41 protein-coding genes, 2 other RNA genes, 7 pseudogenes and 1 riboswitch (1 of these 51 only partly in view) are annotated in these 48,668 nt (G+C 64.6%); of the genes and pseudogenes, 28 read left to right on the top strand and 22 right to left on the bottom strand.

The features are described from left to right. The 4 genes from XBLMG947_RS07010 to XBLMG947_RS06995 form a co-directional block, all read left to right on the top strand. Positions 1 to 742: succinate--CoA ligase subunit beta (locus XBLMG947_RS07010; protein WP_306345527.1), on the top strand; the 742-nt coding region annotated here is incomplete at its 5' end. Positions 743 to 766: 24 nt separating this feature from the next. Next, positions 767 to 1,642: a succinate--CoA ligase subunit alpha gene (gene sucD, locus XBLMG947_RS07005; protein WP_065467208.1), complete on the top strand. Its 876-nt coding sequence runs from the start codon at positions 767 to 769 to the stop codon at positions 1,640 to 1,642. A 380-nt stretch (positions 1,643 to 2,022) separates the two neighbouring features. Then, positions 2,023 to 2,415 (top strand): endonuclease domain-containing protein, encoded by a 393-nt coding sequence (locus XBLMG947_RS07000; RefSeq protein ID WP_065467221.1) that lies wholly within the window; start codon positions 2,023 to 2,025, stop codon positions 2,413 to 2,415. Position 2,416: 1 nt separating this feature from the next. After that, the gene (locus XBLMG947_RS06995; RefSeq protein WP_065467206.1) at positions 2,417 to 4,057 is read left to right on the top strand and encodes an NAD+ synthase; all 1,641 of its coding nucleotides are present in this window, start codon (positions 2,417 to 2,419) and stop codon (positions 4,055 to 4,057) included. A 9-nt stretch (positions 4,058 to 4,066) separates the two neighbouring features. Here the strand turns inward: XBLMG947_RS06995 and XBLMG947_RS06990 are convergent, their stop codons facing one another. Both XBLMG947_RS06990 and XBLMG947_RS06985 read right to left on the bottom strand, forming a co-directional pair. Next, on the bottom strand, positions 4,067 to 5,053 hold the full coding sequence (locus XBLMG947_RS06990; protein ID WP_065467204.1) for a hypothetical protein: 987 nt from the start codon (positions 5,051 to 5,053) through the stop codon (positions 4,067 to 4,069). Positions 5,054 to 5,346: 293 nt separating this feature from the next. Then, entirely contained in the window at positions 5,347 to 6,228 is an 882-nt protein-coding gene (locus tag XBLMG947_RS06985; protein WP_065467202.1) for an outer membrane protein assembly factor BamD, read from the bottom strand. A gap of 120 nt (positions 6,229 to 6,348) precedes the next feature. On the opposite strand from XBLMG947_RS06985, the gene rluD reads away from it, so the two are divergent. Genes rluD through XBLMG947_RS21260 form a run of 3 tightly spaced genes read left to right on the top strand, consistent with a single transcriptional unit; the run spans position 6,349 to position 9,096 of the window. Beyond that, positions 6,349 to 7,344, top strand: a complete 996-nt coding sequence (rluD, locus tag XBLMG947_RS06980) for a 23S rRNA pseudouridine(1911/1915/1917) synthase RluD (RefSeq protein WP_065467200.1) — start codon at positions 6,349 to 6,351, stop codon at positions 7,342 to 7,344. 1 nt (position 7,345) lies between these two features. Beyond that, the gene (gene pgeF, locus XBLMG947_RS06975; RefSeq protein WP_065467198.1) at positions 7,346 to 8,158 is read left to right on the top strand and encodes a peptidoglycan editing factor PgeF; all 813 of its coding nucleotides are present in this window, start codon (positions 7,346 to 7,348) and stop codon (positions 8,156 to 8,158) included. Beyond that, complete coding sequence (locus XBLMG947_RS21260) at positions 8,068 to 9,096, top strand: DUF4166 domain-containing protein (protein ID WP_306345526.1); 1,029 nt, start codon at positions 8,068 to 8,070, stop codon at positions 9,094 to 9,096. The genes pgeF and XBLMG947_RS21260 overlap by 91 nt, the downstream gene beginning before the upstream one ends. Positions 9,097 to 9,100: 4 nt before the next feature. Here XBLMG947_RS21260 and XBLMG947_RS06960 read toward each other — a convergent pair. The 9 genes from XBLMG947_RS06960 to XBLMG947_RS06920 form a co-directional block, all read right to left on the bottom strand. Beyond that, positions 9,101 to 9,176, bottom strand: a non-coding RNA gene (locus tag XBLMG947_RS06960) — sX9 sRNA. Between the two features lie 340 nt (positions 9,177 to 9,516). After that, the gene (locus XBLMG947_RS06955) at positions 9,517 to 11,388 is read right to left on the bottom strand and encodes a methyl-accepting chemotaxis protein (RefSeq protein ID WP_065467195.1); all 1,872 of its coding nucleotides are present in this window, start codon (positions 11,386 to 11,388) and stop codon (positions 9,517 to 9,519) included. Positions 11,389 to 11,604: 216 nt separating this feature from the next. Continuing rightward, complete coding sequence (locus tag XBLMG947_RS22515) at positions 11,605 to 11,997, bottom strand: hypothetical protein (RefSeq protein WP_139074365.1); 393 nt, start codon at positions 11,995 to 11,997, stop codon at positions 11,605 to 11,607. 54 nt (positions 11,998 to 12,051) lie between these two features. Continuing rightward, positions 12,052 to 14,487 carry a membrane-bound PQQ-dependent dehydrogenase, glucose/quinate/shikimate family gene (locus tag XBLMG947_RS06945; RefSeq protein ID WP_181093173.1) on the bottom strand — a complete coding sequence of 812 codons (2,436 nt, stop codon included), beginning with the start codon at positions 14,485 to 14,487 and terminating at the stop codon, positions 12,052 to 12,054. A 617-nt stretch (positions 14,488 to 15,104) separates the two neighbouring features. Continuing rightward, positions 15,105 to 16,472: an alpha,alpha-trehalose-phosphate synthase (UDP-forming) gene (gene otsA / locus XBLMG947_RS06940; RefSeq protein ID WP_065467189.1), complete on the bottom strand. Its 1,368-nt coding sequence runs from the start codon at positions 16,470 to 16,472 to the stop codon at positions 15,105 to 15,107. Continuing rightward, a complete protein-coding gene (locus XBLMG947_RS06935; RefSeq protein ID WP_065467187.1) occupies positions 16,469 to 18,247 on the bottom strand; it encodes a glycoside hydrolase family 15 protein in 1,779 nt (592 codons plus the stop codon). Before XBLMG947_RS06935 ends, otsA begins: the two co-directional genes overlap by 4 nt. A gap of 46 nt (positions 18,248 to 18,293) precedes the next feature. After that, complete coding sequence (gene otsB, locus XBLMG947_RS06930) at positions 18,294 to 19,052, bottom strand: trehalose-phosphatase (protein WP_065467186.1); 759 nt, start codon at positions 19,050 to 19,052, stop codon at positions 18,294 to 18,296. Positions 19,053 to 19,486: 434 nt separating this feature from the next. Further along, positions 19,487 to 19,909 carry a hypothetical protein gene (locus tag XBLMG947_RS06925; RefSeq protein WP_139074364.1) on the bottom strand — a complete coding sequence of 141 codons (423 nt, stop codon included), beginning with the start codon at positions 19,907 to 19,909 and terminating at the stop codon, positions 19,487 to 19,489. Between the two features lie 578 nt (positions 19,910 to 20,487). Then, positions 20,488 to 22,923 (bottom strand): TonB-dependent receptor plug domain-containing protein, encoded by a 2,436-nt coding sequence (locus XBLMG947_RS06920; RefSeq protein WP_065467184.1) that lies wholly within the window; start codon positions 22,921 to 22,923, stop codon positions 20,488 to 20,490. A gap of 315 nt (positions 22,924 to 23,238) precedes the next feature. Between XBLMG947_RS06920 and XBLMG947_RS06915 the strand changes: the two genes are divergently transcribed. After that, a complete protein-coding gene (locus XBLMG947_RS06915; protein WP_065467182.1) occupies positions 23,239 to 23,718 on the top strand; it encodes a DUF3574 domain-containing protein in 480 nt (159 codons plus the stop codon). A 131-nt stretch (positions 23,719 to 23,849) separates the two neighbouring features. Here XBLMG947_RS06915 and XBLMG947_RS21255 read toward each other — a convergent pair. Together XBLMG947_RS21255 and xopAF are read right to left on the bottom strand one after the other, a co-directional pair. Then, positions 23,850 to 24,095, bottom strand: a pseudogene (locus XBLMG947_RS21255) (transposase); the annotation flags it as partial. A gap of 198 nt (positions 24,096 to 24,293) precedes the next feature. Next, a complete protein-coding gene (xopAF, locus tag XBLMG947_RS06905; protein WP_245228120.1) occupies positions 24,294 to 25,154 on the bottom strand; it encodes a XopAF/AvrXv3 family type III secretion system effector in 861 nt (286 codons plus the stop codon). A 268-nt stretch (positions 25,155 to 25,422) separates the two neighbouring features. Here xopAF and XBLMG947_RS06900 point away from each other — a divergent pair. After that, positions 25,423 to 25,887, top strand: a pseudogene (locus tag XBLMG947_RS06900) (transposase); the annotation flags it as partial. A gap of 257 nt (positions 25,888 to 26,144) precedes the next feature. Here the strand turns inward: XBLMG947_RS06900 and XBLMG947_RS06895 are convergent. Continuing rightward, the gene (locus XBLMG947_RS06895) at positions 26,145 to 26,384 is read right to left on the bottom strand and encodes a hypothetical protein (RefSeq protein WP_065467168.1); all 240 of its coding nucleotides are present in this window, start codon (positions 26,382 to 26,384) and stop codon (positions 26,145 to 26,147) included. A gap of 189 nt (positions 26,385 to 26,573) precedes the next feature. Between XBLMG947_RS06895 and XBLMG947_RS06890 the strand changes: the two genes are divergently transcribed. Further along, on the top strand, positions 26,574 to 26,798 hold the full coding sequence (locus tag XBLMG947_RS06890) for a hypothetical protein (RefSeq protein WP_065467166.1): 225 nt from the start codon (positions 26,574 to 26,576) through the stop codon (positions 26,796 to 26,798). A gap of 971 nt (positions 26,799 to 27,769) precedes the next feature. On the opposite strand, the gene XBLMG947_RS24120 is transcribed toward XBLMG947_RS06890, so the two are convergent. Continuing rightward, positions 27,770 to 27,862, bottom strand: coding sequence for a helix-turn-helix domain-containing protein (locus tag XBLMG947_RS24120; RefSeq protein ID WP_139074368.1), 93 nt, complete (start codon positions 27,860 to 27,862; stop codon positions 27,770 to 27,772). Positions 27,863 to 27,992: 130 nt separating this feature from the next. Here XBLMG947_RS24120 and XBLMG947_RS23555 point away from each other — a divergent pair. Then, a pseudogene (locus XBLMG947_RS23555) lies at positions 27,993 to 28,194 on the top strand (IS5/IS1182 family transposase); the annotation flags it as partial. Positions 28,195 to 28,254: 60 nt separating this feature from the next. After that, positions 28,255 to 28,330, top strand: a non-coding RNA gene (locus XBLMG947_RS06880) — sX9 sRNA. Between the two features lie 251 nt (positions 28,331 to 28,581). Here the strand turns inward: XBLMG947_RS06880 and xopAV are convergent. Then, on the bottom strand, positions 28,582 to 29,286 hold the full coding sequence (gene xopAV / locus XBLMG947_RS23550; protein ID WP_245228119.1) for a type III secretion system effector XopAV: 705 nt from the start codon (positions 29,284 to 29,286) through the stop codon (positions 28,582 to 28,584). A 258-nt stretch (positions 29,287 to 29,544) separates the two neighbouring features. Then, a complete protein-coding gene (locus tag XBLMG947_RS23925) occupies positions 29,545 to 29,673 on the bottom strand; it encodes a hypothetical protein (RefSeq protein ID WP_258077740.1) in 129 nt (42 codons plus the stop codon). 18 nt (positions 29,674 to 29,691) lie between these two features. Here XBLMG947_RS23925 and XBLMG947_RS23545 point away from each other — a divergent pair. From XBLMG947_RS23545 to XBLMG947_RS06855, 4 genes and pseudogenes are all read left to right on the top strand, one after another. Further along, positions 29,692 to 29,939 (top strand): annotated as a pseudogene (locus XBLMG947_RS23545) (IS3 family transposase); the annotation flags it as partial. A 311-nt stretch (positions 29,940 to 30,250) separates the two neighbouring features. Next, positions 30,251 to 31,852 (top strand): SulP family inorganic anion transporter, encoded by a 1,602-nt coding sequence (locus tag XBLMG947_RS06865; protein ID WP_065467162.1) that lies wholly within the window; start codon positions 30,251 to 30,253, stop codon positions 31,850 to 31,852. Further along, positions 31,849 to 33,018, top strand: coding sequence for a lysozyme inhibitor LprI family protein (locus tag XBLMG947_RS06860; RefSeq protein WP_065467160.1), 1,170 nt, complete (start codon positions 31,849 to 31,851; stop codon positions 33,016 to 33,018). The genes XBLMG947_RS06865 and XBLMG947_RS06860 overlap by 4 nt, the downstream gene beginning before the upstream one ends. Before the next feature lie 401 nt (positions 33,019 to 33,419). Then, positions 33,420 to 34,238 (top strand): DUF3014 domain-containing protein, encoded by an 819-nt coding sequence (locus tag XBLMG947_RS06855; RefSeq protein ID WP_065467158.1) that lies wholly within the window; start codon positions 33,420 to 33,422, stop codon positions 34,236 to 34,238. Between the two features lie 228 nt (positions 34,239 to 34,466). On the opposite strand, the gene XBLMG947_RS06850 is transcribed toward XBLMG947_RS06855, so the two are convergent. Beyond that, entirely contained in the window at positions 34,467 to 35,174 is a 708-nt protein-coding gene (locus tag XBLMG947_RS06850; protein WP_065467156.1) for a glutathione S-transferase, read from the bottom strand. A gap of 45 nt (positions 35,175 to 35,219) precedes the next feature. Further along, complete coding sequence (locus XBLMG947_RS06845) at positions 35,220 to 35,525, bottom strand: GIY-YIG nuclease family protein (protein ID WP_065467154.1); 306 nt, start codon at positions 35,523 to 35,525, stop codon at positions 35,220 to 35,222. A 421-nt stretch (positions 35,526 to 35,946) separates the two neighbouring features. On the opposite strand from XBLMG947_RS06845, the gene clpB reads away from it, so the two are divergent. Continuing rightward, the gene (clpB, locus tag XBLMG947_RS06840; protein WP_065467152.1) at positions 35,947 to 38,532 is read left to right on the top strand and encodes an ATP-dependent chaperone ClpB; all 2,586 of its coding nucleotides are present in this window, start codon (positions 35,947 to 35,949) and stop codon (positions 38,530 to 38,532) included. 117 nt (positions 38,533 to 38,649) lie between these two features. Here the strand turns inward: clpB and XBLMG947_RS23540 are convergent, their stop codons facing one another. Further along, positions 38,650 to 39,096, bottom strand: coding sequence for a hypothetical protein (locus tag XBLMG947_RS23540; RefSeq protein WP_245228117.1), 447 nt, complete (start codon positions 39,094 to 39,096; stop codon positions 38,650 to 38,652). Positions 39,097 to 39,151: 55 nt separating this feature from the next. Here XBLMG947_RS23540 and XBLMG947_RS23535 point away from each other — a divergent pair, with 55 nt between their 5' ends. The 11 genes and pseudogenes from XBLMG947_RS23535 to XBLMG947_RS21240 form a co-directional block, all read left to right on the top strand. Next, positions 39,152 to 39,565, top strand: a complete 414-nt coding sequence (locus tag XBLMG947_RS23535; protein ID WP_245228116.1) for a DUF6624 domain-containing protein — start codon at positions 39,152 to 39,154, stop codon at positions 39,563 to 39,565. 351 nt (positions 39,566 to 39,916) lie between these two features. Further along, positions 39,917 to 40,139: riboswitch (cobalamin riboswitch) on the top strand. A 115-nt stretch (positions 40,140 to 40,254) separates the two neighbouring features. After that, on the top strand, positions 40,255 to 42,132 hold the full coding sequence (gene btuB, locus XBLMG947_RS06830; RefSeq protein ID WP_065467150.1) for a TonB-dependent vitamin B12 receptor: 1,878 nt from the start codon (positions 40,255 to 40,257) through the stop codon (positions 42,130 to 42,132). A gap of 153 nt (positions 42,133 to 42,285) precedes the next feature. Continuing rightward, positions 42,286 to 42,879 (top strand): hypothetical protein, encoded by a 594-nt coding sequence (locus tag XBLMG947_RS06825; protein ID WP_065467149.1) that lies wholly within the window; start codon positions 42,286 to 42,288, stop codon positions 42,877 to 42,879. Continuing rightward, positions 42,879 to 43,478, top strand: coding sequence for a hypothetical protein (locus XBLMG947_RS06820; RefSeq protein ID WP_065467147.1), 600 nt, complete (start codon positions 42,879 to 42,881; stop codon positions 43,476 to 43,478). The genes XBLMG947_RS06825 and XBLMG947_RS06820 overlap by 1 nt, the downstream gene beginning before the upstream one ends. Beyond that, positions 43,475 to 44,062, top strand: a pseudogene (locus tag XBLMG947_RS06815) (cob(I)yrinic acid a,c-diamide adenosyltransferase); the annotation flags it as partial. The gene XBLMG947_RS06820 and the pseudogene XBLMG947_RS06815, both read left to right, overlap by 4 nt. Before the next feature lie 41 nt (positions 44,063 to 44,103). Continuing rightward, a pseudogene (locus tag XBLMG947_RS21245) lies at positions 44,104 to 44,322 on the top strand (cobyric acid synthase); the annotation flags it as partial. Beyond that, positions 44,310 to 44,831, top strand: a complete 522-nt coding sequence (gene cobU, locus XBLMG947_RS06810) for a bifunctional adenosylcobinamide kinase/adenosylcobinamide-phosphate guanylyltransferase (RefSeq protein ID WP_065467145.1) — start codon at positions 44,310 to 44,312, stop codon at positions 44,829 to 44,831. The pseudogene XBLMG947_RS21245 and the gene cobU, both read left to right, overlap by 13 nt. Next, positions 44,828 to 45,874, top strand: a complete 1,047-nt coding sequence (gene cobT / locus XBLMG947_RS06805; protein WP_065467143.1) for a nicotinate-nucleotide--dimethylbenzimidazole phosphoribosyltransferase — start codon at positions 44,828 to 44,830, stop codon at positions 45,872 to 45,874. Before cobU ends, cobT begins: the two co-directional genes overlap by 4 nt. After that, positions 45,871 to 46,461, top strand: a complete 591-nt coding sequence (locus tag XBLMG947_RS06800; protein WP_065467141.1) for a histidine phosphatase family protein — start codon at positions 45,871 to 45,873, stop codon at positions 46,459 to 46,461. Before cobT ends, XBLMG947_RS06800 begins: the two co-directional genes overlap by 4 nt. Next, positions 46,458 to 46,943, top strand: a complete 486-nt coding sequence (locus XBLMG947_RS06795; RefSeq protein ID WP_065467140.1) for an adenosylcobinamide-GDP ribazoletransferase — start codon at positions 46,458 to 46,460, stop codon at positions 46,941 to 46,943. The genes XBLMG947_RS06800 and XBLMG947_RS06795 overlap by 4 nt, the downstream gene beginning before the upstream one ends. 68 nt (positions 46,944 to 47,011) lie before the next feature. Then, a pseudogene (locus XBLMG947_RS21240) lies at positions 47,012 to 47,182 on the top strand (hypothetical protein); the annotation flags it as partial. Here the strand turns inward: XBLMG947_RS21240 and XBLMG947_RS06785 are convergent. Together XBLMG947_RS06785 and XBLMG947_RS06780 are read right to left on the bottom strand one after the other, a co-directional pair. Beyond that, entirely contained in the window at positions 47,179 to 48,468 is a 1,290-nt protein-coding gene (locus tag XBLMG947_RS06785; RefSeq protein ID WP_065467137.1) for a type III PLP-dependent enzyme, read from the bottom strand. The pseudogene XBLMG947_RS21240 and the gene XBLMG947_RS06785 sit on opposite strands and share 4 nt — an antisense overlap. Further along, positions 48,465 to 48,668 carry the final stretch of an IucA/IucC family protein gene (locus XBLMG947_RS06780; RefSeq protein ID WP_065467135.1) on the bottom strand. The gene runs 1,566 nt beyond the window's last position, so only the last 204 of its 1,770 coding nucleotides appear in the window; its start codon lies beyond the right edge, outside the window; it ends in the stop codon at positions 48,465 to 48,467. Before XBLMG947_RS06780 ends, XBLMG947_RS06785 begins: the two co-directional genes overlap by 4 nt.

Raw genomic sequence — 48,668 nt, 5'->3', positions numbered from 1 at the left:
GATCCACGCGCTCAACGTCGATTTCGTCGAAGGCGTGCAGGGCTATCACGGCCGCGATTTCGGCTTCAAGCTCGGCCTCAATGCCAAGCAGGCCGGCCAGTTCGCCAGCATCATGGTGAACTTGTACAAGCTGTTCAACGAAAAGGACCTGGCGCTGGTTGAAATCAACCCGCTGGCGATCCTGGACGACGGCAACCTGTACGCGCTGGACGGCAAGTTCGACAGCGACGACAACGCCGCGTTCCGTCAGAAGCAGCTGATCGCCATGCGCGACAAGACGCAGGAAGACGAGACCGAAGTGACCGCCTCGGAGCTGGATATCAACTACGTCACCATGGACGGCAACATCGGTTGCATGGTCAACGGCGCCGGCCTGGCCATGGCCACCATGGACGTCATCAAGCTCAATGGCGGCGAGCCGGCGAACTTCCTGGACGTGGGCGGCGGTGCCAACAAGCAGCGCGTCATCGAGGCATTCAAGCTGATCCTGTCCTCGGACAAGGTCGAAGGCATCTTCGTCAACATCTTCGGCGGCATCGTCCGCTGCGACATGATCGCCGAAGGCATCATCGCGGCGGTCAAGGAAGTGGGCGTCAAGGTCCCGGTCGTGGTGCGCCTGGAAGGCACCAATGTGGAAGAAGGCAAGCAGCTGCTGCGCGACAGCGGCATGGCCATCATCCCGGCCGACAACATCAACGACGGCGCCAAGAAAGTCGTTGAAGCTGTCAAGAACGCCGCCTGATCCACGCCACCGAAGGAACTATCCATGTCCGTTTTGATTAACAAGAACACCAAGGTGATCGTGCAGGGCTTCACCGGCCAGCAGGGCACCTTCCACGCCACTCAGATGGTCGAGTACGGCACCCAGGTCGTCGGCGGCGTGACGCCCGGCAAGGGCGGCACCACCCACATCGATCTGCCGGTGTTCAACACCGTGGCCGACGCCGTCAAGGCCACCGGTGCCGACGCGTCGGTGATCTACGTGCCGCCGCCGTACGCGGCCGATGCGATCCTGGAAGCGGCTGCGGCCGGCATCAAGGTCATCGTGTGCATCACCGAAGGCATTCCGGTGCTGGACATGCTGCGCGTCAAGAACGTGTTGACCCGTTCGCATCCGGACACCGTGTTGATCGGGCCGAACTGCCCCGGCGTGATCACCCCGGGCGAGTGCAAGATCGGCATCATGCCGGGCCACATCCACAAGCCGGGCAAGATCGGCATCGTGTCGCGTTCGGGCACCCTGACCTATGAAGCGGTCAAGCAGACCACCGAAGTGGGCCTGGGCCAGAGCACCTGCATCGGCATCGGCGGCGACCCGATCAACGGCCTGAACTTTGTCGACTGCCTCAAGCTGTTCAACGAAGACCCGCAGACCGAAGGCATCATCATGGTCGGCGAAATCGGCGGCGACGCCGAGGAAGCCGGTGCCGAGTACATCAAGCAGTTCGTGAAGAAGCCGGTGGTCGGCTTCATCGCCGGTGCCTCGGCGCCGGCCGGCAAGCGCATGGGCCACGCCGGTGCGATCGCATCGGGCGGCAAGGGCACCGCCGAAGGCAAGTTCGCGGCGATGGAAGCCGCCGGCGTCAAGACCGTCCGTTCGCCGGGCGATCTGGGTGCGGCGATTGCTGCGTTGGTGAAGTAAGCACGCCGCACGCGCAAGCGTGCAAGCGTCCAAAGAGGCCGCCTTCGGGCGGCCTTTTTTGTTGGTGCCCCTCATCCGCCCTTCGGGCACCTTCTCCCGCACGCGGGAGAAGGGAGCAACAGCAACAGCAGAGATTCTGCTGAGATCATGTTCACAAGCAATGTCAGACTGGTCGTTTTCTGCTTGATCTACGGAGCGTGCCACGGTCATGCCCACGCCGCCGCCGGGTGATCAAGACAGTTGCTCTCCCGCTTGCGGGATATGGGTTGGGGTGAGGGCGCCTTCCGTGCGGCGATCTCCGACGCCAAAGCGCCATCAATACCGATAGCGCCACCCGGGCGCTACAAGCCACCTTGGCCATTCTCCTGCCGGTGATGTCCATGCGCCACGCCGCCAAGACCGGATTCGCCAAGCACCTGCGTCGTGAGATGACCGCAGCCGAGCGCGCGCTTTGGTATCGGGTGCGAGATCGACGCCTGCTCGGCTTCAAGTTCCGGCGTCAGTTTCCCATCGGGCCTTATATCGTCGATTTCGTCTGCCTCGCCCGGGCGTTGATCGTCGAAATCGACGGTAGCCAGCACCTGCTGCCTGGTGCGGACGCCACGCGCGATGCCTTCCTCCACCGCGAGGGCTTCCAGGTGCTGCGCTTCTGGAATAATGCAGTTCTTGCCCGCGGCGACGATGTCTGCGAGATGATCGCGCGAGATTTGCTTGCGGCGCGTTCCTCCCTTCCCGCTTCCCCGCTTCGGAAAACACACGCACAAGGCCGTTGATATGTCCCAGACCCTCCGCATCGCCATGGCCCAGTTCGACTTTCCGGTCGGCGCCGTGACGCAGAACACCGACCGCATCATCGAGTTCATCGCTGCGGCCCGCGATGAGTTCGAGGCCGATATCGTGCTGTTCCCCGAGCTGGCGATCAGTGGCTACCCGCCGGAAGACTTGCTGTTACGGCCGGGTTTTCTGGCCCATTGCGAGCAGGCGCTGGCGCGGATTGCAGCGGCCACGCGCGGCATCTTGGCGGTGGTGGGCTGGCCGCAGAGTGCCGGCAGCGTGGTGTACAACGCTGCCAGCGTGCTGCGCGACGGACGGGTCGAGGCGACCTACCGCAAGCGAGAGCTTCCCAACTACGCAGTGTTCGACGAGCGTCGCTATTTCGATGTAGACCCGGATGGCGACAACTGCGTGGTCACGGTCAAGGGCGTGGGGGTTGGCGTGGTGATCTGCGAAGACCTCTGGTTCGCCGAGCCACTTGCCAAGACCGTGCAGGCCGGCGCCGAGTTGGTGCTGGTGCCAAACGCCTCGCCGTACGAGCGCGGCAAGCACGCGCAACGCGACGCATTGCTGGCCGAACGCACACGCGAGAGCGGGGCGGCGATCGCCTATCTCAACGTCGTCGGCGGGCAGGATGCGTTGGTGTTCGATGGCGCTTCGGTGGTGGCCGATGGCGACGGCACCGTGCATCCGGCCGCTGCCGCTTTCGTGGACCAGTGGCTGGTGGTGGACTACGCCGCAGGCGAGGGCAGCTTCACCCCGGTGGTGTGGGTGGACGATGGCGACGAAAGCATGGACGCGCTGGCATGGCGCGCGGTGGTGCGGGGCCTGCAGGACTATTGCCGCAAGAACGGTTTCGGCAAGGTCTGGCTGGGCTTGTCCGGTGGCATCGATTCGGCCCTGGTGCTGGCGATGGCGGTGGATGCGCTGGGAGGCGACAACGTCACCGCGGTGCGCCTGCCATCGCGCTATACCGCCGATCTGTCCAACGATCTGGCCGAGGAACAATGCCGCGCGCTGGGCGTGAAGCTGGAAACCATCGCGATCGAGCCGGCCTTCGAAGGCTTGCTCGGTGCACTCGGGCCGATGTTCGAAGGCACCCAGCCGGACATCACCGAAGAAAACCTGCAGTCGCGCAGCCGTGGCGTGATCCTGATGGCGCTGTCGAACAAGTTCGGCGGGCTGGTGCTGACCACCGGCAACAAGAGCGAATACGCGGTGGGCTACGCCACCATTTACGGCGACATGTGCGGCGGCTATGCGCCGCTCAAGGACCTGTACAAGACCGAAGTGTTCGGCCTGGCCAAGTGGCGCAATACGGTGGGTGGCGCGCCGGTGATCCCGCCGGCGGTGATCTCGCGCCCGCCGTCGGCGGAGTTGCGCGACAACCAGACCGACCAGGATTCGCTGCCGCCCTACGACGTGCTCGACGGCATCCTGTATCGCTACGTCGATCAGGAGCAGTCGCGCGATGACATCGTTGCCGCCGGCTATGCCGCCGATACGGTGGAGCACGTGCTGCGCCTGGTGCGGATCAACGAATGGAAGCGCCGTCAGGCCGCACCCGGGCCGAAGGTGTCGCGGCGCGCGTTCGGGCGCGAACGGCGCTACCCGATCACCAACGGCTATTCGGGGCAATAGCGCGAACGGCTATGTCGGTCGGTCACCTGGCGCACCGGCCGCCGCAGCGGTGACCGGTGCCTGGGCAAGGCGGGTAAGCAGGTCCAGGGTCGGCTTGGGCCGCGTCAGGTCGTACATCAGACCGAAATGGCCTTCGGCGCCCTGGATGGTGATCTGGTCCAGCAACTCGTAGACATTCACCTCGGCCACCACGTCGGCGTAGTTGTCGCGCAGGTTGCGCAGCAGCTGCGCCAGGCTGTCGTAGCAGCCCTGATCGCCTGCCGTGCCACCGGTGGTATTGCCGGTATAGATCTCGGCACAGTTCAGCTCGTTGAAGAACACCGGGGTGTTGTAGGTCTGCGCGGCGGTGCGCAGCTGGCCCAGGTACAAGTCCGTCCAGTAGCCGGCATCGTGGTGGAACGCGTAGTAGTGAAAGCTGATGTGGTCGAAGTTGAAACCGGCAGCCCTGGCTTTTGCCAGAAACCACAGCGAGCCGTTGCGATCGCCCGGGCATCGCGCGTTGGCGCTGCGATCGTCGCTATTGCAGGCGGTGATGTTGATGGTGAAATGCAAACCCGCAGCCAGTTCGTCGGAGGCCTGCCGCATGCCTAGATACATCGTGGTCATTGCGGCGATACGGGTGTCGGCTTCGGCGCGGACCAGGTCCTGTTCGTTGCTGATCTCCCAGACCTTGATGTCTGCGGCATAGCGGCGTGCCAATTGGTAGCCGATCTCGCGCGACATCGGGTAGACCATCGGGCGCAGCGTGATGCCGTACTTGCGCGCCAATGGGATCAGCGTGTCCAGCGTTGCGTAATCGCGCGGGTCGACATCGAACCGGTAGCTACGCAAGTTGCGCGCTGCCAGCAGTTTGAAACGTGCCTCGGCCTGGGCCATGGGGTAGCCGGGACGATTGTCGTGGGCGTTGACGCCGTAGACGATAGGGGCTGCGGCGGCGTTCGTGGCAAGTGTCGCCAGCGACAGCATGAGCAGCAGGGTGACGATGGCACGAGACATGTGGCTTCCTTGGCCGGCGCTCGCAGGGAGCCGGATCTGGTTCGACGTCAGTATAGGCAGGGGATCTGGGCCATTCGGTGACCTGGCGCCGATTCCCGGATGCGTGCGCCGAGTCCGGCGATGCGTTTGCGGGCGGGCGGGTGAGGCGGGCTGCTGTTGCAGCTATAGGTGCGTCAGCGGCGGCAGGCGCTGTCGTCCCGTCATCGTCGTTGCACGCACCGCGCGGCCTTCTCATTGCCGCAACAAAAAAGAGGCCTTGCGGCCTCTTCTACGTGATGCTTGCGCCCGATACCTCAGTCGCGACTCATCTGCGAATTGTTTTGACCGGTCGCCGCAGATTTTTCGCCGGCAAACGGGTTGAGCTTGCGGATGACCCAAGGGTACTTCGGCCAGTTGCCGGTCAGCCAAGGGTGCTGCGGATCGTTGAGCTCCAGCACACGGCGCGCGTCGGCCGCCAGGGTCTTGTTGCCCAGATGCGTGTAGGCCTCGGCCAGCACCGCGACTGCGTCGTACTGAAAGGCGCTCTGCGGATAGGTTTCGAGCAGATAGTTGGCGCGGCCAGCAGCAGACACCCAGGCATTGCGGCGCAGGTAGTACAGCGCGTTGTCCAACTCATGCTGGGCGAAGATGTCGCGCAGCTCGATCATCCGCTTGCGCGCGTCGGCGGCGTAGCGGCTGTTCGGGTAGCGATCGGTGACGGTGTTGAAGTCGTTGTAGGCCTGCTGCGGCGACGACAGGTCGCGGCGGCTCGGGTCCAGCGACCACACGCGGCGCAGGAACACCGTGTCGCGGTTGCTGTTGGCCAGCCCGCGCAGGTAGTACAGATACGAGATGTTGCGATGGGTCGGGTAGGTCCGGATGAAGCGGTCGACGCTGGACACCGTGTCGTCGTGCTTGCCAGCCTTGTACTGGGCGTAGGCGGTTTCGATCATCGCCTGCTCGGTGTACGGGCCATACGGGTACTGGGCGATCAGGCGCTTGTAGCTGGCTTCGGCGCCGGCCCAGTTGCCTTTCTCCATCAGATCGTGGCCTTTGCCGTAGAGCTGCTCGACCGGCATGCCCTCGTCGGGATTCTTGTCCTTGGCACCGCGGTGGCAGCCGGTGACGACGAACGCCATGACCAGCATGAGGGCAATCAGGCGCGCAGGCGCGGAAAACGTGGACCGTCGGATCATGGGTCTGGGCAGGACGCATCAGGAAAACGAGAGCGCGATGATAGCCTAGTGGCCTGTCCGGCGACTGACTCTGGCCGCCCGGACCCCCAAATTCCCGCTTTTGCCCGAGTGCCCGTGTCCATGTCCGACCCATCTGCCGAACCCCTCGACCCGTCCATCCGCCAGGCGATCGTGCCCGACAACGCCGCCGGCCGCCGTTTCGACGCGGTGCTGGCCGAGTTGTTCCCCGAATTCTCGCGCTCGCGGCTGTCGGGGTGGATCAAGTCCGGCGATGCGCTGCTGGATGGCACCATGGCGCGTCCACGCGACACCTTGCGCGGCGGCGAGAGCGTGCAGGTGCAGGTGGTGCTGGAAACGCAGACCCACGCCGCGCCGCAGGACATTGCGCTGAGCGTGCTCTACGAAGACGAGCAGGTGCTGGTGATCGACAAGCCGGCCGGCCTGGTGGTGCATCCGGGCGCCGGCAATCCGGACGGCACCCTGGTCAATGCGCTGCTGTTCCGCGACCCCGCGCTGGCGTCGGTGCCGCGCGCCGGCGTGGTGCATCGCCTGGACAAGGAGACCAGCGGCGTCATGGTGGTGGCGCGCACCGTGCAGGCGCAGACCGCGCTGGTGGAACAGCTGTCCGCGCGCGATGTGCATCGCCAGTATCTGGCGGTGGTGGTGGGGGCGCTGGTGTCCGGCGGCACCGCCAATGCGCCGATCGACCGTCACCCGCGCGACCGCCTGAAGATGGCGGTGCGCGACGATGGGCGCGACGCGGTCACCCATTACCGGCTGCGCGAGCGCTTCCGTGCGCATACCGCGCTGGAATGCCGCCTGGAAACCGGGCGCACCCACCAGATCCGCGTGCATATGGCGCACCTGAAATCGCCGATCGTCGGCGACCCGCTGTACGGCGGCGCGCTCAAGCTGCCCAAGGGCGCCACCGACGAACTGGTGCACGAACTGCGCACCTTCAAGCGACAGGCGCTACATGCCGAAACCCTGGAATTCCTGCATCCTGTCAGCGGCGAGCCGGTCCGTGCCAGCGCGCCGGTGCCGGCCGATCTGCAGCGGCTGATGACCGCGCTGCGCGAAGACAGCGCCCGCGCCGCCGAGATGGCACGCCGCTGAGGTGGCCGTGGCCGCGCCCTTCATTCTGCCGGCGGACTGGCTAGCGCCGCCGCGCATCCGCGCGCTGACCACGCTGCGGCGCGGCCTGGGCGGCTCGTTGGCGCCGTTCGACACGCTCAACCTGGGCAACCGCAATAGCGCCGAGGGCGATGCGCCCGAACAGGTGGAGCGCAACCGGGCGCTGCTGGCCGAGGCCTTGGTGCTGCCAAGCACGCCGCATTGGCTGCGACAGGTGCACGGCGTGGACGTGGTGCGGGTAGACGCACGGCCCGCTGCGTCCGATTCAACTTATTTCGCGGCGAATCAGCCGCCAGGCGCGCACGAACCGGTGGCCGATGCTGCGGTGACGGCAGTCCCCGGCGTGGTGCTGGCGATCCTCACTGCCGATTGTCTACCGGTCGTGTTCGCTGCCATCGACGGCAGCGAAGTCGCTGCTGCGCATGCCGGTTGGCGCGGGCTGGCCGACGGCGTGCTGGAGCGCAGCGTGGCCGCGATGCGGACGCCTCCGACGCAGCTGATGGCCTGGCTGGGGCCGGCCGCGGGACCGCAGGTGTATGAAATCGGCCAGGATGTGTTCGATGCCTTCGTTGCGCACGATGCACAGGCACAACATGCGTTCATTGCCACGCGTCCGGGGCACTGGCGGGTGGATCTGTATGCGCTGGCACGTCAGCGCCTGCAGCAGGCGGGTGTGCCGGCCGATGCGGTGTATGGCGGCAGGTTGTGCACCATTTCCGATCCGCAGCGCTTTTTTTCGCACCGTCGCGACCGCCGCAGTGGACGCATGGCCACGCTGGCCTGGATCGCGCGCTGAGTACGCCCTTATTCGCCCAGGTGCTGGGCCAGGACGCATTCGCGCGATTGCCCGCGCCAGGACGCGCATTGCACTCGGTGAAGCAGCGGCAGACCTTTGCCGGGCGCGCGCAGGTTCAGCGTGGTGGGCATGCGTTGGTGCCGTTGCTGGCACGGCTGAGCCGTTTTCCACGCAGCGGTGGCGTGGTAGTGGAAGTGGAATTCCTGGCCGATGCGGACGGCGAACGCTGGCATCGGCGGTTTGGCGGTGTGCCGATGCATTCGCGGCTGTGGCGCCATGGCAACAGCTTGCGCGAACACCTGGGTGCGGTGCGCTTTGAATTCTCGCTGCAGGCCGATACGCAATCGCTGTACTGGCAGGCCACACGCGTGTGGGCGTTCGGAGTGATTCGGTTGCCTGCCCGCTGGTTCCGCCAGGTGCGTTGCCGCGAGCATGCCGACAGCGGCCGTTACGGGTTCCTGGTTGATGTGCAGTTGCCGCTGATAGGCCCTTCATTCGCTACGAGGGCTGGCTTGCACCGCGTTGATCAATCGCTTGCTGCGCCACCCGCCACCATCGTCTTCGATGGCGTGTGCCTGCTGTGCAATGGCTGGGTTAAATTCCTGCTGCGCCATGATCGACGTGGGCGCTATCGCTTTGCCGCCATGCAGGGGCAAGCCGGGCGCGCGCTGTTGCAACAGCATGCACTCGACCCGGACGACCCGGTGTCGTTTCTGCTGGTGGACGCCACCGGTGCCTGGACTGACAGCGATGCGATCGTGCGGGTACTCGCAGGATTGGGCGGGCTCTGGCGGCTGGTTGCGGTGCTGCGCCTAATTCCACGCAGGGTGCGCGATATCGGCGACCGGCTGATCGCACGCAATCGCTACCGCTGGTTCGGCCGCAGCGACCAATGCATGGTGCCGACGCCGGCGCAGCGCGAGCGCTTTCTGGATTAAGAGCGGCTAACAAAACGTAGCGAGCAGTCGTCAGGCGGGTGTGGACGGCGCGCAGGAACCGCAGTGTACAAGTGGTACATGAGGATTCCGAGCACCGGCCGCGCCCGCCTGGCGGCTGCGTAGTAGTTTTGTTAGCCGCTCTAAGGCTTGAGCGGGCTGTCAGCGCCCGGTGGATGCTGTCTTGCATGTCATGGCGCAAGCGCTGCTGCGGCTGGACGACATGAGCCATGTGGATGCGCGCCGGCAAGGCACTGCGTTGGCGCAGGTGGCGCAGACGCTCTTCCCGACTGCGCGCGACGTGCACGCGCACTGCTGCCTCAGCGCGCGAACATGCGATGACGCATGACCCAAAGCGACGTCTCGCGCGCATCGCGGTCTAGCGCTTCGACACTTCCCTGCGCAGATCGCCGAATCGCCGCATCAGGCTGCAGCGTTGGTCACGCGCGTATGCAGCACCGTCGATGCGCCGCTGCGGGTGTCCGACTGCAGGCGGAAGATCGAGACCGCATCGGCCAGGTCCACGGCCTGTCCTTCCAGGCTGCGCGCGGCGGCGGTGGCTTCTTCGACCAGCGCGGCGTTGCGCTGGGTCACTTCATCCAGCTGCGCGACCGTGCGGTTGACTTGTTCGATCCCGCTGGATTGCTCGGCGCTGGCCGAGGTGATCTCGCCCATGATGTCGGTGACGTGTTTGACCGAGTCGACGATCTCGCGCATGGTCGCGCCGGCGCGGTGCACCAGGCCCGAACCCAGTTCCACCTTGTCGGTGGAGTCGGCGATCAGCGTCTTGATCTCCTTGGCGGCATCGGCCGAACGCCGCGCCAGTGCGCGCACTTCCGAGGCCACCACCGCGAAACCGCGGCCCTGTTCGCCTGCACGCGCGGCTTCCACCGCAGCGTTGAGCGCCAGGATGTTGGTCTGGAACGCGATGCCGTCGATCACGCCGATGATCTCGCCGATCTTGCGCGAGGCGGTACTGATCTGACTCATGGTGGCGACGACGTCGTCCATCACCTGGCCGCCGCTTTGCGCCACTTCGCCGGTGCCCACCACCAGACGATTGGCTTGCAGTGCGCTCTCCGCGTTCTGCTTCACGGTGGCGGTGAGTTCTTCCATCGAGCTTGCGGTTTCTTCTAGGTTGGCCGCCTGCTGCTCGGTACGTTCGGACAGGTCGGTGTTGCCGGCGGCGATTTCCACCGCGGCCTGGCGAATGGTGTCCGACGCGGTCTGGATGCCGCCGATGATGTCGGTCAGGCGGGTGACGGTCTGGTTGGTGTCGTCGCGCAAGCGCGCGAAGATGCCGTGCGCATCGCCGTCCACGCGCTGGGTGAGGTCGCCTTCGGCCATCGCGGCGATCACGCGCGCCAACGCGGCCAAGTGCGTTTCCACCGAGTCGTAGATGCGGTTGATGCCTTGCGCCAGGGTCAGCAGTACGCCATCCATGCCGTCGCTCTGCATGCGGCGGCTGAAATCGCCGGCAGAGGCGGCGTCGATGATCTGGATCAGCGCCTGCTCGGCATTGACCTGCGCGGTGACGTCCATCCATTGCGCGATGGTGCCCAGCTTGGTGCCATCGGCGTCGATGATCGGGCTGTAGACGAAGTCGATCTGGCGGCCGAAGAACGGCGCGCGCACGGCCTTGGAGACATTCAGGGCGCGCATGCGATCGATCGCAGCCTGGCTATCGGGATAGATGTCGCCGATGCTGCCGCCGACGAAGCCTTCCGCATGGAAGCTGGGACGGAAGCTCTGCACATCCGGCTCGATCAGCTTGAGCATGGCGAGCAGTTTGCGGTTGGCGAACAACACCTGGCCATCGTCGTCGGCGATGCGGATCATGGTGTCCAGATCGTCGAGTGCCTTGATCACGAACTGGCCGTGGCGCAGGCCTTGTTCCATCACATCGATGCGGATGGCCAGCTTGTCCTGGGTGTCCTGCAACGCACGCAGCAAGGGTGCCAGGTCGCCGGAGGCGGTGCGCAGGTCCACACGCTGGAAGCGCCCGTCGCCGATCGCCACCACGGTGCTCACGGCCTGCTGCAGCTGCGCGGCGTGACGCCTGCGCGACCATCCCCAGAAACCGGCGCTCGCCGCGGCCAGCACCAGCAGTGCCGGGAGCAAGCGTCCGAGTCCGCCCAGAAAGCCGCCGGGCATCAGCGTGGCGGCGTAGCAGGCGAGCAAGGCCAGTAGCCCGATGTGTGCAGCGGCGGGTAGCCATGCCATCCAGGTGGCGCGCGCAACGTGCCGACCGACAGTCAGTTGGGCAACGAGGGCGGCATCGTGTGAAGGCGACATAGGCTGAGTCCGACTGGGCGATCTGAGATGGGAGCGGTATCCGGCAGTCCGTGGGCTGCAATGTGGTATCGGCGGCTGAGTCCGAATCATGAAGGCGTGAAATTGCCGTTTGTCAGAATGTGAAAACCAGGTCACAAAAACCGTGATGCCATTGATATGAAAGCGATTTCGGCGCGTTGGATAAGCACGCTGGAATCAGTCATGCGATATGAAACATCAATTCAATTGTAAATTTCGCGTGAAAATAGTGGTCTGCGGGCGAGCGTCAGGCTCGGTCATCGACGCCGCGCGCGATGCCATCGGACACCCGCCCAGACCTTTGATCGCGACATGGAAGAGCCGGCTGCGGATGCCTGCCTGCCGCAGGAACCCCGGACGCCCAGGCCTGACAACGAGGGCGCAGTGGCGCGCCTCGGCTCCTGCACGAAGCATCGGTTTCTCACCCATTTGCTCCTGCGCACGGGGAAACACGCGCGCAAAAAAACCGGCCGTCTCGCGACGACCGGTTTTATCGGACGCATGCGTCAGTCCAAGACCGACGACAGAGTAGCTGAGCGCCAACTGCCGCCAGGCGGGTGATGCGCGCAGGCCACGCAGTGTGGACTGCATGTGGCTCTACGCACCACCACACCGGGTGGCCGCACGACGCTTCGAGCGCAGCCGTTACTTTGCAGGCGCGGTCTGCGCATCGTCCGGCAGTGCCCAGGCAATGACGCTGTCGCCCGACTTGGTTTCCATGCGGTCGTGTCCACCGACCGCGGCCACGATGTATTGCTTGCCATTGACGGTGTAGCTCATCGGCGCCGCCTGTGGGCCGGCTGGGACGCGGGTTTCCCAGACCTGCTTGCCGGTGCGGGTGTCGAAGCCGCGCATGAAGTCGTCCAGCGTCGCGCCGATGAAGGTCACGCCGCCGGCGGTGGCCAGCGAGCCGCTGTTGTTGGGCGTGCCGATCTCGAACTTGGTCTTGGACGGAATGCCCATCGGACCCTGGTCGTAACCGGTGCCCAGCGGACGGCGCCACAACACCTGCTGCGTGCGCAGATCGACGCCGGCGATATAGCCCCACGGCGGTGCGACGCACGGCGTGTTGAGCGGCGACATCCACGGCTCCTTGCGCGCGCCGTAGGCCAGGCCCTTCTGCGCCATGTAGCCGGGGGTCTTGCTCTTGCCGTCGAACACCGACACCACGCCCAGCTCGTTCATCTTTTCGCGGGTGTAGACCTGCAAGGTGTAGGGCAGGCGATTGCTGTTCATCACCATGATGCCGCGCTGCAGATCCACCGACACGCCGCCCCAGTTGATGCCGCCGTGGTTGCCGGTGAAGGCCAGCGAACCCTGCAGGGTCGGCGGCGTAAACATGCCTTCGTAGCGTAGCTGCTTGAACTGGATGCGGCAGGCCAATTGGTCGAACGGGGTCATGCCCCAGGCATCGGATTCGATGATGGTTTCGAACTCGCGGCTCGGTGCGCCCACGGTATTGGGCATGCCCGGCGAGATCGGCTGCGTGGCCGCGGTCCAGTCGCCGTGATCGGTGCCCTGCGGGACCGGGATCTGCTTGACCGGCATCAGCGGCGCACCGGTGGCGCGATCCAGCACGAATACCTGGCCGGACTTGGTGGCCTGGATCACGGCAGGGCGGGTGCCGCCGCCGGCGACCGGCCAATCGACCAGGTTCGGCTGCGGACCGATGTCGTAATCCCACAGGTCGTGGTTGACGGTGCGGAAGTGCCAACGCTCCTTGCCGGTGGCTGCATCCACGGCCACCAGCGAGGCGGTGTATTCCTCATCCTGCGGTGTACGGCCCTTGCCGAAGAAATCGCCCGAGGCGTTGCCGGTCGGCAGATAGACCAGGCCCAGCTCATCGTCGGCCGCCATCAGCGACCACACGTTCGGGGTGGAGCGGGTATAGGTCTGGCCGGCCGGCGGCTCGGCGGTGATTGCCGGGTTGCCCAGATCCCACGCCCAGCGCAGCTGGCCGGTGAGCGCATCGAAGCCACGCACCACGCCCGAGGGCGCATCGCCTTCCTGGCCATCGCGCACCTGGCCGGTCGGCTGGATCACCACACCGCGCATCACGACCGGCGGCGAGGTTGGGCCGACAAAGCCCGGCTTGGTGTTGCCGGTGCCGGCATTCAGATCGACATAGCCGTTATTGCCGAAGCTGGCGCACAGCTTGCCGGTCTGCGCATCCAGCGCGCCGAGGCGGCCATCGACCATCGGCCAGAAGATCCGCGTCGGGCAGTCAGCGGTCCCTTCCGGCGCCTGGTAGTACGACACGCCACGGCAGGTGGTGGCGGCCACGCCGGCCATCGCCTTGGGGTTGGTCTGCGGGTCGAAGCGCCAGCGCTCCTTGCCGTTGGCCGCTTCCACCGCAATCACCTTTTGGGTAGGCGTGCAGATATAGAGCAGGTCGCCGACCTTGAGTGGGGTGTTTTGGAAGGCGTAGCCCAGCTTGGAATCCTTGGGCTTCAGGTCGCCGGTGTGGAATTCCCAGGCCACCTTGAGATTCTCCACGTTGTCCGGGGTGATTTGCGCGCCGGGCGTGTAGTGGTTGGACAGGTTGGAACCGGCATACGCGGTCCAGTTGCTGGCGTCGTGATTGGCCGCGACGTTGCCGTCCGGACTGGGTACGTTGGCGCGGCTGAAGGCGGCCGGGTTGGCGGCCTGCTTGGACGCATACGCGAGTTCGACATTGCGTGGGACGAACAGCGGCCACAGGATCAGCGCTGCGCCCATGATCGGCAGCACGCCGGTGACGACGGCATAGCCGGCGCCTGACAACGGCTGCATGCGCCGACGCGCCACGCCCCAGAACGGCAGCAGCACCAGACCCAGTACCGAAATCCACGCCAGACGCGGCACCAGACCCCAGCCATCCAGGCCCACTTCCCACAGCGCCCAGGCAATGGTAGCGGCTAGGGTGGCGCCGAACAGCCACAGGCCCGCGCGCTTGCCGGCCGCGAGCAGCACGCCCGCCAGCAACAGGGCGATGCCTGCCAGCAGGTAATACCAGGAGCCACCGACGGCGACCAGACGGCCGCCTTCATAGGCGAGCACCGCACCGAGCACGGCGATCACCACCGCATAGGCCACCAGCAACCAGGTGCCTAGCCCACGTTTTGAGGATTGATCAGTCATTTTTGAGATGTCGGGAAGGACCCGGGCACCTGCGAGCGGTGGCGAGTCGTGGAGGGTAAAGAGATCGCAGGTGGCGAATACGCGGCCCGGATCTAGAGATGAACATCGAACGCTATGAACGCGCCGCCCCTCCCAGGGTCCTCAGCGCTAATCATGTGAATATTTTAGACCTCTGAACGCGCTTTGTCCGTGACGGAATAGGAACGAGCGTTCCAACATGCATGTCTGGCACAACGGAACACGCGGATTTCGAACGTTTTGCGAGATGCATCGCCGGGTCTGTTGGCAAACCTGGGTTGGACAGTCGTTGCTGTCGATCGCGCCCGCGATGGGAGAGCAGAACGCAACGGCTCGCGAGGGATTGCCCAAGTGCCGCCGTGCCGACGGCAATTGCAAAGCATCGACGTCCCAGACTGCCACACCGTTGCAGGCACGCAGCGATTTGATCGAGCCTGGCAACTGCTTGCTGCGTTTGCGGCAAGCAGCGAGTCGCTTGGGAAGCGCGCAGTCATCGCCCGCTTGCGGTCTTCCCCTCATCCGCCCTTCGACCATCTTCTCCCCATGAAAGAGGGATGCAATCAGACCTCGGCGAGCGCTTCCAGATAGCGCTGGCGCCAGTGGTTGATGTTGTTCTTGCGCAGGTGGTCCATCATCGCGTGCCAGCGTTCGATGCGGCTCGCCAACGGCATGCTCGCCGCCGTCGCAATCGCATCGGCGACACCATCCAGATCGTGCGGATTGACCAGCAGCGCCTCCTTCATCTCGTCGGCAGCACCTGCAAACAACGACAGCACCAGCACACCCGGGTCTTTCGCGTCCTGCGCCGCCACGAACTCCTTGGCGACCAGATTCATGCCGTCGCGTAACGGAGTGACCAGGCACACAGACGCCGCACGATAGAAGCCAGTCAACGTAGCGTGGCTGAAGTTCTGGTTGACGTAGCGCAGCGGTGTCCAGTCCGGCTCTGCGTGGCCGCCGTTGATGTGGCCGGCGATCTGTTCGAGCTGGCTGCGCAATTGACGGTATTCGGTGACATCGCCGCGCGAGACCGGTGCGATTTGCAAATAGGTCAGGCTGCCGGACTGATCCGGGTAGCGTTCCAGATAGCGCTCGAAGCCCTGAAAGCGTTCCGGTAGCCCCTTGGAATAATCCAGGCGGTCCACACCGATGGCCAACTGGCGGCCGCGCAGGCTTTCGCTTAAATCGCGGACGGCCTGCTTACCGACCGAGGCCTTGGCCTGGTTGGCAATCAGATCGGTATCGATCCCGATCGGGAACGAGGATGCAGTGAAGCGGCGCCCGCCTGGGCCTTCCACCAGATCGCCTTCCAGAATGCGGCCGCCGCCAAACAGACGAACATAGGCCTTGAAGCGTTCGGCATCGCGCTGGGTCTGGAAGCCGACCAGGTCATACGCATAGAACGTACTGAACAAGCGCGCGTGTTCGGGCATGGCCTGCACAAGATCGGCCGAGGGCATCGGCACGTGCAGGAAAAAGCCCATTTTGCAGCCCACCCCCAACTCCCGCAGCATCGCGCCGAGCGGGATCATGTGGTAGTCGTGAATCCACAAGGTGTCGCTGTCTTTCAGCAGTGGCGCGAGTTTTTCCGCGAACAGGCGGTTGACGCGCAGATAGCCTTCGCGCTTGGCGCGGTCGTAATCGACCAGGTCCAGACGGAAATGCAGCAGCGGCCACAACGTGCGATTGGCGAATCCGTTGTAGTACGAATCGATATCGCGTTTGTTGAGGTCCATGGTGACGAAGGTGATGTCGCCTTCTTTCTGCTCATGCATGCCGCCGCTGTCGCCGCGCGCGGTCTTGCCGCTCCAGCCGAACCACATGCCGCCGCGCTCCTTGAGCGCAGCCAGCAAGCCAACCGCCAGGCCGCCAGCGCGATTTTCGCCGGGCACTGCAACGCGATTGGAGACCACTACTAAACGACTCATGACGCCTCCTGCCAGCTCCGCGACAAGCGCATCGCTGCGATGATCAAGCCAACATGCGAATAGGTCTGCGGGAAATTGCCCCAGGCTTCGCCGTCCTCGAACGATAGATCCTCCGACAGCAAGCCCAGGTGATTGCGGCGCGCGAGAATACGCTCGAACAATTCACGCGCCTCGTCCTTGCGGCCGATGGACGCCAGCGCATCGATGTACCAGAACGTGCAGATGGTGAAGCTGGTTTCCGGCTCGCCGAAGTCGTCCGGTGCGATGTAGCGATACAGCGCATCGCCATGCTTGAGCACGCGGCCGACCGCTTCGACCGTGCGCACGAAGCGGCTGTCGTCGGCATCGACGATGCCGATGTCGGCCAGCAGCAACAGCGATGCATCCAGGCGGTGACCACCCAACGTGTCGGTGAAGTGGCCGCGTTCCTCGCTCCAGGCCTCGTTCAACACGCGCTCGCGGATGCTGTCGGCACGCTCGCGCCAGTAGCTCATGCGTTCGGGCAGCACCAGCCGCTCGGCGATCTTGCACAGGCGATCGCAGGCCGCCCAGCACATTGCAGCGGTATAGGTATGCACCTCGGCGCGGCCGCGGAATTCCCACAGGCCGGCATCGGGCACGTTGTGCAGCGCGTAGGCGCGCTCGCCCAGCGGCTCCAATCGGCGGAAGGTGTCCGCATCGCCCTGATCCTTCAGACGCAGGTCGAAGAACAGCTGTGTGGACGCCAGCACCACGCTGCCGTAGACATCGTGCTGCTGCTGGATCCAGGCCAGGTTGCCGCGCCGCACCGGGCCCATGCCGCGGTAGCCGGCCATGGTGTCGACTTCGTGTTCTTCCAGTTGCGATTCGAAACCGATGCCGTACAGCGGCTGCAGGGTGCCGTCGGCGGTGGCGATGTTGAAGATGTAGCCGATGAACTGCTCCATCGTGCGAGTGGCGCCGAGGCGGTTGAGCGCACGTACCACGAAGGCGGCATCGCGCAGCCAGCAATAGCGGTAATCCCAGTTGCGCGGCGTGTTGGGCGCTTCCGGAATGGAGGTGGTCATCGCCGCAATGATGGCGCCGCTGTCTTCGTACTGGCACAACTTGAGCGTGATCGCGCTGCGGATCACCGCTTCCTGCCAGTCCAGCGGGATCGACAGATAACGCACCCACTCGCGCCAATATTCTTCGGTGCGCTCCTGCGCTTCCTGCACATAGCCGGTGAGCGAACGCGTCAGCGATTCGTCCACGCCCAGCACCAGGCTGATCGGGTGGCTGAGGACGAAGGGCAGGCCATCGCGTACGAAACGCACCGGGACATCGGTGGTCAGGCGCAGGGTGAATTCCGGCAACACCCAACGAATGTGATTGCTGCCCCAGGTAGTGTCCGGCGTGCGGCCACCCCAGTCGGCCAGCGGGCGGGCGCGCACGATGATGCGCGGATTGCCGGCCAATGGACGGACCTGGCGGATGATGCTTACCGGCCGGTAGAAGCGGCCGTTATTGCGCCAGCGCGGTGCGAAATCGATCACCTCGACTTCGCCGCCATTGCTGTCGCGCAAGACCGTGCGCAGCACTGCGGTATTGGGCAGGTAATGCTGCTCGCTGCTGGCGAAATCCTCCAGCTCCACGGCGAAGTCGCCCCCCTCGGTCTTGGGCGACAGCAGCGAACAGAAGGCGGGGTCGCCGTCGAAGGCGGGCAGGCAACTCCACACTACGCGTGCTTGCCGATCCACCAATGCGCCGAAGCTGCAGTTGCCGATGACGCCCAGATCCAGGTTTGGCTCGGTCATGAAGTACGAACAATCCTATGCAATGACGAAAGGGAGAGGCGGACGCTCAGGCGCCGCGTGCGTTCTGTTGCAACCACGCGTGGACGGCGGCCGTGCCTGGCACGCGATAGCGCGCGCTGGTCTGGTCGCGGTCGCCCACCAGCACGCTCCAGCCGCCGAGCCGGTTGGCTGCGTCGAAGCCGAATTCGTCGGTGAGGTCGTCGCCCACGAACACCGGCGTACGGCCCACGAAGGCACCGTGCTGCATCAGCTGTTCGACCGCCTGGCCCTTGTTGCTGCCTTCGGGAACGAACTCCACGACATGATCACCCGGCTGCAGGCGGTAACCGGAAAGCTGGGCGATTTCATACTGCGCGAAGGCAAGCACGTCGGGGCCAGCCAGCGGCTGCGCGCGCCAATGCAGGGCCACGCTGACGCCCTTGTCTTCGACCAGGACGCCGGGATGCCGGTGGGTGAGCGCGGCGGCGCGTTGGTGCAGGCCATGCAGCCACTCGGACGTGTCCTGTGGCATCGCTGCGCGCGCCGCAGTGTCGCTGCGCAGTTCATGCCCGTGCAGGCCGGCGGCCGGCAGCAGCAACGGCGCGAACAGGGCATCCAGCTGAGCGAGTGGGCGACCGCTGACCAGCGCAACGGCGCCGTTGAGGCGCTCGCTCAGCAAGCCGATGGCGTCGCGCACCTCGGGCAATAGCCGAACTGCCTCGGGGCTGTCGGCAAAGTCGATGAGAGTACCGTCCACGTCCAGAAACAATGCGCAGGCATCGTCCAGCCATGGCGGCGACGGGAGGGGGGAGTGCGCGTCTGCCATCCAGTCATGGTGACGCAGCGGGCGTTAGCGTCAGGTAGAGCGGCACGTTGCCGTGCCGGCATGCTCGGTTGGAGGCTGCTGGCTGCCGGAACGTCCGGTGCTCTGAACGCCAGCCACGCCGCCGTGCAGCAGGCCGCAGGCGAGCTGTCGGCGGCATCGTTGGTGCGCGATGCCGCGGAGATGGGCTTGAAGCGACCTGCGGTGGGTCGACAATAATGAAGCGCCAACACTACTTCACTTAACCGCTGGGCCGTCCGCTGGCATGGAATGGAGCGCCCGCGGCTTCACCTCGGGCCGGCCGGGCCGGCGCGCCGCACCACGGGGAAGAGGGCATCTCCTCTCAGAGCAATCTCATCTAAGCCCACGTCACGGGCTCGGAGAGCGGCATGGTCTCGGTGCGGCCCGGGTAAGGGTCGTAGCCAGGGCGACTGCACTCAGTTGCCTAGCCGACGCCCTCGCTCGCGCTCCTTGAGCTTTGTGAGCTCTTCGACATGTTGGACGAACTCCGCCACGCGAGCGCCGGCTTCCGGGTCCACGTCATGGATACGCTGGAGCAGGCGAGCCCTGTCCGGATCCGGCGTCGCTGCCACTGTGCGAGGCGTGTATTGCTCTGCCAACCTTCTGTCCAGGCGTGTGAGATCGACTCGTTCGATCATCGCCCCGAATGCCTCCAATGACGCGTGGTCGTCGCCCAGCGTCGGAATTAGGCTCAGCAAGTGCGTGCTATCGCGTGGCATCGCCGCCGCCTGGCCGTAAAGCTGCTGCGACGTCTCCCGATTCGGGGCCTCCAGGTTGGCACGATTGGCATTCTCGATCATCGCCCCGAATGCGTCCAGCGACGCGTCGTCGTCTCCCAACGTCGGAATCAGGCTAAGCAATTTCGCGCGGTACGATGCAGATGCGGTTGCGCGATCAGAGGGGTCCTCCTGGTCATGTTGCTCTTCGGGGATGGGGGGCAGTGCGGAGACGTCAAGTTGCCGGGAGTGGGGTGGGGGGCCTTGGCGGCTGCGTAACGCCTGTCTGGACGGCGCGCGCGGGAGCGCTGTCGGAGAATGTGCGTGGCTGCTGTCTGAGGCGGATGGCGATGTCGGGTGCGTTGCGTTGTCCACGGGTGTAATTTCGTCCGTGGACATCGCGTGCGGCAGGCCAATTTTGAAGTCAACAGGGCGCATGGCAACTCCCAGAGCGGAATGACGCCAAAGCATGACCATTCAGCTGCAGGCGGCTGCGTTCGTGTTGCGAATTGATCGGGCCTTAGGCGAAAGTGCAGTAGTGCGGTGCGCCGATGCAAGGTGATCTTCCGCCAACGCCGTTACACTGTACGGCTGAGTTCGTTTTTGACGGGGCGTTCTGGTCGCGCGAATCGGTTCCGGCGCTCTTGCCTGCTCTGCGAGGGCGCGCAAGGCGCCTCGCGTACTGTCGCGCTGGCAAGCGATCAGAAGCTGTAGCGCACCCGTCCATACCAGTACGCACCATTGCTGCCGATCGGCGAGAGCACGTCGTAGGGCAGGTTGCCGAAGTAGGCGATATCGTCGATGGAGCGGTCCGAATAGTTGTCCAGGATGTTCTGTCCGCCGATGGCCAACGTCCATTGCGTGCCCAGGTGGTATTCGGCTTCCAGGTCCAGCTGCCATTCGGCGCCGTAGGTCTGGCGTGGCACGAAGCCGCCGCCGAAATCGAACACGCGGGTGGCGCTGCCGTAGCGGTTGACGCGCGCTTGAAGGTTCCAGTGCTGGTTGCTCCAGTTGGCGGCGAGCGCGGCGCGCGTGCGCGGTGCGGCGTCGGTGAGCGTGTTGCTTTCCTCCACGCCGAACAGCACGTACTCCGGGTCCAACGCTAGCAACTGCGCCGGGGTGGCGATGATGTTCTGCAGTTCGGTCTTGGCGTAGCTATAGGTGCCGGTCAGCAGCAGGTCGCCGCCAAAGGCGTACCTACGCCAGTTGGCGACGAGCTCGGCGCCGCGGGTGCGGGTGTCGGCGGCATTGAGGAAGTAGCTAGCGCTCTGCACGCCGGCGACGCCGTAGTTCTGCTGCACGAAGCTGGTCAGCGCATCGCCGGTGATGTCTTCGGACAGCGCGATGCGGTCGTCGATGTCGATCTGGAAAAAGTCAAGCGACAGGTCGAAGTGATCGCCCACCTTGCTGGTGAAGCCCAGGCTGTAATTGACCGACTTTTCCGGTTTCAGGTCGGTGGCGCCGAGCCCGCGCGCGATGGGGTTGTTGACCGACAGCAGGCGCCCCTGGGTCAGGCGACCGGCGGCGTCGTAACCGGTGGAGGTCGCCTCGTAGCCGATCTGGCTGAGCGAGGGCGCGCGCACGTTGTTGGAGATGGCGCCACGCAACGCGAATGCCGGGGCGAACGCGTAGCGTGCCGCGAGCTTGCCGGTCCATTGGCTACCGAAATCCTGGTAATGCTCGTAGCGCCCGGCCAGATCGGTGGAGAACTTGTCGCCGAACTGGCTGGACACGTTGGCGTAGGCGCTGGCCACATTGCGCGACAGATCGGCCTCGTCTTGCGGGGTGAGCCCGCCGCCCGCCTGCGATCCCGTTGGGCGATCGGTGAACGGGCCGGCCGCGTAGCTGGCCGGGTCGCCGGCGTGGGTGCGATAGTGCTCGCGGCGGAATTCGGCACCTGTACCGAAGGTGTGGGTAGCACCGGCGGCGTCGAACACGCGGGTCAGGTCGACGTTGCCCACGGTCTGCGCGAAGGCGAAATCGCCGGTCTTGAAGCGCGTGGTGCTTGTGGGCCCCAGCGATGCATTGAGCGAGTTGCGTAGCCGGTAGGTGAAGTCGTTACGGCCGTGGTTGACGCTGGCGTCGTAATCCCAGTCGCCCCATTGCCCGCGTGCGCCGGCCACGATCTGCAGGTCGCGATTCTCGCCTTCGGAAATCGGGCGGTAGCCGTTGGGATAGAGCTCGCGCCAATTGGCGCTGCTGTCCGGGTAACGGAAGTAATTGGCGCCTTCGGTATCGCGCTGGTTGTAGGTGCCGAAGGCGTAGAACTCGCCGCTGGCGCTGAAGGGAACCTTGGTGTTGAGCCAGGCATTCAGGCCCTTGCTGGCGCCATCGCCGAGCACGTAATTGCGCTGGCCCCTCAGCGCCAGATTGGCCGGGGTCTGTTCTTCGAACGGCGGAATCTGGTCGAAGCCGGCGCGGTTGGTGGCCTCACGATTCTTTAGCTCCAGGCCGACCTTGAAGAAGCCGCCATCGTCGCCCAGCAGCGTGCCGACCTTGGCGCTGGCATAGCTGGTCTGGCCGTCGGTGACGCGACGATCGATCGGTTTGACGTCGGTGTTGTAGGCGCCGAAGCTGGTTTCCAGTTCGCCGCGCTCGGCGTTGTCGTCGAGGATCACGTTGATCACCCCGGCGATCGCATCCGAGCCGTATTGCGCGCCGGCACCGTCGCGCAGCACTTCGATGCGCTTGATCGCGTTGATCGGGATGGAGTTGAAATCCACCGGTGTGGTGCCCTTGCCGATCTTGCTGTCGGTGTTGACCAGTGCCGAGGTGTGGCGGCGCTTGCCGTTGACCAGCACCAGCACCTGATCGGGCGAAAGCCCGCGCAATTGCGCGGCCCGGATATGGTCGGCGCCGCCGGAGTTGGACTGGCGCGGGAAGTTGAACGAGGGCAGCAGTGCCTGCAGCGCGCTGCCGAGCTCGCCGTTGACCACGCCGGCCTTGCGGATATCGTCAGCGGTGAGCACATCCACCGGCACGGTCGATTCCAGCACGGTGCGGTCGCTGGCACGGGTGCCGGTGACGATCATGGTGTCCATCGTGGTGGCGCCGGCATCGGCCTGCTGGGCTTGCGCGTTGGCGCTGAGCACGGCTGCGATGGCCAGGCCGATAACCGAAAGGGTGGGGCGGGTCATGCTCTCTACTCCTGCAACTGCAAACGCGCAGCAGGGCCGGCGTCCGGCCGGGCTGGTGCGCAAGGGGGCGGACTGTTCCACATTCATCCAGATAGAGAGATATTATCGCGTTGTTCAGGCCTGCGCGAGATGGCGCGGTGCGCGGGCGCGCATCAGCTGATATCCCAATCGCATGAGCACTGACGCCCACGGCGTCACGCCCGCAGCCGTGCTGCTCGTACACTTGCCTCATCACGCTTGCCTTTGCAAGCGCCGACTGCGGCGCGTCACGCACGCAGTGCTGTCCCTTGCCCCCTGAAACCATTGGAGAAATCGATGAAGTTGCTGCCATCCGTGTTGATCGCCGCTGTGCTGGCGTTGTCTGGTTGTGTCACCACGCCGGGTAAGACACCCGCCGCGGCGGCGACCACCGCCAGCATGCAGGGCGATGCGCAACGCCCCGGCGATGCGCGCGGCTGGATACGCAGCGAGCTCTACTTTGGGGTGGGCGAAGAAACCGGCCCGGCCGACCGCCCGCAGACCCGCACCATCGACGAGACCCAGTGGCGCGCGTTTCTGGACAAGGAAGTGACCCCGCGCTTTCCCGATGGCCTGACTGTGTTCGACGCCTACGGCCAGTGGCTGTTCCGCGGCGCCAAGGAACCGAACCGCCTGGGGACCAAGGTGCTGGTGATCCTGCACGAAGACACCCCGCAACGGCGCCGCGACATCGAAGCGATCCGGTTGGCCTGGAAGCAGGCCACCGGGCACCAGTCGGTGCTGTGGTCGCGGCAGGCGGTGGACGTGTCGTTCTGAGCGCTCTTTAGGCGAGCGTCGCGCTACCGGCATTTTTTTGCTGTGGTGGTGCCAGCAGCGCTGGCGGGCCGTGCTGCTGCCGTTGATGCTGTGTGCGTACGCGCACAGCGCGACACGGTCATTGACTTGCATTTGTTGCCGATGGCCCGAATCGTGGATCGCTTGGCGGCAATGAAAAATACAGCCTTCCAGCTCTGTAGCTCGTCGCGTTTTTCCGCACCCGTGTAGCTGCGGTCGCCAAACACGCTGTCTTCCTGTGCGTGCAGCAATGCGTGCGTCACCGCGCCATCGGCGACGTTGGCTGCGGTGCACTGCAAATGGGTTACCCGCCCGGAGAATTCTTCCACCCCGATGTGCGCCTTCTTCGCGAAATTCCACCAGGGCAAGCAGTTGCTTCCAGGGAGCGACTCCGGTCTGCTTGCGCTTGCCTAGAGCGGCGGCGTCACCGAATGTCAGTTGCATGGATGCCTCTTCACTGCGAGCCGACAGTGTCGTGCGTTCGTGTCACGTTGTTCAGAGGTTCCCTGGTGCTTCTATGGCGTCCTCATGCTCAGCGCCCGCTTCTGCTAGCGGGTTCAATCATGCAGATAGTCCGTAGCGACGAGCCGAGTGATGAAGTCGACCGAATAGTCGTCATTGATGACTGCACCAAGTGGCGTCTCCTCCGCTCGTTCATCACATGTCTCATCAAACTCTACGGGCACCTGTTGGCTGTCAAACAGCGCCCGCAACTCGCTGGCTGTCGCCAGTGACGACTCGCTGCTGCTCAATCCGCCGTGCATCGCAGCACGCAGCGTCAACCCATCGCGTCGAATTTTTTCGATATAGCGCTGAATGGCGTTTATCACTTCGCCAGGCGCAAGCTCCTCCCTGGCAAATGGATAGACATGGAATACACGCACCTTCGCCCCCGGCATCGGGTGCCTGTTTTCTGGATTGATGCGTTCAGCCGCAAATGCGATCGCTATACAAGCCCCCATACCGTCCGTGATCACTGGCGTGTTGGGCAAACTGGTGCCGGTGCTATACAGATGCGTGGTATCTGCATCGTTGGGCACATTGTAGTTGAAACCGGCCACCTTGACAGTTGTGAAATGATCGATCGCGAACGCTCTACCTTGTGCCGCGTTGGCACCTTTAACATCGACGATAGGGAACGCCGATTGGCTACGATCCTTTATCTGAGTGTGCGGATGTGATCGCGTTTGCTGGTAGTCGGTGACAGGCGCCATAACGAGCACGTCATCATCTTGTGCGAGGCGATGATGCGAAATCTTCGTCGGGCGACCGCTTAATCCAGTCAATGGACCGCTATCGGCAGGTGTAAAAGACTGCTCCGAGAAAGTCGGCTCTGGCCAGGAGCTAATAGGCGTGTCGTGGTCCTGCCTATAAGTGCGACCCTCAGCAGCAGAAACGGGTGAAAAGCAGTTGCCCATGTGGGTAAGTCATTGCTCAGTGATGGCAGGAGATGCTAATGCAGTGCCCGGAGAAGCTCATGAGAATCGGGAAGATTCGTAGTGAATCACGAAAGATCTGGACATCGGATGTCAGCACGCGCGGATGCCGCGGGATCTGATCTACGAGCGTTTAAGGAAGGTCTGAACAACTCGCCCTCAACCTCCGACAATCGCGTAGAGGCAACGTGACGATAACGATGCAACTTCTTTCGGCAACGCGGAGTGCGACGGCACACGCAAGCAGACGCTGCGCGAGGTGTTCTTGGCCGAGACGGATCAGGTAGTGCTGTGGAGTGACTTGCTGGCGCTGATCGCGCCGCATACTCCAAAGTCGGGGCAGCCGTATCCGCTAGAGACGACGTTGCGCATCCACTTTTTGCAGCAATGGTATGCACTGAGCGATTTGTCGGCTGACGAGGCCTCCTACGACACCGCGTCGTTGCACCGCTTTGCGAAGATCGCTGGTCTGGACGAGGTGCCGGATGAGATGACGACCCTCAATGTCCGCCACTTGCCGGGGGCGACAGGATGTGCCGCGCAAGCTGTTCAACCGGGGCAACGCGCAGCTGTCGCGCTAGGGGCAGACTCCGCGTAGCTGACGATCGTGGACGCGGATGCCACGATCGTCGCTGCGCCCAGTTCGACCAAGAACAGGACGGCTAGCCCCAGATTTCCACGTAACCCACAGCCTGCAGGTACGTCATATACGTTCCAGGCGTTAATCCAGATGCAATGGCTGTTCGAGCCTCTGCGGTCACCATATGCATCTTGGTGTTCCATCCATCACACGACTTACCAATGGCTTGCAGGTCGCTCTTTTGAGCGGCTAACAAAACGCAGCGAGCAGGTCCGGCTGAGTGTGGATGCCGAGCTCATAACCGCAAAATGCGAGTGGTACATGCCGATTCCGCGCATCCGCCGCATCCGCCCGACAGTTGCACTGTAGTTTTGTTAGCCGCTGTCATTACCTCAGTCCCAGCTTCGCCCGAGTCTCGGTTGGGACTTGACAAGGTTCCTCAGTGCGTCCACCAGATCTGAGGCGTTATCCTTGTGTTCTTTCGCTGTCGCTACCACCATCATATCCACTTGTTTATTTTGCCTGATTGCCTCAAGAAAGTTCCCAACTTTGGTATCCACTACATTTTCCGCTTGTTCCATCGCGCTCGACGTCTGGGAAGGCACGTGCACCATTTTCAGGGCAGCGCGCATGACCTCATTGCTGATCTCTGCACGCCGTCCCTCTCGCGTCACCGGGTTAGGTCTCAGCATGTATGGGGACAATAATGGCCGACGTGAGCTATATGACGTATTGACATGATCTGAGGTCGCGACCGCGGGCAGCTGAGGCTGCAATATCGGCCGGGCGATGTCCGGGTTTCGTCGGAAGTAGTCTTCAACATGATCTTCAAGCCTTTTCACGGCTTCCTCCAAGTCGTCGCCTCCACCAATTGGCTGGCCAGCATGGACGAGTGTCCCTTGAACCCGCTGCTGCATCAGGGACTGCAACGCCTCGGCTTGATCAGTCGGGATACTTTCGACATCGAGCGTCCTGCAAAGCTCGAGGAGATCGTTGATTCTTGGCAACAATTGCGTCTTGATCCTTGTGCGTACCTGGCGTTCTGACGAGCTGAATGCATATGCTGGCGCGGCCTGCGGCCGAGGGGGAATTGGCCTATCGGTGAGCCCGGAAAGGCGATGTTCCCCAGGTCTCGCCGGGCCTTGATTGGACTCGCCGGCCCTATCTACATCATCGTGATCCGGCGGAGAACCAGGAGACGTGAAAGAGCCGGAACATGTTAATAATTTTTTTATTGTTTTCATTGCGATGCCTCGTTGCTGATCCAGGAGGTTAATAAACCGCAAGAGGCGACTGTGTTGATCGAGAACGAGAAGAAATAATGCGAAGGACGAACCTCCAATTGTCGTAGGCCCGGCGGTCCATCACCATCAAGGTGAACTCGCTGCCGTTATCGATCTGGATGCGTTGCTGCAGGTCGCGTTGGTAACGCAGACAGTTCCGTCACTGCCGCCACGTCTTCGCCGGCGAGTTGCTGATGCATTTCCATGACCAAACGTTCCTTCATGAAATTGTCCACGGTGGACAGGGCGCGGAAGCGACGCCCGTCCAATGATGCATCGCCACGAAATCCATGCTCCAGGCTTCACTTGATTAGGTCCAGTCAGGATCGTGCGCTCCAGCAGGTGTGCTGCAGCCCTGCGTCTGCGTGCAGGTTGCGCCGCAGGTTTAGGCCGGCTTGGCAGTACAGGCGGTACACACGCGTGTGGTTGGCTTTCCGGCCTTACCTACGCAACAGCACGAAGATCGGCCAACAACCATAACCGACCCGCACGGTCGCGACGCGGTGGCGCCTTAATCAGTCCCGAGGTTGGTAATGCCGCGCCGACCGACGTTGCTTGACGACCGTCTGCGCTCGACGAACCCCAATCGATACCGATCAACCAGAACCTTTTGATGGCACGTCCTGCAACATCGGCTTGTCCACGCTCAGATCGGCAACCAGCTGCTTGAGCGCGCGGCTCTCTTCTTCAAGCTGGCCTAGCTCGGCAACGCCGAGCCCACCGAACTTCTTGCGTCACGCATAGACTGTGGCCTGGCTGATGCCCATCTTGCGACAGATTTCCTCGACCGTGGTGCCCGTGTCGGGCTGCTTCAGAGCCAACGCGATCTGCTCTTCGTGAACTTCGACTTCTTCATGGCGACGGGCCCCCCAGGCCGGAGTCTCGCCGACTTTTCCAGGTCTAGCTGGCCAACGTTATAGGAAGGGGGTCCATCAGACACAAGCGCCAATTGAAATGGGTAAGCGATGGGAGCGTGCCGAGGCTGCCTGCGGGCGAAGATGGAGCCTCCGTTCCGGCTGCTCAAGCGCAGTTCGGTTACGTCAAGGTGCGCGATTGCTGCGTGGCGAACAACGCCACGCAGGTGCTGACGCTGTTTGCGCTGTCTAACCTGTCGCTGGAGCGACGCCATTATTGGCTGCCATGGCCGAATCGTCTTTAGAGCGGCTAACAAAACTACTACGCAGCCGCCAGGCGGGCGCGGCCGGTGCTCGGAATCCTCATGTACCACTTGTACACTGCGGTTCCTGCGCGCCGTCCACACCCGCCTGACGACTGCTCGCTACGTTTTGTTAGCCGCTCTTAGTTCGGGGCCACCCACGAAAATGCGTCAGCGTGCTGAAAATCGAGGGCCCAAGAGCCTTCAGCCTGGCCAATGCGGTTTGGCGCACCCTCCGATGGCGTTGATCGGACATTCCTAAGAGCCAACCAATCGCACGCTACCATGCAGGATCACGGCACTGGGCTGACCGTACGTGCCTTGCGCCAGCGACAGGATCCAAATGAACGATGCGGGCTGGAGTCATTTCTTTGCGGCAGTGCGCGTACGTTATGCCCCGGAAGATGATGCAGCGGACGCTGCTGCCGTATCGGCTCTTCTAAAGGCAAGCAAGCGATCGACCAACGCACCGGCGTCATCGCCAATGCCGCTGGCCGCCTCCCACAGACCGGGTTGCAAGTTGGAAGGCTCCCACGTTGCCAACCGCAGCAGATCCTCGGCGAGCTGGTTGCTCTCATGCTCGTTCATCGGATGATCCACACGCTCGTGCTCTTCGGGTACCGTGACAATATCGAGAGCTCGCTGCATACAGCCTTCGGTCGTTCCCAGTGCTTGCGCTCTGGAACCGATGTTGTATCCATAGGCATAAGCGCGTGCCAGCCGCTGGACGGCAGTCAGCGCGCAGGTGGTGGCGATACCGGCCAATGCTGCGATCCCGCTGGATTTTACAAGTTGATCTTTCTCGCTGAGAAAGCCGACAAATGCGATCCCCGTTGGGGGGATCGAGGCCAGGCTAGTGAGAGCGGCACCGAGGCCGGCGACGGTTGAGACATGGCTTGCAACCTGTTGCCGCGTTGTTCTGGTCGGCGCTCTGCGCGCCGGTTGCTGCGGCAAGCCTTGCAATTGCGTATTTATTTGCGCGTCGCCATGTCGCGACGATGTGTTGCCGAGTTCGATCTCGGCACGGCCGCTTTCCAGATCTATTTCTTGTCTTCTCACCGTAGGCGACATGGATGGCAACGCTGCGGGACGCATGGGATACCTCACCAGGAATTGTCGAGGATGCAATACTCTCATCGAACTCCGCCGTCCTCGCTCGGGAGCCGAAAACGTCGCGCTTGCGGCGAAGCCGGGCGGAAGAGGTGATGGCAACGAAGGTGACAGAAGAGATTGAGCGGTCAATTCCGATGGAATGCCCCAGGTTCTCAAGCCCCCACGTTTTACAGCATCAACGTCATCTGCATGCGGACTGCGTTGGGCAATATGCGCATGCATGCCAGCGAACGTCATCGGTCAGCGGATGACCATGGCCTTGCGGCCGATACGCGGCATCGGGTAGGGCTTGTGCGTGCGTTTACCCGGCGATAGAAAGTGCACGATGCCGGTGGACTCGCAGCGTAGTCCTGCCAGCCAGCTGGCCAATGTGGTCAGCGTGTTGAGCAGCTGGTGGTGCAGCCCTGCTTATCGGCAGGGTTGCGGCGCAAACGTGCATTCGACTGGCTGATTTACTCAGATCAAGGGTTGATCTACACCAGCGATCACCGGCAGGGTTTGCTGGCAGCCCCTGGCGTGATGTGCAGCATGAGACGGCGCGGCAACCGCCACATGCGCGAAGCCTGCCCTTGGGGCACAACGCCCCGTGGGAGAGCTTCTTCGGCCTGCTCAAACGCAAGCGGATCAGGCGCCGGTGTTTGTTGAATGGGGCTTGCAGTGAAGTGGCAGCAGGTGTCAGGGCGTGCATTTGGTAGCAAGCCGTGCCGCCACGGTATGGCAGCGGGCTATATATGGGCGTTTGAGGGGGCCTGTCTGGCGGTGCGCGCCGTAAGCGGTGATCGCGATGGCATCTGAGTGGACGGCATGGAAAGCACACCTGCCTTGATATGCGACGGCCTGCATTGCCCCTCATTGCAATGACGCATGCTTCGCGTTGCATTCGAACGCTGTTGCAGGCACGGTGCAGCAGCTACCATCGGCCGACTCCCACGCTTCTTTGGTTCTTATGTCGGCTCCCTCTTCGCGTCCTGCGGCACCGCCGCGCTGGTTCGTCGCCGGCGACCTCAATGGCTTCTTCGGCCTGGTGGTCGACAATCTGTCCATCCTCGGCTTCATCGCGATGGCCTTGGTCGGCATCTTCCAGTTCCCGCCCGAAGTGGTGTTCGCGCGCATGTTCCCCGGCACCGCCTTCGGCGTGCTGGTGGGCAATCTGCTGTACACCTTGATGGCGCGGCGGCTGGCCGCACGCACCGGGCGCGACGACGTCACCGCGATGCCGCTGGGCCTGGATGCGCCGACCAGCATCGGCATGGCGTTGCTGGTGCTCGGCCCGGCGTTTGCCGGTTTCAAGGCGCAAGGTCTGGACCCGCAGGCCGCCGCCATCGCCACCTGGAAACTCGGCATGGCCGCCCTGGTAGTGATGGGCCTGCTCAAGCTGGTGCTGTCGTTCGTGGGCGAGGCGGTGACGCGCGCGCTGCCGCGTGCGGCCTTGCTCGGTTCCATCGCCGGCATCGCGCTGGTGCTGATGGGCCTGTTGCCGTTGCTGGAAACGCTGCGCTCGCCGGTTGCCGGCTTCGTCACCCTGGGCCTGCTGCTGTACGTGCTGCTGGCCAAGGGCCGCTTGCCGACCAAGTTGCCCGGCGTGCTGGTGGCGTTTTTGATCGGCACCGCGCTGTATTACGGGCTTGGGCTGGCCGGATTGGGTGCGCCTGGTTTTGCCGTGCCGGCCTGGAATCCGCCGCAGATCGTGCTGCCGCTGCCGAACCTGGGCTTCATCGAGGGCTTGCCGGCGACGCTGGCGTACCTGCCGTTGCTGCTGCCGTTCGGCGTGTTGATGGTGGTGGGCGGCATCAACGTCAGCGAAAGCGCGCGCGCTGCTGGCGATGATTACCGCACCCGCGACATCCTGCTGGTGGAAGCCTTGGCCACGCTGGTGGCCGGTGTGTGCGGCGGAGTGGCGCAGACCACGCCCTACATCGGCCAGCCTGCGTACAAACACATGGGCGCGCGCTCCGGTTACACGCTGCTGACGGGGGTGTTCGTCGGTATCGGTGGCATGCTCGGGGTGATCAGCGGACTGGTGCAATGGCTACCGCTGGCGGTGCTGGCGCCGATCATCGTGTACGTCTCGATCGACATCACCACGCAGGCATTCCAGGCCACGCCTAAACAGCATGCCGGCGCGATGGTGCTGGGCTTTCTGCCATCGATCGCGTACCTGCTGACGATCAAGGCACCGGGCTGGATCGCGCCGGATCAGTTGGTGGCGCTGACCACCAAGGTCGATGGTCACGGGCTGCCGGAGCTGGCGGTGATCTTCGCGCTGGGCAATGGGTTCATCATCACCGCGATGCTGTGGATCGCCACGGTGGTGGCGATGATCGATGGCCGGCTGCGGCGTGGCGCGGTGTTCTTGCTGGTGGCGGCCGGGCTGACCTTGTTCGGGTTGATCCACTCGGTGGACCCGCGTGGTGGCATCTATTTGCCGTGGTCGCTGCAAGGCCTGGCGCGTGTCATCAGCTGGCAGTTCGTCGGTGCCTACGTTGCGCTGGCGGCGACCTTGCTGCTGCTGTCGCTACTGCCTGCGCGCAAGGCGGCGGTGCAGTGACCTATCGGGGACGAGCTGCGCAGTGCATTGTGGGCAGCGCGTTGTTGCTGTGCGCCGGCGCGGCATGGTCGGCGTCGTTCGACTGCAAGCAGGCGGGCACGCCGGTGGAAAAGCGGCTGTGTGCGGTGCCTGCGCTCGGAAATCTGGACGATCAGCTGGATGAGGCGTACCGCGGCGTGCTGGACGCCACGCCCCACGCATCGGTTGCCGCCGTGCGCGATCAGCAGCGCGTCTGGGTACGCCAGCGCAACGCCTGCGCGCAAGACGCCAAGCTGGACGACTGCCTGCAGCGCAGCCTGAAAACCAGGGTCGACGCACTCGGCAAGACGCTCACCGCCCAGCAGCAAACGCTGGACCGCATCATCGCCGGCATTCCGAAAGCGCCTGCGGATGCGGCGCGCCAGTTGCAGGGCTACGACGCGCCATTGGCATCGGCATGGTTGGCGTATCTGCATCAATTCGTGCCTGCAGCGGGCGTGGACGCGGCATTGGCAACGGCACGTTTCGAAAGCGCGCACAAGGCATTGCGCAACACCGACACTGTCGCAGCGTCCTTGCTGGACGATGTGGATGGAGTGCCCGCCATGCAACCGCAGCAACGCGTGCTGACGCTGCTGCGGATGTGGATCGAGCGCGACGACAGTACGCAGCGTCCTTATGTGCATTGCTTCATCTTCGCTGCGGTGGGCGAGCCGGCCTACGATGCGTTCGGCCCGTTGTATGGCTCGACACGCGACAGCTTCGCGCCGATCTGCGAACCGCCCGGTGGGCTGTTCGCGCTGCCCGGCTGGCAGCAGCTGGATGCCGGTTTCGCCGGGTTGATCGAAGCCTTGAGCAAGGACGCCGGCACCATTCGCTACGCCAGCTACGCCGAGTGGCGCATCATTGCGCTGCGGGCAGCCGTATCGCCGGCGCTGTATCTGCAGCCCGAATTGCGCAAGCGCTACGGCAAGGATCCCGACCAGGCGATTGCCGCCTGGTCCGGCGAGGACCGCGAGTGGCCCGCAGCCCAGCGCAAGGCCATGCGCGCGCTATTGCCCAAGGTGCGCGCGGAGACGTCCACTTGGCTAGTGCGTGAAAAGCGGATGCCGGCCAAGCAGGCCGATCAGGTCGCTGCCGCCATCGTCGCAGCCTGGGTGAATGCGCGATTGGATGTTGCGGGATAAGTGAGTGCATTGCAGCGGTAAGACGCTGCAGGTTTGCTGCACGTCCTTGCCCGCTCGCCATCGCAGAACGCGTTGCACGTACGTCCCTGTGAGTGCTTGTTCTGCATCCCCGCCGCGGACCGGAGACGGGCAAGGACCGGTCGAGATGGTCGGTGCGCGTGATGCGTGCATGGCGGTGGGTCTGTGCTCGTCGATCAACCATCTACCAATGCCTGGTGCGGTGTGCTTGCCGATTGCGGGAAGGTTGGTCCCCGTGGACGGGTTCACGGCGTTTCCCGCGAGCGGTAAGGGCACTGCGCCCTCGATTGACTCGGTTGAACAGGCCATCACCGAACATCGATGGAACCACCGCGACATCCCACGGTCTCACCCTGTATGTTGTCGATGTCAGGAGTTCCACGATGCAAACCACATCTTCGCGCTGGCCGTGGTTGTTGGCGGTTCCCGTGATCGCCGCCGCCGCTTGGTGGCTGTTTAGTGGCTCTCCCGGTACCGAGCCCACCTTGCCCGCGCCGATCACGCGTACCGCCGACGCAGTCGTCGCGGCGGTCAACCCGCAGCCTAAGCCGGTGAGCAGCGAGCCGCGTCATCCGCTGCCGGCCGCCTCGGCCGATGCCGCCGAGGCGGCGATTCCCGCATTGGCGCAAAGCGATGAGGCCTCCTGGCAAGCGCTGTTGGCGCTGGTGCAGGACGACGCGGCGTTGTCGATCGTGTTGCGCAAGCACCTGATCGAACGCGTGGTGGTGATGATCGACAATCTGACCCAGCCCAGCATCAGCCGCCGTGCCTTGGTGTTGCAGCCGCTGCCTGGCGAGTTGCAGGTCTCCGGCGCAGGCAATCGCCAGCTGATCGATCAGTCCAATGCCGCGCGCTATGCGCCTTACGTAGCCGCATTCACCACTGTGGATGCGCAGAGCCTGGCGCGCAGCTACGTGCGCTTTTATCCGTTATTTCAGCAGGCATATGCGGATCTGGGCGCACCGGACCGGTACTTCAACGACCGCGTCATGGATGTAATCGATCACTTGCTACGCACACCTGAGCCCACGCAACCGATCGAAGTGCAACGCGACGACCGTGGCCGGTACCGCTTTACGGACCCATCGCTGGAAGCGTTGTCTGTGGGGCAGAAGGCGCTGCTGCGGCTGGGGCCGACGCAAGCTGCGGCAGTGAAAGCGCAATTGCAGCGGATTCGCGCGGCGCTGCTGCAGGGGCGCTGAGGCCGTTTGCGCCTCAACCGTTCGTTGCTAAGGGCCGCATGTCATGCGGCGCTGCGTTCGTTCGCACGGGGTGAGTGCGTAGGCGCACGCGTCGCCGCCGCATGCGCCCGTTGCCGCCCGGGCGGCTGTGGCGGGTGAACGATAACAACAGTCGGCGACGCATCCAGTGCCACATCGTCGTCTGGCGCTGGCCTGCTGCAATGGTCGCGCGGGACCCGTCGCCGCCGCTTAGGCTGCATCGAGTTCGGGATAATGGCGGAAGATGCCAGACGTATTGAAGGCCACACGTCGCTCGGAAGCCAGATATGCGGCAACACGCGGTCGCTGGGCCACGCGTTGCTGCAGCGTCTTCAGTCCTGGCAGATCGTTTGCCAATGTCGCCATGCGCTTGGGGAACATGTATTCGAGGCCGCTGATCAGCTGAAACAGCGAAAGATCCACGTACGAATGCGTGCCGAGCGCATGGGTGCCGCCAGCTTGTTGCAGCACCTGCTCGAAGTAGCCAAGGAACTTGGGCAGGCGATTGTCGCGCAGGTCCTGCGCACGCTTGGCCGCTTCGGCGTGTTGGTCTTCGTAATACAGGCCAGTTGCGATCGGATGATGCGTGTCGTGCACCTCGGCGACCAGATCGGTGATCGTCATCTGCAGTTGCAGCGCCTGCAGACGCTGCGGCTCCGAATCGGGCACCAGCTGTAGCTGCGGGCCGATGAAGTGCAGGATCGCCGCGACCTGCGCCACCACGACATCGCCTGCCTTGAGAAATGGCGGTGCGAATGGTCGCGCACCCGCGTGCTCGCCTTCCAGAAACTCGGTCATGACCTCGTCGCCTTGCGTCCGGGCCACATCGGTATAGGCCGCGCCGGCGTCTTCCAGCGCCAGGCGGACGAATTCACCGCGGCCTTGCAGACCGGTCCAGTAATACAGCTGATAGTGCATGCGCAGCTCCGCAGTCGAGGGCGCTGCAGCGTAGAAAAACGATGGCTAGAGGTGCGTGAGCGATGCGTCAGCAGGTTGTGACTTCGCATCGTTCGGTTGCGCCTGCAGCCAGGCGAGCTTGCGCGCACGTGGCTGGCGTTTGAGCGCGCACTCTGCACGTGACGCGCTCGCGCGGTCCGGGTAGGGGCGACTGGCGAGCAGCTGCACGGGCGGATTGGCGCGCGTGTAACGCGCACCGGTGCCACGCAGATGCGCCTGAAACCGCCGCTCCAGATCGTTGGTAATGCCGGCGTAATAGCTGCCGTTGCGACACAGCAGCAGGTAGAGGTGCCAGGGCTTGGGTGCATCCATTCGCGCATTATCGCCGTTCGCGCCAGGGTGCGCAGTGCGCATCTCAGGTGCAGACGCTGTCGCGTCGGCTAAGGGCGGGGCACGTTGCAGCCACGGGCCGCCCGAGGCCCACGCGCGTGCAGCCCGACTCGCCGGGCTGCGGCACCGCCAGCGCCGACGGTGTATCGGATCGTGTGGCGCCGGGCGTGGCGAGCTGACGCCCGGCGCCGGTGCCACGCGCCTCCCGCCAGCCAGTGACTGCCCACTCGGAGCAGAACCGCGACGCAGTTGCAGGAGACCGCCTGCGCGCAACGCCTTCGACAAGCCCGACGGGGCGTGTCCGCGACCCACCCCTGGCACCGGCAAGCCTTGAAACCGCGCTCGGCAACCGCATCTGCACGGTATCGCCGGCGGTGCCGGCCACCTGTTCAGAGGATTCCCCATGCGGATGGACAAGCTCACCTCGCGGTTCCAGCAGGCACTGGCCGACGCACAGTCGCTGGCCGTGGGCCGCGACCACAACATCATCGAACCGGTGCACGTGCTGGCCGCGCTGCTCGACCAGAGCGGCGGCAGCACGCGCCCGCTGCTGTCGCAGGCCGGCGTCAACGTGCCGTTGCTGCGTGAGCGCCTCGGCGAGGCGCTGGACACCTTGCCCAAGGTGTCCGGGCAGGAAGGCAATCTATCGATCGGCAACGATCTCAATCGCCTGCTCAACCAGACCGACAAGCTCGCCCAGCAGCACGGCGATGCCTTCATCGCCAGCGAATGGTTCGTGCTGGCAGCCGCCGACGATGCCAGCCCGCTGGGCGTGGCGCTGCGCGCGGCTGGCGGCGACAAGAAGAAGATCGAAGCGGCCATCGATAAGCTGCGCGGCGGCGAAACCGTGCAATCGGAAAATGCCGAGGAACAGCGTCAGGCGCTGGAGAAATACACCATCGATCTCACCGCGCGTGCGGAGAGCGGCAAGCTCGATCCGGTGATCGGCCGCGACGAAGAAATCCGCCGCACCATCCAGGTTTTGCAGCGGCGTACCAAGAACAACCCGGTGCTGATCGGCGAACCCGGCGTGGGCAAGACCGCCATTGTCGAAGGCCTGGCCCAGCGCATCATCAACGGCGAAGTGCCCGAGGGCCTGCGCGGCAAGCGCGTGCTGTCGCTGGACATGGGCGCGCTGATTGCCGGCGCCAAGTTCCGCGGTGAATTCGAAGAACGCCTCAAAGCCGTGCTCAGCGACCTGTCCAAGAACGAAGGCCAGATCATCCTGTTCATCGACGAACTGCACACCATGGTCGGTGCCGGCAAGGCCGATGGCGCGATGGACGCCGGCAACATGCTCAAGCCGGCGTTGGCGCGCGGCGAGCTGCATTGCATCGGTGCCACCACGCTGGACGAATACCGCAAGTACATCGAAAAAGACGCAGCCTTGGAGCGCCGCTTCCAGAAAGTCTTCGTGGGCGAGCCGACGGTGGAAGACACCATCGCCATCCTGCGTGGGCTGAAGGAACGCTACGCGGTGCATCACGGCGTGGAGATCACCGACCCGGCGATCGTGGCGGCCGCCACGCTCTCCAACCGCTACATCACCGATCGCCAGTTGCCGGACAAGGCCATCGACCTGATGGACGAAGCCGCATCGCGCATCCGCATGGAGATCGACTCCAAGCCGGAGGAGCTCGACCGCCTGGAGCGTCGCCTGATCCAGCTCAAGATCCAGCGCGAGATGCTCAAGAAGGAAAAGGACGACGCCTCGCGGCAGCGTCTGGCCGACCTGGAAAGCGACATCGACAAGCTCGAACGCGAGTTCTCCGATCTCAACGAGGTGTGGAAATCGGAGAAGGCCGCGCTGCAGGGCACCACCAAGATCAAGGAGCAGATCGAGCACGCCAAGCTGGAGCTGGAGGCCGCACAGCGCCGACAGGACTACGCCAAGATGAGCGAGATCCAGTACGGCGTCTTGCCGCAGCTGGAAAAGCAGATGCTGCTGGCCAACGAAGTGGAACACCACGATTTCAAGCTGGTGCAGGACCGTGTGACCGCCGAAGAAATCGCTGAAGTGGTGTCGCGCTGGACCGGCATTCCGGTCAACAAGATGCTCGAAGGCGAGCGCGACAAATTGTTGCGCATGGAAGACGAACTGCATCATCGCGTGGTTGGGCAGAACGAGGCGATCAAGGTGGTGTCCGATGCGGTGCGCCGTTCGCGCGCCGGCCTGTCCGATCCCAATCGCCCGAGCGGCTCGTTCCTGTTCTTAGGTCCCACCGGCGTGGGCAAGACCGAGTTGTGCAAGGCGCTGGCCGATTTCCTGTTCGACAGCACCGAGGCGATGATCCGCATCGACATGAGCGAGTTCATGGAGAAGCATTCGGTGTCGCGCCTGATCGGTGCGCCTCCGGGCTACGTGGGCTATGAAGAGGGCGGTTATCTCACCGAAGCGGTGCGGCGTCGTCCGTATTCGCTGATCCTGCTGGATGAGGTGGAAAAGGCGCACGCCGATGTCTTCAACATCCTGTTGCAGGTGCTCGACGACGGCCGCCTCACCGATGGCCAGGGCCGCACCGTGGATTTTCGCAACACCGTCATCGTGATGACCTCCAACCTCGGTTCGCACCAGATCCAGGAATTGTCCGGCGACGGCAGCGCCGAGGCCTACACGCAGATGAAGGCCGCGGTGATGGGCGTGGTGCAGGCGCATTTCCGCCCCGAGTTCATCAACCGGCTGGACGACATCGTGGTGTTCCATCCGCTGGACAAGGCGCAGATCAAATCGATCGCGCGCATCCAGTTGCATGGGCTGGAAAAACGCCTGTCCGAGCGGGGCCTCAAGCTGGACCTGGACGATGCCGCGCTGGAGCTGCTCGGCAATGTCGGTTTCGACCCGGTGTACGGCGCGCGCCCACTCAAACGCGCGATCCAATCGCAGGTGGAGAACCCGCTGGCGCAGCAGATCCTTTCCGGCCAGTACGTCAGCGGCGACACCGTGCGGGTGCGCGCCCAGGGCGGACATCTGGAGTTCGGCAAGGCTTGATCGGACGCCGGGGCGTGGCGCAAGATGCGGGCGACCAGGCGGCGCTATGCGGGTCATCGGAGCGCGCGGGCACGCTCGCGCGCCACTGCCGTGGTAGTCCTCATCTGGCAATGAGTTTCAGATGCGCATTGGCTTGTATTCGATCTCCATTGTCTTTGCGATGGGATGGGTGGTGTCCTCCATGCAGAAGACACGCCGGATATCTTTGCCGCGCTCACGGCTTACGAATCCGAGGACGATGCGCGCTGCGCCGAGTTGATGGCTGCCTTGCAGCGTGCGTCCAGCCAACTGCCACAGAGCGGTGAACTGCTGCGTGCGGAATGCCTGTCTGCGGCGGGAAAGACCGACCAAGCCTTGCGCTATCTTGACGGCGAGTTGCCGCATGGGCGTATTTCCATCGACGATTTGCGCAGCAAGGATCGCCCCGGTCTGAATCGGCTGAGAAAGACTCCAGGCTGGCCTGCGCTGCTGGCGAAGGCCGAACGCGTCAGTGCACAGCAGCAGGCGACACAGGATCCGCAACTGCGACAGGAGCTGCTCGTGCGTGTGGAGAAGGATCAACACGTGCGCAACGCGGCGATCGCCGCGGGGGGGCAAACCGGCCGACTGGGCGTCCGTCGTGCCGGTGGATCACGACAATACCGCCTGGCTCAAGCAGGTCGTCGCTGCCCATGGCTGGCCGGGACGCCGCTTGGTAGGCGAAGACGGCGCCAATGCGGCGTGGACCTTGGTGCAGCATGCCGACGCCGATCCGGCGTTTCAGGCGCAAGCCCTGGCGTTGATGGAAGCGGCGCTTGCCCGGCACGATGTGATGCCGGGCGATGTTGCGCTGCTTACCTACCGCGTCTTGCTCGCGCAAGGCAAACCTCAACGCTACGGCACACAGTTTATGACCGATGCCGATGGCCGCATGTCGCTGCGGCCGACCGAGGACGAAGCCGGACTGGAGGCGCGTCGTCGCGCCATGGGACTGCCTCCCATGGCGGAGTACAAAAAGATGTTGCAAGACCTCTACCATCAATCGGTGCGCTGATCGGCAGCCGAGCGAGCAACGCCAGGACCGCCCGCGGTGGACGCCCAGGCCCGTCGCCGTGCACGGCGACGACCGCTCAGGCCAGCGCGCGCGGTGCGGCTGTCGATCGGCATCGCGCAGAGCAGATGCCTTGCGGGCGGATCCGGACCAGGCGCTGTCGTGAGTCCGGTGTCTCCAGGCGCGACCACGCACGGCCAGCCAGGCGTGCAGCCGGTCCAGGGACGTGTCGGCCGTGTTCCGCGCCTGATGGGGAAGTCATCTGCCGGGCAGGCGGGGAAGTGCGCAGCCGCACCTCACACCATCGGTCTGGTGATTGTCCGCCTCACCGGCGGGCCAGGCCCGATTCACTGCTACCATGCGCGCCCCTGAGGTGACTACCGGAGTTCCGGTGGTTTAAACGGGAATCCGGTGCGCGCATCGCCTTGGCGAGACGCAATTCCGGAGCTGCCCCCGCAACGGTGGGCGAGGTCAGATGCCGCAACATGCCACTGTGCATCCGCATGGGAAGGCGCGGCATCGGAGGCGTCAGCTTCCACTCGCGAGCCCGGAGACCGGCCTGTAGGGATTGACCCGGCACGCGGTGGGCGTGGCCTTGCTCCTCTGACGCTGCGCGTCGGACGCTTGGCCCGTTGCTGCGTGCCGTCCCATTGCCCACGCGCGGGTTGGCACGGTTCCAGGAGCAGTAGTTGATGTCCCTTTCTTCCGTTTTGCCGCGTCGTGCCGTGCTCGTCGTGGGGCTGTCGCTGTGCTTGGTCAATCTGGCTCATGCCGAGGCCGCCATCGATCTCGACCAGGTCGTGGTCACTGCATCGCGCACCGCCCAGACCCAGGACCAGACGCTGGCGCCGGTCACGGTGATCGACCGCGCACAGATCGAGCGTCGCCAGGTCAATGCGTTGCAGGATCTGTTGCGCGGCGAAGCGGGCGTGTCGTTGACCAATAACGGCGGGCCCGGCAAGGCGACCTCGCTGTTCCTGCGTGGCACCGAATCCGACCAGGTGGTGGTACTGATCGACGGCGTGCGCATCGGCTCGGCCACTGTCGGCGGCGCGGCGCTGCAGGATCTGCCGATCGAACAGATCGAACGGATCGAAATCGTGCGCGGCCCGTTCTCCAGCCTGTACGGCTCCGAAGCGCTGGGCGGTGTGATCCAGATATTCACCCGGCGCCCGCAAGGCAGGTTTGCGCCGACCGTGAGCGTGGCGGCCGGCAGCGACAACGCACGCCGTTACGGCGCGGGCGTGGCCGGGCGCAGCCAGGGCGATCCGAGCGAGGCAGGCGGTTGGTATTCGGTCAATGCCGTGCACGACGAAACCGATGGCATCAACGCGTATCTGGATACCACCTCAAGCGCGTACGACCCGGACCGCGACGGTTATCGCAACGATTCGTTGAGCGCGCAGGGCGGGTGGCGTTTCAACCGCCAGTGGGATGCCGATGTGCAGGCGTTGCGTGCGCAGAGCCGCAACGAATACGACGGCTCTGCATTTGGCGGCAATCTGAGCAAGGGCGTGCAGCAGGCCATCGGGGGCCGCGTGCGTTATGCGCCTACTGATGCGCTCAAGCTCACCGCCAGCGTCGGCAGCAGCGCCGATCTGAGCGATGCGTATGACGAAGGCGCCTATCTGTCGACCTACGACACCCGCCGCAAGCAGGGCGCCTTACAGGCCGATCTCGCTACCGGCCCCGGCCTGCTCACGGTCGGCTTCGATTGGCAGCGCGACGCCATCGCCAGCAGCGACACCTACGATGCCGACAGCCGTATCGACCGCGCTGCATTTGCGCAGTGGCAGCAGACGATCGGCAGCCAGTCGCTGCAGGCCAGCCTGCGCCGCAACGACAACAGCCAGTTCGGTGGCAAGACCACCGGCAGCCTGCTGTGGGGCTGGGATGTTGCCGAGCATCTGCGTGTGACTGCCAGCTACGGCACTGCGTTCAAGGCGCCGACCTTCAACGAGCTGTATTACTCCGACTATGGCAACCCGCTGCTGGGGCCGGAAACCTCCAGAAGTGCCGAACTCGGGCTGCGCGGCAGCGACGACTGGGGCACCTGGACGCTCAGCGCGTTCCAGACCCGCATCGCCGACCTGATCGCCTACGACGCGTCGTTGGTGGATGCGACACATCCGTTCGGGCAGCCGAACAATATCGATCGGGCGCGCATCCGCGGCGTGGAAGCCGGCTACGGCACCGAACTGGCCGGCTGGACCGTGCGCAGTGCGTTGACCTGGCTTGCGCCGCAGGCCGATGGCGACGTCAATCACGGCAACTGGTTGCCGCGGCGTGCGCGTCAGAGCGGACGCATCGATGCCGACCGCAGCATCGGTGCATTCGGCGTTGGTGCAAGCCTGTTCGGATCGGGCGCACGCTACGACGATCTGGCCAATACCGAACGCCTGGCCGGCTACGGCTTACTGGATCTGCGCGTGAGTTATGCAGTGAACGCGGACTGGAAGGTGCAGCTCGCCGCCAATAATGTGTTCGACCGCCAGTACGAAACCGCACGCTGGTACGCGCAGCCGGGCCGCAATTATCTGCTCACCTTGCGCTACCAGCCAGGGCAGTAAGCGCGCCGATGACAGCGGCTGCGCGCGGGTCGGACCATGCAGCCGGCGCTTGCCGCTGGATGCAAGCATCGCTACGGTCTGCACGGGCCGGTCGTTCGCCTGATCTCTGTTGCGTCGTCTGGTTGGCGACCGAGTAACCGAAGGAGACCATCGATGCCGCCGTTGTCCCGTGCCTGCGAACGTCTGCTGTTCATCGCCTCGATGCTGGTGATGACCGCCAGCCGCGTTCATCATGCGAGCGATTGGCTGCATCTGCCGGGCGCGTCCATGGCTGTGTTCTGTCTCGATGGCCTCGCGTTGCGGCGGTATGGCTACTTCGTCGCCTTGTTGGGGGTGTCGGTGGCGATCGATTGCGTCGCCGTCAGCCTGGCCGGCGTTAGCGACTTCTGCATTACGGCGGCCGATGCGGCGTTGCCGGTGGCCTATGGCCTGCTCTGGTACGCCGGGCGCGCATCTCACGCACGCGGGCGGCCCGGCGCTGCGTCACTGAGCATCGCCTGGGGTTTGGGTACCTTGGCTGCGGTGCTGTCGTTCTTGATCTCCAATGGCGCGTTCTACTGGTGGGGCGGACGCTATACCGACCCGCACGGGCCGCAGTATCTGCAGCGCGCCTGGCAGTGGGGGCCGTTGTTCGTGCGCACGACAGCGCCGTATCTGGCGACGGGGTTGACGGCCACATGGTGCGTGCTGCGCTGGCGCGATGCGCGCGTCGCAACACCGGCCTCCGTGCCGTTGGACTTGTCGTGATGGTGGCGGCGCGCGTCGCTGCGGTGCCCTTGCAGGGTAAAGCAGCCAGGACCTGCGGCATCGCGCTTGCAGCCCTGATGGTGTGTACACACGGCCAGCATTTGGCGCATGTGGATGCCCTGCCCAGCGCCTCATGGGCGGTGTTTTTTCTGGCCGGCGCATTGCTGCGCCCGCTGTGGATGTTGCCGCTGCTGTACGGGATTGCATCGCTGCTGGATCTGATCGGCGTGGCTCTGGGCAACAGCAGCGACTGGTGCCTGTCGCCGGCGTACTGGGCCTTCGCACTGGCCTACGCCGTGTTGTGGGGCGGCGGGCGGCTGGCTGCATCGCGGCGACAGCGCGACACCTGGCGTCGTGTCGCCGGGCCGCTGTCGGCTGTGTTGATCAGCGGCAGTGCTGCTTATCTGCTCTGCAAAGGCGGTTTCTATTTCTTGTCCGGTCGCTACCCGCACGCCACGCTGAGCGGATTCATTGCGCACGTGCCGGCGGACTACCCGCGCGCGCTCGGAACATTGGCTGGCTACGTTGGCCTGGCTTTCGTGCTGGTGGCCGCATTGCGCGCAGTCCGCGTGCGCGCAGCCATTGGAGTACGCGCATGAGCCCTCGTGAGCAGCACGATGCGCACTCGCGAAAGCGCGCAACGCAAGAAGGAGTTGGTCGACCGGCGTATCGCCCGGGCCGTGATCGACCGCGGCGTGCTGCTGGTCAATACCGGCAATGGCAATGGCAATGGCAATGGCAAGAGTTTGTCCGGCTTCGGCATGCTGGCGCGCTCGCTCGGGCATGGCCTGTCTTGCGGCGTGGTGCAATTCATCAAGGGCAGGTTTTCCACTGGCGAAGAGGCGTTTTTCCACCGCTTTCCGGATCTGCTCGACTCTCACGTCATGGGCGAAGGTTTCACCTGGGAAACCCAGGACCGCGCGCTCGATGTCGCTGCCGCACAGGCGGCCTGGCAAGTTGCGCGCGGCATGCTGGCCGATGCGCGCTACGACTTCGTGCTGCTGGACGAACTCAATATCGCGCTGGTGAAAGACGACATCGCGCTGGATGAGGTGCTTGCCGCCGTCGCCGCACGCCCGCCGCGTCAGCACGTGATGACGCGGCGGGCGATACCCTCACCGACATGCGTTTGGTCCAGCATGCGTTCAACGCCGGCATCAAGGCGCAGCTTGGCATCAGTTGTAGGCGTGGCCGAGCGCATGCAACGCTGCGCAGTGCGCTGCCGATAGTCACGTGCTCGGCGCCTATCTGCACGGTGTGTTCGACCACCCGCAGGCATTGGCCGCATTGCTGGCGTGGGCGGATCTGGCGCAGGCCGCGCCACTGGGTCTTGTCGCGTTGCGCGAAGCCAGCCTCGATCGTCTGGCCGACGCCGTGCACACGCCCCTGGACACTGCCGCACTGACACGCCTCATCGGCAAGGAGCCGGCATGCAGCAATTGATTCTTGGCGGTGCCCGTTCGGGCAAGAGCGCACTGGCCGAGCGCATCGCTGCAGCCTCCGGGCGGGCGCTGACGTATCTGGCCACCGCGCAATCCTTCGACGAGGAGATGCATCGGCGCATTGCCCATCACCGTAACCAACGCCCGCCGCATTGGCAGTGCGTGGAAGAGCCTGTCGCGCTGGCGGCCAGCTTGCAGGTGCATGCCGGGCCGGATCGCTGCGTGCTGGTGGACTGCCTCACGCTATGGCTGAGCAATCTGCTTGGCCACCCGGATGCGGGCGTGTTCGCGCGCGAGCGCGATGCGCTGCTGGCAACGCTGCTGCAGTTGCCGGGGCAGATCCTGCTGGTCAGCAACGAGGTGGGACAGGGCATGGTGCCGCTGGGCGAACTCAGGCGTCGTTTTGTCGATGAAGCTGGCTGGTTGCATCAGGTATTGGCGCTACAGTGCGATCGCGTGGTGTTTGTGGTGGCAGGCTTGCCGATGGTGTTGAAGGGAGAACGCATGTGAATAGCGATTGGATAGTGGGTGCCTGCGCCGTGCCGGACGCGCGCACGCGCTCTGCTGCGCTGGCGCGGCAGGAACAACTCACCAAACCGCCGGGTGCATTGGGCCGGCTGGAACACCTGGCGGTGCAATTGGCGGCCTGGCAACGCACCGAACGCCCCGAAGTGCAGCGGGTCTGGATCGCGGTGTATGCCGCCGACCATGGTGTGGCCGCCGAAGGCGTGTCGGCATTTCCGCAGGCGGTCACCGGCGAAATGGTGCGCAATTTTGCGCGCGGTGGCGCGGCCATTGCGGTGCTGGCGCGCGAGTTGGGCGCGCGGCTGGAAGTGGTGAATCTGGGCGTGGTCAACGACCCCGGCGACCTGCCGCGGGTGCGGCGCGCCTGGATTGCGCCGTCCACTGCCAATATCTGCGAGCAGCCCGCGATGACGGCGACGCAACTGCGCGATGCGCTCGCCGCCGGTGCCGACAGCATCGCGCAGGCCAGGAGTTGCGGCACGCAGCTGTTTGTCGGCGGCGAAATGGGCATTGGCAACACCACCGCCGCCGCGGCGCTGGGCTGTGCACTGCTGTCGCAGTTTCCGCAGGCGCTGGCGGGCGCAGGCACTGGCCTGGATGCCGAAGGCATCGCGCACAAGGCCACCGTGATCGCGCGCGCGCTGGCCTTGCATGCCGATGCGTCCACCCCGCTGGAGCGGCTGCGCCGGCTGGGTGGATTCGAAATCGCTGCGTTGGTCGGTGCGTATATCGCCGCCGCGCAGACCGGCATTCCGGTGTTGGTGGATGGCTTCATCGCCACGGCGGCGGCACTGGTGGCCACGCGCCTGAATCCCGGTGTGCGCGAGTGGTTGTTGTTCGGGCATCGCTCGCAGGAACGTGGGCATGCAGCGCTGCTGCGCGCCCTGGATGCCGAACCGCTGCTGCAGCTGGACCTGCGCCTGGGCGAAGCCAGCGGCGCGGCGGTGGCGATCCCGCTGCTGCGCAGCGCCTGCGCCCTGCACAACGGCATGGCCACCTTCGCCGAAGCCGGGGTGTCGGACGCATGAGCGTCCAGATCACCTTGTTGCGGCATGGCGATACCGGGCAACGCAGCTATCGCGGCCAGCTCGACGATCCACTGACCGAGCTTGGTCGGCAGCAACTGCGCACCGCCACTGCAGGTGGCGTGTGGGATGCAGTGGTGGCATCCACGTTGCAGCGCTGCGCGGCATTCGCGTCCGAGCTGGCACAAGCGCGTACCATCCCGCTGCAGTTGGACCCGCGCCTGCGCGAATATCACTTCGGCCGCTGGCAGGGCGTGCCGGTCGCCGACATCGACCGCGATGAAGGCGAAGCGCTGGGCCGCTTCTGGGCCGACCCGGTACGTCATCCGCCGCCGCAAGCCGAACCGTTCGTAGAGTTCTGCACGCGCTTGTCTGCGGCACTCGACGCCATCGTGGTGCGCTATCCGGCGCAACGGGTGCTGGTGGTCACCCACGGCGGCGTCATCCGCGCGCTGCGCTGCATGGTCGACGCGCGCTCCTTCGGCAGCATGACCGAGCTTGCCGTGCCGCATGCCTCGCTGCACCCGCTGGCCTGGCCACCAGCCACAGCGAACCCGGCATCAGCGGCTATGACGTCCAGCGCCGGATGATCGACGGCTTGCTTGCCGCGGTCGGGTTTCTGACCCGCATCCCGGTACCCGGCTGGGTATTCGCCCGGCCGGGTGGGCAGGCGTGCTCGCTGCCCTGGTATCCGCTGGTCGGCATGCTGATCTGCGCGGTGTTGAGTGCGTTGGCGTGGTGCCTGCGCGATGCGGCGCCGCTGCTGGGGCGCACGGCGCTGGTGGCTGCATTCCTGACCACGCCTTACGTGCGTGCCGGCGGGCTTGGCAGTGGCTTGGTCGGCAGTGCGCGCGCGTGCTTGCTGCTGTCGTTGCTGCTCGGCATCGCTTGCGTCTTCGCTGCCGGACTCGCTTGCGGCACGCTCGCCTGCGCGCTTGCGGCCGTGGTGTTCTTGCTGTGGCGTCGCGCCTGCCTGCAGCGCCTGGGCGGCATGACCGGCGATACCTGCGGTGCGTTGGTGGAGGTGAGCGAAACTGCAGTGCTGGTGGCGTTGGCGCTGCAAGCGAGCTGAAATCTGCGGACAAGGCGCTTGCGCTATGGTCAGGCGGAAGCGACTGCTGATTGCGTCGGCAGGAATCGATGCCGTGCTACGGATCTTGCGTACCTCGCGAGCTCGCCGGCGGCACGCACGCAGTACTGTGTCATGTCGTGAATCATGCGGGTCTGGAAGAGGCGCTCGGCCAATCGCTCGCAGCTTGGCTCCCGGACAGCGGTGACGCACGGCGCGACGTACCGCTGCATTCCCGCTATCTCGGCGACCCAGACACCGTCGCCGAAGCGGCGTTGCGTGCAGACATCCGGGTGCCGGTGCAAGCGTGCTGCAAGGTCGTTTCACCAACGTCATTCATCGCTGGCAGAAACACCCTCTGCGGCGGCGGGTGCATCAGGAACTGCTGGTGCGAAATATTCCACGCATAGGCGCCGGCCAGTGGGAAGGCCAGGCAATCGCCGGGTGCGAGCGCGGCCACCGGTTGCTGGCGCGCCAGCACGTCCTTGGGCGTACACAGCTGGCCGACCAGGGTGACCGGCGTGTCGCTGATCACCGGAGCGCGGGTGCCGCGCAACACACGGAACGGATGATCGTGGCCTTGCGCGGCCGGAGTGCGGAAGTGATGGGTGCCACCGCGGGCGATCGCAAACCAGTTGCCGTGGCTGCGCTTTAGATCGAGCACCTCCATCAGATACCAGCCGCAGCTGGCACTGACGTACCGCCCGGGCTCCAGGCGCAGGCGCAGATCTGTCCCGTGCTCGCGCAGCAAGCCAGGCAAACCGGCACAGAAGCCGGCCCAATCGAATGACGACGCCGGCGCCAGATAGTCCACGCCGAAGCCACCGCCGGCATTCACGCGCAGGGGGGGCAGCGCATAGGTCTGCCTCCATTGCTGCACAGTGCGCAGGTAAGCGGCGACCAGATGCAGCTGCGCGGCGGCGTCGCGTTGATGCGACATCAGATGAAAATGGAAGCCTTGCAGACGCAGCGACGGACTTGCCCGCAGCCGCTGCATCGCCGCCTCCAGATCGCACGGATCCAGACCGAATGGCGAGGGCTGCCCGCCCATCATCAAGTGCGTGCGTTGCGCACCGGGCACGGCAATATTCATCCGCAGAAACACCGGCACGCAGCGGCCGGCATGCGCTGCGATCGCCGCCAGCCGTTCGAGCTCGCTCAGGCTCTCCACATGCACGGTGCAGTCCGGCAGGGCGACCGCCTGGGCGAGCTCGGTATCGAGTTTCCCCGGGCCACCGAACAACAACGGCGCTTGCGGTTGCTGTGCATGCAGCCAGGCCAGCTCGCCACCGGAGGCGGCCTCGAAGCCATCCACATGGGCTGCTAGCGTGCGCAGGATCGGTGGCTCCGCATTGGCCTTGGCCGCGTAGAACAGCTCGCACTGCGCTGGCAGCTGTGCACGCATCCAGGCCGCATGCGCGTCCAATGCCGCCAGATCGTAGACATACGCACAGATCGGGCCATCGCAGCGCTCGCGCAGCTGCGGCAAGGCCGCACGCACCGCAGCGGCGTCGATGTGCAGACTCATGCCGCCACCTGCCGCGCCGTCGTGATGCGGGGGATTGGATTCGGCAGCGCGGTGTAGTCGGACTGGCGGTCGGCGCGCTGCCACAACCGTGTACCCAGATTGTTTTTCCCGGGCAGTGGTGCGCCATCGATCAGTCCCTGCAACGCCGCTTGCACGCCGTGGCGTCGTTGCCAGCGCACGGCGATCTCGCCCACGCAGTG

This window comes from Xanthomonas bromi (genome assembly GCF_900092025.1).
GTDB lineage: Bacteria > Pseudomonadota > Gammaproteobacteria > Xanthomonadales > Xanthomonadaceae > Xanthomonas > Xanthomonas bromi.
This window is presented reverse-complemented; position numbering and strand designations above follow the sequence as displayed.

Excerpts from the sequence above, each read along its gene's own strand:
- sucD (WP_065467208.1), top strand. The coding sequence starts at position 767 with ATGTCCGTTTTGATTAACAAGAACACCAAGGTGATCGTGCAGGGCTTC.
- XBLMG947_RS07000 (WP_065467221.1), top strand. The coding sequence starts at position 2,023 with ATGCGCCACGCCGCCAAGACCGGATTCGCCAAGCACCTGCGTCGTGAG.
- XBLMG947_RS06995 (WP_065467206.1), top strand. The coding sequence starts at position 2,417 with ATGTCCCAGACCCTCCGCATCGCCATGGCCCAGTTCGACTTTCCGGTC.
- XBLMG947_RS06990 (WP_065467204.1), bottom strand. The coding sequence starts at position 5,053 with ATGTCTCGTGCCATCGTCACCCTGCTGCTCATGCTGTCGCTGGCGACA.
- XBLMG947_RS06985 (WP_065467202.1), bottom strand. The coding sequence starts at position 6,228 with ATGATCCGACGGTCCACGTTTTCCGCGCCTGCGCGCCTGATTGCCCTC.
- rluD (WP_065467200.1), top strand. The coding sequence starts at position 6,349 with ATGTCCGACCCATCTGCCGAACCCCTCGACCCGTCCATCCGCCAGGCG.
- XBLMG947_RS06955 (WP_065467195.1), bottom strand. The coding sequence starts at position 11,388 with ATGTCGCCTTCACACGATGCCGCCCTCGTTGCCCAACTGACTGTCGGT.
- XBLMG947_RS22515 (WP_139074365.1), bottom strand. The coding sequence starts at position 11,997 with ATGCAGTCCACACTGCGTGGCCTGCGCGCATCACCCGCCTGGCGGCAG.
- otsA (WP_065467189.1), bottom strand. The coding sequence starts at position 16,472 with ATGAGTCGTTTAGTAGTGGTCTCCAATCGCGTTGCAGTGCCCGGCGAA.
- XBLMG947_RS06935 (WP_065467187.1), bottom strand. The coding sequence starts at position 18,247 with ATGACCGAGCCAAACCTGGATCTGGGCGTCATCGGCAACTGCAGCTTC.
- otsB (WP_065467186.1), bottom strand. The coding sequence starts at position 19,052 with ATGGCAGACGCGCACTCCCCCCTCCCGTCGCCGCCATGGCTGGACGAT.
- XBLMG947_RS06920 (WP_065467184.1), bottom strand. The coding sequence starts at position 22,923 with ATGACCCGCCCCACCCTTTCGGTTATCGGCCTGGCCATCGCAGCCGTG.
- XBLMG947_RS06915 (WP_065467182.1), top strand. The coding sequence starts at position 23,239 with ATGAAGTTGCTGCCATCCGTGTTGATCGCCGCTGTGCTGGCGTTGTCT.
- xopAF (WP_245228120.1), bottom strand. The coding sequence starts at position 25,154 with ATGGGCAACTGCTTTTCACCCGTTTCTGCTGCTGAGGGTCGCACTTAT.
- XBLMG947_RS06895 (WP_065467168.1), bottom strand. The coding sequence starts at position 26,384 with ATGCGCGCTGCCCTGAAAATGGTGCACGTGCCTTCCCAGACGTCGAGC.
- XBLMG947_RS06890 (WP_065467166.1), top strand. The coding sequence starts at position 26,574 with ATGATCTTCAAGCCTTTTCACGGCTTCCTCCAAGTCGTCGCCTCCACC.
- xopAV (WP_245228119.1), bottom strand. The coding sequence starts at position 29,286 with ATGCGTCCCGCAGCGTTGCCATCCATGTCGCCTACGGTGAGAAGACAA.
- XBLMG947_RS06865 (WP_065467162.1), top strand. The coding sequence starts at position 30,251 with ATGTCGGCTCCCTCTTCGCGTCCTGCGGCACCGCCGCGCTGGTTCGTC.
- XBLMG947_RS06855 (WP_065467158.1), top strand. The coding sequence starts at position 33,420 with ATGCAAACCACATCTTCGCGCTGGCCGTGGTTGTTGGCGGTTCCCGTG.
- XBLMG947_RS06850 (WP_065467156.1), bottom strand. The coding sequence starts at position 35,174 with ATGCACTATCAGCTGTATTACTGGACCGGTCTGCAAGGCCGCGGTGAA.
- XBLMG947_RS06845 (WP_065467154.1), bottom strand. The coding sequence starts at position 35,525 with ATGGATGCACCCAAGCCCTGGCACCTCTACCTGCTGCTGTGTCGCAAC.
- clpB (WP_065467152.1), top strand. The coding sequence starts at position 35,947 with ATGCGGATGGACAAGCTCACCTCGCGGTTCCAGCAGGCACTGGCCGAC.
- btuB (WP_065467150.1), top strand. The coding sequence starts at position 40,255 with ATGTCCCTTTCTTCCGTTTTGCCGCGTCGTGCCGTGCTCGTCGTGGGG.
- XBLMG947_RS06825 (WP_065467149.1), top strand. The coding sequence starts at position 42,286 with ATGCCGCCGTTGTCCCGTGCCTGCGAACGTCTGCTGTTCATCGCCTCG.
- XBLMG947_RS06820 (WP_065467147.1), top strand. The coding sequence starts at position 42,879 with ATGGTGGCGGCGCGCGTCGCTGCGGTGCCCTTGCAGGGTAAAGCAGCC.
- cobU (WP_065467145.1), top strand. The coding sequence starts at position 44,310 with ATGCAGCAATTGATTCTTGGCGGTGCCCGTTCGGGCAAGAGCGCACTG.
- XBLMG947_RS06800 (WP_065467141.1), top strand. The coding sequence starts at position 45,871 with ATGAGCGTCCAGATCACCTTGTTGCGGCATGGCGATACCGGGCAACGC.
- XBLMG947_RS06795 (WP_065467140.1), top strand. The coding sequence starts at position 46,458 with ATGATCGACGGCTTGCTTGCCGCGGTCGGGTTTCTGACCCGCATCCCG.
- XBLMG947_RS06785 (WP_065467137.1), bottom strand. The coding sequence starts at position 48,468 with ATGAGTCTGCACATCGACGCCGCTGCGGTGCGTGCGGCCTTGCCGCAG.